Below are 41,227 nucleotides of genomic sequence, written 5' to 3'. Positions count from 1 at the left end.
TATCACCTAAAGGTAATGAAGATTATGGATGCAATGATATACACGGAGATCCAGAACCGTATGCAAGTACAGTTTATGAAATATTAAAGGGCGACAGGATTGCACAGGGTGTTATAGCGCCATGCGAAACAGCATGCTTTGTAGAAGCAGATGAATTGAGTGAAAGTGAGCGCGGTGTAGGTGGATTTGGAAGCACGGGTATAAAGTAGTAACAAATTTGAATTTTGTAGAAAAGTAGAGGTGAGGCAGTGAATGAAGTCTTTAAGGAAAAGAGCATTCGCTAAATCGTTAGGGCAACGATATAAGACAACGAGAAACGGATGTATCATCGTAGATTATTACGGAAGTTCTGAATTTCCATACGTTATATCTAATGATGTTTTTCTAACAATAGCTAGAATGAATTCAAACATTACAAACTAAACAAAAGCGTTATTTTGGAGGGGAACGGAATGGAAATTAAAGTGAACGAGCAAACTCAACGTTTTTATCTAGCTTTTGAAAAATGGGAAGCTGCAGTTGGTCATGAAATTAAAGTGGAAAAATATCGTTTTTGCGCAATTCCATTAAGTAAATCTATTAATATTTCGGAAGTAACATCTGGTGTACATGCTATAAGCATTCCGATCGATTCGAGGATTTGGATGGCAACAAGTACTAAGGAAGATACAATGAGGTTTTTAGCAAAAGCTGGTGAAGGTTTAAAGCGAATCCTTGAGAAACAAAGTAATTTAGATGAATTACTTGCGAAGCAGAAAAAAGTAGCATTCAGTCGTTTGGGAGCAATGCCGCCGATTGAAGATGTTGATACTGATTGGATATTTGATGAGGAAAGTGATGTAGTGCATTAAGTAAGACAAAATCCTTATTTGAAAAGACGAATGAAAATTGTTTATGGATCCGTTGAACGTTCGGTGTTAGTACAAAGTTATGAATCAATGGATCCATTAATCGTTCGATATTTAATACAAAATCGTTATTCGAGAGAAAGGGAGAATGAAAATGAGGGAGATTAAGTATAGAGCGTTTGTAAAGGAATTAAATTTGGTTTTACCGGTACTTTCAATTAGTTTTGATTTTAAAAGAGTAGAAGTTCCGGCGGTTAATTCGAAAGTGGCTCACACTGAATGGTTCCATTTGGAACAAGTGGAGTTAATGCAATACACAGGATTAAAAGATAAGAATGACAAGGAAATTTATGAGGGAGAAATTGTACGAGTTAGTGGTCATCCATTCCAAGGAACATATGAAATGGATCGTAATTATGAAGTGGGATATAACGAGTACATGGAACTTTGTTGTGGGTCATGGTACTTGGTTAGGATGAGACCTTGGGCTGAAGTTATTGGTAACATTCATGAGAATAAAGAACTACTAGAAAACTAAACAAAAACGCTATTTTATTAGAAAGCGAGGTTACTAGTTGATTAAAAAAAGAAAGCAGCAGAAACAGAAGAAAGTAGCGAAACCAAAGATTAGAAGTAAAGAAATTATATACGATGGTATAAAGTTCGATAGCAAAACAGAATGTGACTATTATAAGTACCTAAAAACAAGGGATGACGTCTTGAAAATAGATGCTCATCCCGAGTATGAACTTATACCATCATTCACAATCAAAAGCAGTATAACGAAAAGTGGAAAGTCTAAAAAGCAAGCTATGAAATTCACACCAGACTTTCGTGTGATCTATGTAGATGGCCGTATAGAAGTAGTGGATGTAAAAGGAAGTAAGAAGGCAATAAACGAAGGATTCCCTCTCAGAAAGAAGTTATGGGAGTATCTGCATAAGCAAGAATTGATTGTAGTCATATGGGACGACAAAAAGAAGGAGTGGACAAGATCATAAAGGAGTGAGTGACATAAAAAGATACGAAGGTACACGAGAATATATGCTGTATAGAAAAGAACAAGGATTTGAGCAGAGTCAGAAAGTATGGATATTTGACGTATTTACGTATCAAGAGTTAATGGACCATCTAAATGATGGATGGAGATTTAGTGGAGGAAGAATAGTTAAACAGAAAACAGCTTAATGGATAGCGGAGCAGCGCAAGGCAGATGGTGGGGGCTGTATGCTTGTGGTGTTCCCTTATTCAATAATGAAATATTAAAATTTCACTTACCATATATGAAGTGAAAATAACAAAAATGAAATAGGGGGATTCTAGATGGAGCAATTATCTTTATTACCAGATATCGATGACAAGAAGGTGCAGAAAGAAGTAGTCAGTATCTTAAAAGAGTATCGTGCATTAAAGATGCGATTCAATAATGAAGTAGAACAAGAAGGAATCAGTCTATTTCCAGAGTTACGTAATTCAAAGACTACAAACAAGTGGAAGGTGCAACAGATTGAAAAAGCACTTAATAATTTATTAGATGATGATGAGCGCAAAATCATTGAACGTAAGTTTCTAACAAACGAAAGAGTAAAAGATTCAGATGTTTATCATGATCTACTACTCAAGAAAACATACTTCTATGAGAAGAAGCAAAGCGCAGTTAAATTGATTGCTACAGCGCTAGGTATAATCTGAAAAACGCGAACAAAACGCGAACTTTTTGGGGGACTAAATAAAATGGTGAAAATTATAACCTATATATACAAGCTCTTTGACAACCGCATATCGAAGAGGACTAGTACTCCTTAACGTATACTGCGGAAGGGCGGGCATTGGCGGTAGGAATCCGCAGTAAGGGTGGTAAGATTCCCTTAAATAATTGAATATAGAAAACAAATTAAGACATATTCCAGTGTGGCGGGTGTGATACTACTCGCATTCGTCATACTGTTTTACATCTCATTAAGCATAGTTACCCCAATTACTATGTTTATAGGCTGTAAAAATAAATCTAAACGGCACATGTTCATAAGGAAGATGCTGCAAACATTTTCCTCCATTTTGATGAATTCTGTATTAACAAATGAAAGACGGTGGTTGGTATGATTGAATGTACCGCACTTTCCGAAAATTGTAATGTAAGTTAGGGTTCTTCTTAAAACTAAACGAGCAGAGAGCTTCGCTCTTTGTTTGAGCCAATACAAACGGTTTCCCATCCGTTCCCTCTGAAAATGTATTGGTTCAAACAAGGCGCGGATAACGTCTTGATACAAATTAAGGGATAACCCATATCCTGTAAGTCTACGGACTATAAAAGAGAAGAGGAATTCCCGCTCTTCTCCCGGTCACTGAACGTATAGCACGTAGCTAATATTATTGATGCGGTGATCGGGAGAAGGTTGAGAGTAATCTTTTTAACACTTTGAGAAGGACAAGCATATACTGAAGTGTAGGACAAGCTAATTGCTATCCTATGCCTCCGAACACTCTTTCACATTGAGAGCATCTAATACAGGTGCTCCTTTTTTATTGAATAAAATGGACATTTGAATAGGAGGATGATGAATGATGGATTTAACATTAGAAGGATTAGAAAAGTGTTTTAATGAAGCAAATAGTGAAGGAATAGAGTATGTTGCTGTTGTTATAAGAATGGAAGGGTTTCCGGAAGATGAAGTAATTATAAACGATCATTATAATATTCCCTTTAAATTAGAGTATTACAAGAAAACATATAATGAAGATTTATCACATAAATACGCTTCAGGAATTAATATTGTAGGATTTACACATGGGTATTCGTTTCTGAACATACAAAGCAAGTTAGGTTTATTAGAAAAGCACAATGATTAAACCAATAGCAATCATCATAGGCGCTGCCGTTATCGGTTTAGCGTCTTATTTATTGTTAAGGGAAGATAAGGGGTGAGGGTATGAAGATATTAACCAATAAGCAATTGGAAGAGTTATTGTTGGAAGCTGAAGGAGAAGGATTCGATAAAGGTTATAATCGCGGTTATGAAGAAGGGCATAGAAAAGGTATGACTCATGATAAAAAGGGAATCGTGATGACTTCTAGTGGTATTTACCATTTCGAAGACGGAAACTTCAAAGTATGTTCGGTAAAGGAGTAATCATATGATCTGGATAGCACTCTTAATCGCATATGCATTGTTCTGGGCATATTCAATTTACAAAGCTAAGGAAGTGGACGAGTCGTTGGATATTTAGCGAAACAAACAAACTTAAAAATGAGGAGGAAGTAACGATGAAAAGTAAAGAAGAAATATTAAAAGATGCATTCGAAAAGTTCATGTATACGATTGGAGTCGTTTGTCCTAACGGAAGAGAAAAATCAGTAGCAATCACAAATGCCGAAACAGCTTATTTGTGGGCGAAGCAATCTTTAGAGAAAGAAACTGAACAAAAATAGAGATAGTTAACAATGTGAAGTTTATGCAGGAAATAACGGTGTTTCACTTCTGAAAATAGCGTTAAATCAACGATGTATAAAATTTTGTATAGTCGATATTCAGTGTTTTTTAGAAAACCACTGATACCAATGTATTTCCCGTAACGCTTGTTTACATAAATAAGTTTATCGGAAGTGATTTTGCGTATATTATTCATTTCCCTGTATAAATTAAATTTCGTTACGGTTTTTTTAAATAAGATTCTTTTGGGGTGATTATATGGAAGTTCATATTAATAATATAACGATTGAAAGTACAGAAGTTATGTCGTGTGATTCTGGATTACATTATGATACGTATGATGTTTCTACAATTATTTCATATGTTGTTTATAAAAACAGAAATAAGCTTACAGGCGAATTAACAATAGGATTTGAACAGTATAAGAAAAAGAACCATGAAGAGCTAATTGATTTAATTAAAGAGTTAATATCCTAAGTAGCTTAATAGCTGCTTTTTTTATTTTATAAAGAGATTATCGTGAGGTGGTGGTCGTGGCACGACAACGTAGCCCAGATCGTGACAAGGCATTTGAAATATACAAAGTGAGTAAAGGTGAGAAGCCGTTAATTGATATTGCAGCTGAGTTAAACCTTATGCCTTCGCAAATCAGAAAGTGGAAATCACAAGATAAATGGGATGAGCAAATTAATGGTAACGTTACTATTGCAAAAAGGAGCGTTACCAATGTTAAAAATCCCAAAACGAAAGCTAAATTAAAAGAGATGTTAGATGATGAGGAACTGACCGAAAAGGAACGGCTTTTTTGTTTGTATTATGTGAAATACTTCAATGGAACACAAGCTGCACTCAGAGCGGGATATACTAAGGAAAGCGCTCATGTACAAGCTAGCCGTTTATTAAGGCGTGAACGAGTTGCTTCCTATATAAAGGAGTTAAAAGGTGAGCTTGTTGAGAATGTATTTGTAGAAGCAATGGATGTACTAAAAGAGTACATTAAAATTGCTTTTGCTGATATTACTAATTACCTTAATTTCGGTCAGAGAGAGATAACGGTTAAAGATGAAGATGGTAATGAGGAAACAAGAGTAGTTAATTTTGTAGACTTATATGAAGCTGATATGGTTGATGGTTCTATCATTACCGAAGTAAAGCAGGGACGTGACGGGATATCAGTTAAGCTTGCTGACAAGATGAAAGCTTTGGACAAATTGGCTCAATACTTTGACCTGGTACCGGATAACTTTAAGCGTCAGATTGAGGAGGAACGTCATCGCATGCAGCAAGAAGTACAAAAAGTACAGGTTGAGAAGATGAAAGCTGAAATCAAGGAACTCACAGATGATTCTAATGGTAACAGCCGTGTCATTATTGTAAACGATAAAGAAGCTATGAGAAAGGCGATGGAAAATGACCAAGACAGTTAATATCATGGACTTGATGAATGTCAATTTCTATTCGTTATGGCTTGCTGAACAGTCTCATATCGTTGCAAAAGGCGGACGTTCTTCTATGAAGTCCTCTGTTATTTCTATGAAGCTTGTAACTGACTTTTTAGAGGATGACCAGGGCAATGTAGTTTGCTTGAGGAAAGTCGGCAAGTATCTTTCTACTTCTATATATGAACAGATTAAATGGGCCATATATATGCTAGGTGTAGAAAGTGAGTTTTATTTTGGTAAGTCTCCATTAATTATTAGGCATAAGCGAACAAATACAGCATTTTACTTTTACGGTTGTGACGATCCTCTTAAGCTTAAATCAGCTAAGATTGCAAAAGGGTACGTTATGTCACTATGGTATGAGGAAGCAGCAGAGTTTGCTGGTGTTGAGGATATCGATATTGTCGAGGATACATTCATCCGTCAGCAAATCGAAGGCAAGGAAGTAAAAGTGTACTTCTCATATAACCCTCCTAGAAATCCTTACAGCTGGATTAATGAGTGGTTAGATAGTAAAGCAGAAGATGATGATTACTTCATTCACCATTCAACATACATGGACGACAAAAAAGGCTTCTTATCTCAGCAAATGATTAGAAAGATTGAGAAGTACAAAGAACATGACTTAGATTATTGGCGTTGGATGTATGGCGGTGAAGTAATTGGATTAGGAGACATGGTATACAATATGAATCATGTTAAATTAATCGATGAACTGCCGCAAGATGATGACATTATTCTTATCGATACAGCATCAGATACAGGGCATCAAGTATCTGCAACTACTCACTTGGCAATTGCCTTTACTAAGAAAAGAAACGTTATATTGCTAGATACGTACTATTATAGTCCTGCTAACAAAGTAGTAAAGAAAGCTCCAAGTGAACTTTCAAAAGACTTAAAAGAGTGGATGGATAAAAACGTTGACATATATAACAAGTACTTTGATAAACAGACCATTGACTCAGCAGAAGGTGCACTTCGTAATCAGTTCTTTAAAGATTACGGAATAAGGTTACATCCAATAGCAAAGAAGAAGAAAATAGATATGATTGATAACGTCCAGGACCTAATGGCTCAAGGGCGTTTTTTTGTGTTAAATACACCTGCTAATCAAATATTTATTGAAGAACATCGGAAATACCAATGGGATGCAGATACTATACAGAATGATGATCCTAAGGTTGTCAAAGAAGATGATCATACGTGTGATGCATTTCAATATTATGTTAACGATAATTTACAAAAGCTAGGATTAAAATATTAGGCGGTGTTTTAAATGTTAAAAAACCTAATCGCTAAGATAAGGCAGGTGATGTACAAAATGGGATTGATTAGCGGGATTAATAGGATTACAGATAAGAAGGAAGTAATGATTACTGAGCCTATGTATGAAAGTGTTGAGAAATGGCGCAAACTTTACATGGGTTATTACTCAAAGTGGCATGATATCACATATAAAACAGTAGACGGTGTGTCTCGTAAACGTCGTATGAACACAATGGGAATGCCGAAAGTTATTTCATCAGAGATGGCTAATCTTGTGTTTAATGAGAAATGTGAAATTAGTGTATCTGATGAAAAAATGAATGAATATATACAGGAAGTTTTCAAAAATAACGCATTCTATATGCAGTTTCAAAACTACTTAGAATACATGTTTGCGCTTGGTGGTATAGCTATCAAGTGTTATGCAGATGATAAAGGCGCCCGTATTGGTTTTGTGAATGCTGAATGCTTTATCCCGCTTGCTGATAATGGAAAGGAAATAACAGAAGGGATATTCGTTAACGAAAGCAGGAAGAACAATAAGAAGTATACATTGCTTGAATGGCATATCTGGGAAGGTAAGACATATGTAGTTAGAAATGAGTTATATGAGTCAGAAAGCGATGATTTAGGTGTTAAGGTTCCGCTTGCTACTCTGTATCAAAATCTAGAAGAAGAAGTAAGAATGGATGGCTTAAAGCGATCCCTTTTTGTTTATATAAAACCTAATTTAGCTAACAACGTTGATTTAACTAGTAAATTAGGTGTAAGTATTTATTCTGCTGCATTAGACACAATCAAAGCACTTGATATTGCATTTGATTCATTTGAGCGTGAGTTCAGACTTGGTAAAAAACGTATTATTGTACCTTCTTATGCGGTTAAAACGGTAATTGACCCACAAAGCGGGCAAATGCATCGCTATTTTGATGCAACTGACGAAGTATATGAAGCTATGAACTTTGATGAATCTATGAAACAAATTCAAGATATATCGGTTGAACTACGAGTAGAAGAGCATATTTCCGGTATTAATGCGCTATTAAATGTTTTAGCAATGCAGGTAGGATTCAGTGCAGGTACATTTACTTTTGATTCACAAGGATTAAAAACAGCAACAGAAGTAGTTAGTGAGAATAGTAAAACATACCGTACACGTAGCGGCCATATAACGATTATCGAAGAAGCTCTAAAAGACTTAATCAAAGTAATAATGGATGTATCTTCTCTATATAACTTCTATACTGCACCAAATGAGTACGATGTAGCTATTAGTTTTGATGATTCGATAGCAGAGGATAGAAATACTAATGCTGATTACTGGATAAAACTTAAAATGAATGGTCTAACTTCTGCAAAAATGGCCATCATGAAGGTTTTAAAAGTAACAGAAGAAGAAGCGGAGAGAATCTTTGAGGAAATCAAAGAAGAGAATAAAGTGATGATGCCAGAAATGGTTGATTTATTTGGAAATGACAATAATGGGGATGAAGGATAATGGCCCTTCCTCCAGAGAAGCTACAACAATTATCTATATTTATTGTAGATATTTACAATGCAATTGAGGAAGAACTATTGCTTAATATGGCAAGAGTACTCAAACAAAACAGAGAATTGCTGTTAACCGCTGAAAATAATGAACAGTACCAACATTGGCGTATGGTTCAATTGAATAAACTAGGTGTGTTAAATCAACAGCAAATGAAAACTATCGCTCGTCATAGTAGTAAAACGGCAAAGGAAGTAAGGAATATGCTTGAATCGGCTGGATTTACCGCAGTAGAGCAACATGAAACTTTGTATCAAGAAGCAGTACAAGCAGGGCTATTGTTAGATGTCCCTGCAATGCATACAAGCACGGCATTAATAGGAATCCTTAATGAATATGAGCAACAAGCAATTGATACTTTTAACCTTATAAATACAACCATGTTAAATAAGTCTCAGCAAGTTTATTTAGATATTTTAAACAAGACAGTAGGTAAACTATTAGGCGGTATTACAACGCCACAACAGGCATTACGGCAGACGGTTTCAGAATGGTCACAACGCGGAATTCCTGCTTTGATAGATAAATCCGGTAGGCGATGGAGTACAGAAGGTTACATCAACATGATAACTCGTTCTGTTAGCCAAAATGTAGCGAATGAAATGCAAATGACTCGCATGGATGAGTATGATGTGGATCTCATAGAAGTTAGCTCACACCTTGGGGCTAGACCTCGTTGTTCTCCGTTTCAAGGTCGTATTTTTTCTAAAAGTGGAAAGAGCAAGCGATACCCTCCGTTCTCCAGTACTTCTTATGGTGAAGCGGCAGGGTTATTAGGCGTGAATTGTCGTCATGTTATCTATCCGTATATACAAGGTAAATCCACAAAACGATATCAACCATACGATACAGCAGAGAATGACAGAGTATATAAGGAAAGCCAGCAGCAACGGCACCTAGAAAGACAGATTAGAAAGGCAAAGAAAGAAGTAAATGTTATGGAGGCTATGGGTGATGAAGAAGGCGTGAAAGAAGCTAAAAACAAGGTATCACAACACCAAAGCGCCATGAGAGAGTTTATAAATAGTACAGGGCGGAAACGTCAATATAATAGAGAGCAAATAACTTAAATGCTCGTCTTTTTACTTGTTGTAGACGTTAAAGAACAATAGGAAACCCTATCGTGTCGTTACACGTTAAAAACGAATTAGGAGGAATTAATAGTGAATAAAGAACAATTGATTGCATTAGGTTTAACGGAAGAGCAAGCAGATAAAGTTGTTGAAGGTTTTGGTAATATGATTCCTAAATCACGTTTCGATGAAAAGAATAGTGAGTTAAAGGAATTAAAAACGCAGCTGCAAGAACGAGATACACAGTTAGAAGATTTAAAAACGAAAGCAGTCGGAAACGAAGCGTTAACACAGAAGATTGAAGAGTTAACAAATTTAAATAAAAAGACAGCGGATGAATATCAAAGCAAATTGGACAAGCAATCGTTTGATTTTGCTTTGAAAGAGGCTCTTATTAGTGCAAATGCTAAAAACCCAAAAGCTGTTGAAGCTCTATTAAATAGAGAATCTATCAAACTTGATGGTGATAAGCTAACAGGTTTAGATGAACAGTTAAAAGCAATTCAAGAAAGTGATTCTTATTTATTTAAACAACAAGAACAGCAAAAGCCACAATTTTCACATGGGCAGCATCAAAAAACAGATGGAGAGCCTACAACATTAGCTGAAGCGTTAGCAGAACGATTTAGCAACTAAATTTTAGGAGGATTTATATTATGCCAATTACATTACAACAAGCAAAAGTCGGTATGGCCGACAAAGTAGATCAAATGGTTATCGATGAGTTTCGTCGCAATTCTTTATTATTAGATGCATTAACATTTGATAATGCCGTATCTCCAGGTACAGGTGGTTCAACATTAACATATGGTTATACTCGCTTAAAAACACCTTCTACTGCTGGATTCCGTGCACTGAACAACGAATACACAGCAAACGAAGCAGATCGTCAAAAATTAACTGTTGATCTTAAGATTTTCGGTGGAGCATTCCAAGTTGACCGTGTTATTCAAGATACATCAGGTCAAATTAATGAAATGGAATTCCAGTTAAAACAAAAAATCGCAGGTGCAGCAAACTTATTTCATAATACGGTTATTAATGGTGACTCTGCAAAAGACGCGAAAGCATTTGATGGTTTAAACAAAGCACTTACTGGATCAAGTACAGAGATTAATAACACTGCAGTTATTGACATTTCAACCGAAGCTGGACTTGAAAGTAACAAATTCGCGTTCCTTGATCAACTTGATAATTTCTTAGCTGAATTAACAAGCCGCCCTACAATGCTTATGGGTAATAGCAAACTTATTACAAAGATTAAATCACTTGCTCGTCGTGCTGGTTATGCGACTAAATCAGAAGATGCATTTGGACGTACTGTAACAGGATATGACGGTATTCCTTTAATTGACCTTGGATACTTCTATGATGGCTCAACTACAGCTCCTGTTGTTCCTATCCAAGGTCGTACAGTTGGTACAGCTCAAACAGGTTTAACAGACCTTTATGCTGTAAGTTTAGGATTGGACGGTTTCCATGGTGTGTCTCCAACAGGAAATAACATCATCCGCACATTCATGCCAGACATGAGTCAACCGGGAGCAGTTAAAAAAGGCGAAGTGGAAATGGTTGCTGCTGTTGCACTTAAAGCAACGAGAGCTGCTGGGGTTCTACGTAATATAAAAGTACAATAAGGAGCGATGCAGATGGCTATTATCAAAAGTCCTGTTCGAGACTATAATGGTTTTTCTGCTTCCCTTGTTTTTATTGATGGACAAGCAGAAACAGAAGATAAAAGGCTTATCGAATGGTTTAAAGAACAAGGATATGAAGTAATTGAAGAAAAGCGTGTTAAAAAGAAGAGTGATGCATAATGGCATACATTGATACTGATTACTATAATAACGTATACAAAGGAACTCCAGTATCAGATGCATCGTTATTAGAACGACTTATTGTGCGTGCTAGTGAATCAATTGACCATATCATTAATTACAAATTGCAAGGCGTTGACTTTGATAAGTTGGCGCCTTTTATTATGCAACAAGTTAAGAAAGCGACAGCAGCACAAGTTGAGTTCTTAGCGATTAATTGTGAAACTTCTTCAACTGTAAGGGAAGGCGCTGGAGGTTTTTCGGTTGGTTCTTATTCTGAAAATGGAATGAGTGCAGGAGTAACTGATGCTCCTAGTTACTATGATCGTTATGCGATTACTGTGATTGATTACTTAAAAACAACAGGATTACTTTATAGTGGTGTGTGTGTACATGGCTAAACCAATCAGACGTTCATTATTAATTCATACAGTTGAGTATTTAGAGTATAAGGGTGAAGATGATACATGGGGTGGCAGTGATAATTATGCTGCTACTATAACTATTGAGAGAGTACGCGTTGAACCGAAACGTATAGTTACTCCTAATGGGAATGGAGAAAGTATTGTAATGAAAACACTGTTATTTCATGATGCAGTACACTCCACTCCAATTACATTTAAAGAGAAGTCAAAAGTTGTTTTCAATGGAAAAGAAATGGTCATTAATGAAATCAACGAGTTTTATGACCGTAGTAAGCTTCATCATATTGAGGTGTTGCTATCTTGATAAGATTAAATGTTCAAGTTGATACAAGTGTAATAGAAAGCAAGGTAGTAGAAGCTACTCAGAAAGCACAGTTTGCACTAGATCAGCAAGTACTAAAAGACAGTAATTACTTTATACCAAAAGATACAGGAGAATTAGAGCGTTCTTCTATTCGATTTAGTCAACCAGGAGAAGGTCATGTTGAATGGAATACTCCATATGCAAGGAGATTGTATTACAACCCGCAATATGATTTCTCTCATGATGTTAATCCTAATGCATGCGGTTTGTGGTTTGAAGAAGCTAAAGCACGTAATGTAATGGACTGGAAAAGAATCGTAGAACACGAAATTAAACAGAATTTATAGGAGGACAAACATGATATGGCTAATTGAATCGGTCAAGAAGCATTTAATCGCTACTTTGCCACAAGGTATCCTATTTGCTCCTATAAAAGCTGATTTATTAGATATAGGAGTAAACGATGCACCGCGAAAAAGTATTGCTATTAGAATGATTCCATCAGCACCAGGAGAGCAATATTACGAAGGTGAAATCATCAACAAACAAATTCAAATTCTCGCAAAAAGTAGTAACCAAATGGAAGTAAATAACACAATTGAATTTATTACAAGAGAATTAAATAACGTTCATAGGCGTGTTTTTTACACTATAGATGGCTCCTATACACTAAGGCGACTAAACGTGTATGTGGAGCCTAATTTCGTTGAGAAGACAGTAGCAAATGAGTATATATACTCAGCACTTTTTAGCGTTGAGTTAGAAATAGGAGGTCAATAATATATGTCAAATCAAGGTTTTTTATTAAATCATGGTTATAAATTCGAAATAGATATTACACCAGGAGCACAGACACCAACCAAAGCAATAATTGCAAAAGGTATTACGTCAGTTGATCCAGACAACAACGAAGAATCAGATGAAACATACTACTACGATGGTGGCGGAGCTGCTGAACGAGACGTTACAGGCGGTATGCTTGGTTACGGATTTGAAGGTCATCGGTATTATGGAGACAAAGCGCAAGATTACATTCTTAGTTTGCTTAATAAATTCGGTCCTGCTCGTAAAACAACTTTTACTGTAACAGAGCCGAACGGTGATAAATGGGAAGGGAAAGCAACAATATCTGAAATTAAAGCTCCTGGTGGAGATGCTAACAGTAAAGGCGAGATTGAATTTACAGTATCATTTGATGGGCAACCAACATTCACAAAAGCACCAACTACACCTTAATGAGAGCCGTTAATTTGGCTCTTTTTCTATTTATCTATTAAAAGGAGAGACACATATGACACAATTTAAATTTGAGTTTGAAAAGACGTATAAAGAAGTAGATGTAGCAGGAGAACTGTACAAGGTTGAGTTTAATGATGAGGCATTAACAAAATATGCAAAGTCATTCAAAACATTAGAAAAAGATACAAAAGATGTTGTTGAAAGTGTTAAAGATATTGAAAATGCAACTGATGAAGAAATTGAAGAATTGGTATTAAAGCAAAAAGAAAAAACTAAATATATTGTTGAAACTTTCCTAGGTGAAGGTACTTTTGAAAATCTGTATGAAAAAGCAGGAAGATCATCTGCTAATCTAATGGGACTTATTAACTATTTAAATGAGATTTATATAGATGAAACTAACAAAAAGACAGATGAAGCACGTAATAAATACTTATCTAATGTGAAGAAGTAATGTTGAAGCTAACCGAACGTGATTATGACTTCTATACATGGAATGGCGTTCGTTTTGAGTTAAATCTCTCTTTTGATAACGTGCTTTTGTTGTTTGATTTATTCGTTGATAAAAGTATTCCAATTAGGTTACAGTTAGATATCGCACTAAACATGTTAGTTGTAGATAAAGTTGTATTAAGTCAATTGGATGAAGATGTTCAATTTCAACTGGTTGTCGATATTCTAAAAGATAAGTTAGATATTGATTTATTGGCAGATAAAAAAGAGGAAAAAGAGCCGAAAATCCCTGTATATGATTTTACAGTGGATTCAGAACGGATTTTTTCCTCTTTTTTGTTTGATTACAAGATAAACCTTTTTGAACAACAAGGAAAAATGAAATGGAATGAATTTATTGCTCTTTTTCGCAATCTTTCTGATAAGTCTCCTATGGGGATAGCGATTCATTATCGAACTTGCGAAGTTCCTAAAAAAGACAAGCATAACGATGATGAACGAAAACACATAAAGAAAATGAAAGAAAAATATGAACTGCCTGCCGCTAGAGCAATTAGAGAAAAACATGAGTTTGAAGCATTCCAAAAGAACATGGAAGCGCAAAAGGCAAGGTTAAAGGCAGGTGAGATAAGTGGCTGATGGAAGCGTTAATATAGATACAAGGTTAGAAACTGGAAATATACGTCGTGATGTGCAAACTGTAAATAGTGAACTAAATAGGATTGGCGAAAATATTCCAGCTGTAGCAGGAAATATGGCAGATGCGACAAGCGCACAATTTGATAGCATGGGTCGTCGTATCCGTTATGCATATCGTGGTACATCAGAAGAAGCACGTAGAATGTATAGCGAAATGGCAAGTGCACACAGACAGCAATCTATTGCAATGCGTGGCATGAAAGACCAAATGATTGGTGTGCAATATCAATACTTCAAATTAGCACAATCGTCACAAACATATACAGGAACAACAGCGCAATTTATGTCTCAAGTAAGACAATTAGGAGCTGAACAAAAAAGAATAAATGACTCATTAATAAACTCGAATAGACTTGCAATGATTTCAATGCTCCAAACTGTTGGAACTATGATGAATATGACAACACAGGCACAGAGAATTAGTGATAACTATACACGTATGGCAAATCCACTATATGGCATCAATCGAGCTGGTTTAGCTGCAGCGAATTCTCTTAACCAATTAGCGAATAGAGGTAACGCTGCTGTTCTTGCGCTTAAAATGTTAGGTCCAACAGCAAGCATGAAAGATTTGCTTAATATGCAAATGATGATAACACAAGGGCTTATGAGGTTCCAAATGGTTGCATTAATGGCCGCTGCATCATCTGTACTTTTATATGGTTCTTTGCATAAAGCGAATATGGAAATGAACCCTAAGTACGCTTCGGCATATAACAATATGATTGAAAAGCTTACTAAAGCATTACAACCTATGCGTGATGCATTCGCAGCTATAATGATACCGATATATAACTTTGTAGCAGCAATAGCTGATTTAGTCATTAAATTTAATGAAGCGCATCCAATGTTAGCAAAAATCATACAAGGAACGATCATGTTAATTCCATTACTAACATTGATTTTATCTCCTCTGGCGATAGGTATTGGATTATGGAATGGTATGTTAGCAGCTTGGAATTCCATATGGATGTTAATAAGTCCTCTTGTTACTGGATTAGCAGCAATGAGCGCCACAGTATGGATTGTAGCAGCTGCAGTTGTTGGATTAGTCGCAGGCATAATTTATTTATGGAATACAAGTGAAGGATTTAGAAATGCCATTATTACAGGATGGCAAGCTATCCAAGCTGCAGCGATTACAGTATGGAATTTCATCTTAAATGGAGTATTAATTCCTGCATGGAATGCCATAGTTGCTTTTGGACAACAATTATTTGGGCAATTAACTGCTTTTTGGAATGAAAATAGTACACAAATAATGACAATTGCACAGGTTGTTTGGTCTTTTGTGAAAGAATTCGTAGTAACAACAGTAACGACTTTAGTTGCTGCTGTTCAGATTGCATTTCAAGTTTTATATAACGTTGTAGTATCTGTTTGGGAAGCTATAAAGTCTATTATATCTGGTGTCGTAAACGTAATACTTGGAATTATTAAAGTGTTTATTAGTGTCTTAACTGGAGATTGGAAAGGTGCTTGGGAAGGGATAAAACAAATAGTATCCGGAGCATGGGAAGCTATGAAAGGAACAATGCGCCTTGGTGTAGATGCTGTATTAGGAATCGTTAAAGGCCTTGGAACAGCTTTTGGTGGCATATTTAAAAGCATTGGAGATACATTCTATAACGCTGGAAAAGGATTTATGGATATGCTTATCAAAGGTTTAGATAGTATGGTTGGCTCAGTTACTAGTACGATTTCAGGTATCGCTGGAAAAATTCGTGATTTCTTACCTTTCTCTCCTGCAAAAACAGGACCTTTATCCGATCTTGACCATCTTGATTTCGGCGGGCCGATTAGTGACAGTATTAATCTAGCATTCCCTAAAGTAAAGGGATTGTTAGGGGATATGTTGACATTACCAGATATAGAAGCACAAGGGAGTTATGGAAATTATGGAAGCTCTTCTTCTAGTAGCGTAACAAACAACACACCTATTAGTATTACGTTGAATTATAGCGGTGATGCAAGTAGAAATGATGTAGTTTCAATGGTTGATGTTATTGAAAAAGAACTTTCCTCACGACTTGGAATAACTTCATTTATGATGGGGGTGAAATCTTAGTGATTATTCAACGAAAAGACGGAAAAACATATGATATAGATGATTTTGGACTAAGAGTTGTGAAATTTAAGCATTCTTCTCCTTCATTCGAGACAACACGCGAAAAAATTGAAGGGCGTAATGGAGAAATTAATTTAGGGACAAGGACTGGCACAAGAAAAATAAATGTAGAATTTAAAATGAGAGCTGTAGATCACTATGATTACGCCCTCTTACGAAATGAAATATTTAATTTGTTCAATTCTGAAGAAAGTTTTTATATTATAGAAAAAATTGAGCCAGGGAAACGATGGTTAGTTGAAGTTGAACCATATGATTTAGCACAAATAAATTTTCAAAGTGCTAATATCGAAATGCCATTTGTTGTTTCATCTGGATATGCTGAATCTATTGGTACTACACAAGATTCATTAACCTTTGACTCTGGTCTATGGCAGATAGGACAAGGGTTAATAGCAGAAGATTTGATTTATAATCAAACAACATCTATTTTTAGAATTTATAATGCCGGTGATATAACGATAGACCCAAGGAATTTACCGCTATTAATCACATTTAAAGGTGCTTCAGCAAACTTAAAAATACGAAATAAAACAACGGGTGATGAGTGGTTATACAATGGTACAACAACGTCAAACGATATCATTCGATTAGATAGAATAAGAAGTACAAAAAATAGTTTATCAATATTTCGTGATACAAATAGAAAACTAATTTCAATAAAACCGGGGTGGAATGACTTCGAAATAACAGGGGCGACAAGCCCTTTTTCTATTTCATTCGATTTCCGGTTTTATTATTTGTAAAAGGAGGTGGAATATTGAATCTACTCACAATAACAGACATAGCTGGAAATACAGAACCTTTAACAGGCCATACTCAGTTAAGACGAAAGCGTAAGGTGAATGGAGAAAAAACCATAAGCTTTACTGTAATTCCAACAAATGAAAATCAATATTCATTTCCAATGGTACAAGAAGAGAGCAAGGTTGAGTTTAATGGTGAGACATACATTATAAAACAAGTAAAGGAACGCTCTCTCGGAAAGCTTTTTATAAAGCAATGTGAAGCGATTCATTCGTTTTATGTTGATATGATTAATAGCCATGAATATAGTACTCGTAACGGATCTATGCCAATTATATCAGCATTAGATTTTGTATTTTCAAATACACCGTATACAGTTGCTATTGTCGATTCGTTTTATGCACAAGACTGGGAAAGTTTTGGTGATGACAATAAATTATCTTTATTTCAGAAGGTATTAGAGCGGTATGAAGCTGAATTCACAGTCAGCGGAAATCGCGTTACAATACGCAAAAAAATAGGTATAGATACTGATTTTCAGTTCCGTTATAACTATAATATCAAAACATTAGAACGTAATGTAGATTCAAAAGGACTCAGCACATACATCAGAGGTTATGGAAAAGGGATTGAAGCAGAATACACCAGTCCTAACGCTTCTGTTTTAGGAATTATACATGAGAAACCTGTGAGAGATGATCGTTATACAACAAGCGATGGACTCATGGAACGACTGAAAAAAGAGATACAGGATACACCACTTGTGAGTATAACTGTTGATTTTGTTGATATGAGGCGTGCAGGATATCCTTACGATGTACCAAACGAGGGTGACCGTGTTCCACTAGTTTATGAGCCTATGAGCATTGATATAGATACACGTATCATGGAAGTAGATGAAGGATTCAATGAAAAATTAGAGGTTATTAACTCTAATGTAACACTTGCTAACTATAAAAAAGACTTTGCAGGGACATTATTCCAAACCGTCAACAAAGCAATGGGTGGTATTTTAAATGACGATGGCAAAATCAAATACAACGTACTTGACGACGCTGTCAAGCTTGCTACAGAAGCTATTAAGAGCGCACAGACAGAATTAAAATTTGAAAATGGCATTCTTGCGATTAATCCAGACAACCCAAACGAAATCGTTGTGTTTAACAGTGCTGGTATTGGAATTAGTCGTGATGGAGGAAAGACGTTCCAAGAAGCTCTCACATACCAAGGATTAGTTGCTTCTGTTGGTATTATTGGTTTTATTAGCGCTAATCATATAAGAGCTGGGATACTAGCTTCTCATGAGGATACGTTTAAAATCGACTTAGATCGATCTGCAATCGATTTTTATTCTATTAATAAACAAATAGCAACTACAATATCTCAAGTGCGCGCAGGTGACAGAAAAGAAATAACAACGTGGGCGGTAGAAAGTGTCGCTAATAAAGAAGCAGCATTATCATTTGGTAAACGTAATGATAATGGATCAGTAACGCAATCACTATACATCGATGGTGAAAAAGGAGATTTGTACTCATATGCTCCAGCTTTCTATTGCCACGCTGAACCTAACTTTTTATCAACATCATACTTTAAAGCTCCAGTACGATTTGAAGGTGCTGGGAAGTTCGAAACAGTGATATCTGGTAATTCATGGAGTATTACGAATGAAACTGGATTTAGAGAATCAGCAGCGTTTAACCCACACCAATCTGGTTCAGGTTCAATTGGACAAGCGCAACAAGTGTGGGGAGAAGGATTTTTCTATAATCTTAATGCAGTTAACTTGAATGGTACAAATGTTTCTGACTTGATAAACAAAATTAATAATTTTGATAGTCGTTTAAAATCATTAGAGGATTGGAAAAGTAGTTCAATTCCTCAATAAAAAATAAATATAGAAATAAAGAAGTGCTTATATGCACTCTTTTTTTATTTAGTAATATTTTCATTATGTATAATTCATTAAGCATCTTTGAAAAAAACGAGGTGAGAAAATGTCCATAAAACTAAATAGAACAACAACCGGTTTCGGTAGAGACTATATGAATAATGAAAATGAAAATTGGGATATTATTGAAAAGAATTATAACAATATTACAGATAAAAGTAATCAAACAGCAAGTAGTGTTGATTTAGCGATAAATACTGCTAATGAAGCAAATCAACTATCTAATAATGTACAAAAACAATTAGATGAGGTTGTGATAAAAGGAGACTCATCATTAGAGGCTGCACAAGCGCGGATAGATGTATATGGTGGATCTTCAAAAACTTTAAAAGAAAGATTAGATAAAGAACAAGTAAGACTCAGTACTATAAATGAAGACTTTTACGGAAATCAAGCAAAGAAAAAAGGTATATCAGTAACTATTACAAATAGTTCAACATCAGCTACTTACACGAACTGGGCAAGTCAATTAAGTAATATATCATGTGAAATAGAACTGTGTGTAATGGAGACGATTTCAACAGATACAAGCACTGACTTTACACCAGTTACAAATATTGCAGCGAAGGTTGCAGAGGTGAAAAACACATTAAAAAAACCTATTACAATAATTAAACCACACATTGGAACAGCTACTGGTGGAGACTCATTTTACCGTGGTAATTATAACCCTAGCGATATTAATTCATTTTTTACAAACTGGGGAAACCGATTAAAAGATTATGCACAAATCTGTAAGGATAATAACATTCCAGTTTTATGTATTACTTGTGAACAAACGAATCAAACTGTAAATACTTATTTATCAAATTGGAAGTCGATTATTTCTGCTTGTAAGACGATATATCCACAGCTTAAAATAACAGTCGCTTATACAAGATTTGAAGCAGGAAGGGATTTATATCAATACGGAAGTGCAGAAACATTGCTTGATAATATGGATATTGTAGGCGTTAACTATTATCCAAATATGTTACGTAATGAAGCAAAAAAGTATTTTTTCGGATATTTAGATAGTCAAGGCATGCAGAACCATAATAACAATACAGGTGTATTTCGTATGGATGAGCAAATTATAAACCTAAAAAGCAGATACCAAAAACCAATCTACATTATGGAAATTGGGTGTTCTGAATACAAAGACACATCAAATACAATGGAAATTGTAGCAACATATATTGGAACAAGTATAGACAGAAGTGACCAAGCTATTTATTTAGAAAATACTCTTAATTATTTAGTTAATAATGCCAATATAGATGGCTTTTTTTTATGGCATATTAATTCACCATTTTCTGTAGTAACTACAGAAGTAAAACCGATTGTACAAAAATACTTAAATTAAAAGAATGGGGAAATGCATATGGATGTGTATGGACAAACTTATGGCGATTATCAATCATTCCATAAAGGTAATCATAACGAAATTGGGAACCCACACCCACAATATAGCTTTCCAATTTTAAATATTGGCCAAGCTTCTTCGAATGGGCAGTATACGAAATTATTATCTACCGATCCAATTTCTAGTACGTATAAATGTCATTTCTTTTTGAAAGCAGAATTAGTGTCTTATAGTGAAATTGGCACCAATACAGGGTATTTATATGTGCATGCTACAGGTAAAAGTGATGGAACAATTAAAACTGAAATATCATTTAGTAATGAAACATATCAAGACATCTTCTCGGTGTACAAACGAGTAGTTGGTTCAAGTTTTGTTCTTGAATTATATCTAAAATCAACTGCAATTAATGACCAATTGAAATTTATACCGATTTTATGCGATTTATCTATTCATAAGGATTGGGCAGCGTATCAAAATAAATATATTCAAAGATCAAGAGTTACATTTTATGAGAACCAACCATATGTATCTTCTATACCAGATACATTATTAGGTGCAAGTTCTGCAACAAAGATATCTGACAAAAATATTATTGCCAGTACGATAAATGTAACTAGTGGAACGACAATAGATTGTACAAATTTAGGAACTGCCATTCTTAATTTTTCATCACCTAGCACTATAATAGCATTAAATAATTATAGAGAAAGTCAAATTATCACAATCCACTCTTCTTCTGGAAACGCAACAATTGAGAATAACTCAACAATTAAGTTGAAAGGTGGAGTAAATGTAACTCCACCAATCGGAGGTAACTTAACATTGAGACGCATAAGTAGTTTATGGGCTGAAATCAGCCGTAATTTCTAGTTTTTTTCATTGATAAACATCAATTTAAAATAAAATAAAGAATTTATAATAAAAGAGGAGAACCTGCTTCTCTTTTATTATTTTGAAAGGAAGTGAACATAATGCAGGAAGAGATTTTCAAATTAGCTTTGTCACAAGGACTCTTAGCAGTCCTTTTTGTTTGGCTTTTTTTTGATTCACGAAAAGAAAGTAAGGAACGAGAAAATAAATATCAGTCAGTTATTGAGAAAAACCAAAGTGTTATTGAAGAACAAGCAAAGGCATTCGGTTCTTTGTCAAAAGATGTGACAGAAATCAAACAAATTTTAGGAAAAGGTGATGTTTAATATGACTAAACGTTTAAAAAACTGGAAAACTTGGGTTGCAATCGCTTCATTGATTGGCTTTTTATTAACAAAGTTCGGACTTACTGAAGCTAAAACTTTTGTGGATGAGTTATTACCTTACTTATTCACACTTGGAATTTCACTTGGTATTTGGACTGATCACGAAGATAAAGGGGATAATGCTTAATGAAAAAATCAATTAAACTAGTTTCCTCTGTATCTATGACTCTAATGTTCATGCTTAGCTTTTCTACAGGAGTATTTGCAGATAGAACGTTAATTATAGATGATTTACCAAAACAAGCATATCGCTATGGCGTAGGAGCGTATGAAGGTGTTGTAGCACACAGTACAGCGACACCAGAAGCTCCGGCAATTAATATTCAACGTTATGAGTCTCGTACATGGCGCAACGCATTTGTTCACTATGCAGTAGACTGGAACGAAACGATTCAGATTGCTGATACAAAATATCGCGCATGGGGTGCAGGTGCTTCTGCAAACGCTCGATTTGTACACGTAGAGCTTTGTGAAACAGCAGATTATGATAAATTCAAATTTTCATATGATAAATATGTGAAGCTGCTTGCGAAAATCCTCAGTGATCGTGGCATTTCAGTCGAGAAAGGATTATGGACACACTCAGACGTAACGCATTATTTGGGTGGAACAGACCACGAGGATCCATTAGACTACTTAGCTAGTCACGGGGTTTCAGAAGCTCAATTCCGAGCAGACGTGAAACGTGCATACAATGATTCTAGTTCTGATGTTTCTGTGCCAGAGCAACCATCTAAGCCAGCTGAACAACAAACAGCAGCAATTGATGGTGTTGCATACATCCAAGGTTATAATATCAACTTACGTAAAGGACCAGATACAAGCTACTCTGTGATTCGCCAATTAAACAAGGGAGAATCCTATGTTGTGTATGCCGAACGAAATGGATGGCTTAATTTAGGTGGCGATCAGTGGATTAAAAACAATACAGATTACATCAAGTTTGAGAAGAAAAGCTTTGTAAGTTCTGTCGCAGGAAAACGTGTTGTGTCTAAAGTGGACAACCTACGTTTCTATGATTCTGCATCTTGGCAGGATAAAGACGTGGCTGGAACGCTTGATGAAGGATTGGGATTTACTATTGATGAAAAGGTCATGGTGAATGGTTCACCACAGTACAAGGTGCATAACAGTCGTGGTAAAACATACTATATTACTGCAAATGAAGCCTATGTATATATGAAGTAAGTAAGAAAGCCGTCTCTTATGAGTCGGCTCTTTTTTTATACCCAAAAATCATCGTAATGAATCGTATCTCTTTTTGTTATCTTCCTTAATGCACCTACAATTTTTTGAGCATTCTTCATAGTTGGTGAAAATTCATCTCCCTGACATACACGACTAATTGTAGATTTACTTACACCACTTCTTTCAGCTAATTCCTGCTGTGTTATTTTGTTCTTTTCTAAAAATCTAGATAACTTAGATCGTCTTCCTTTTCCAAAGTTAAGCCAACTCATCTAATCACCCCTGCACTTGATTTATTAGTACAAGGATAGTCAATGATTTCATTTTCTAAACATCCGAAAAATTGGAGAAGAGGACAAGTTAAGAAAATCTTCTTTTCAATAGCGATAACTTCTTACCAGGTTCTTCAGCATAATGTTTCATGTAGTCACACATTAAAATGTTAATTAGTTTATCAGCTGTATAACCATGCAACGGAAAGGAGTGAGCCATATCCGAGAAAAATACTTCCACACGCCGTAATATTTTCCTATCAATCTTAACTTTTATTGACCCGTATCGCTCATTTTCTTCATCGAAATGTAATTCATGGTCTGTGTAGTGCTTCTTACTTTCGAGAATTTGATACAACTGCTCCATACTGTTTTTGGACCGTATGTGTTCAAGGAAGTCTTCGATAAGAATCTCAGCTAAATCACTAGCTGTACACTCGTAATCTTCATCCTCCATATCTTCAATAATGATGTTCATTCGAAATAGATATATTTTCAGCATTTTAACTTCAAAGCTATATTTCTCTTTTAAACTTAATTGGATTTTAGTCCGTTCCCACCAATTCAATTCACTCATAAGCTGTATTTCTTTTGTCATCACATCATATTTACTGTACATGCTGTCACCTCTCACATTGTACGTAATGCAAAGCATAAAATGCGTGTTGCAGCTGCTCTTTGTGAAACTCCCCATTCTACTGCTAAACAAACAAGCTTAGAATGTATTTCCTGTTCCAGTTTCGCATGAATGTACTTCTTAGTGTCTTTATATTCGTATGCATGTATTTCGCTTATATAATCAATTCTGACGTGTTCTGTTATTAATTTAGACATATGTTGTGTAGTTGTTAATCCATTTTTGTATGCGGTAAGTCTTATCATTTGTCGTTGTGTTTCATTTACAGGTATTTTTATGTCTTTCTTTTTGTCAGAACGAGTTTTACGAGTTTGTAAGTTTTGTATTTTAGTATATTGTTTTCGAGGTTCGAACATAGGGTTAACATTGTTCATGTCACTCTCCCCTTTCGTTTTCAACCTCCCTCCCTCTCGTTATCTCACGGTCACAATTCCAAAATTCCACTATTCCTAGAATTTTAGAAAAAAGAGAGGGAGAGTGGTGTGTATGTCTAAAATAATATTATTTGAACATCTGACAAGTTATGCTAAAATTAACGTATCATTATTTTGTTAATGATTCAGCGAAAGCACTTCTGCCGCCAAAGTAGAGAGTGCTTTCTTTTTTTATTTAGAAACCACCGTCAGTCGATAACTTAGGTCTTTTCTTTTTAGTTTCTTCTTGCTTAACAGGTGATTCTTCTATAACAATATTCGTTCCTGTTGCTGTTACATTTGGCATATGAATGCCACTACTACCACCATTACTCGCAATGTAATAACGTATCGCATGACGTACAGTTTCTGCCTTACGGCTTCTTGGAATACTATTGATCCACTCATGAATGTCTTTATCTAACTCATCATCATAACTGAATTGATAAATTTTATTTGCCATCTTCTTCACTCACTTTAAACATTCCGTATTTGAAAAATCCTTCTGCGTTTGCTTGTTGTGGTTTTTCTGGTACATTCACACTTCCAACTAAACTTTCTATATGATTAGAAAACAGTTTAGCACCACCACCTGTTATAATGATTTCGTCGAAACGATCAAACGTTTTCCAAGCGTTTTTAATTCCTTGTTTAATCTTCTCAGCTACTTGAAATACTGCTTTTGGTTTGATTGCTTCAAAATCAATAATGTGGCGTTCTGATAGTTTATACTTCCCTTCTTCAAAAAACGGTTCTACGTGGTAATATTCAACTTTCGCATTAGAGTTTTGAGAGTTAATATAATCTGCAATGATTTGATAAACATCCTTCATGCCAGCTTCAACAGATTTAAATTCATTTTCGCGGCGAAGTCCATAGATAGAATCCAAGTCAGTTGTTCCAGTACCGATATCAATCACGCCAACACGGATATCTTCATAACGATCATCTGCTACAAAGCCTTCTTCATCTAAATACTTACTCATAACTGTTCCAATTGGTTGAGGAAGAATAATTACCTCTTCTACATTCACTTTTACAGTTTTACCATCAACTTTTACCGTATGTAATCCTTCAAATACATACTTTAATTCATTCGCTGCTTCTGTTCCAATCTCATTACTTGGTACACCTGTAATCACAATTACTTCATCAGTTGGTTGCACTTTACTCTTAAGAGCAAGATCAGCAAGAGCAATACTTGTTAGTACTTTGTATAAAGGTTCTTTATATCTGTTTTGGAATCCGTAAGTAGTAAATACATCTTTTACCTTCGTGATATCTTTACCCCACACATATTCAACACCTTCTATTTCGTAGGTCTTTAAACGTGTTTTCTTTCCAGTTATTGATTCGCCTACGTCTTTTTTAAAGGCCACTAATGATGGCAAAACGCCTTCTACTATTTCACTTCTTCCTTTAACATTACCGTTTCCGTGATCTAGAACTAATACTTTTTTCACAAAAACACAACCTTTCTCTAATTATTAGGTAAAACTTCAATATTTATACTCAGATTATACAACAAATTAAGTTTCACGAAAACAGTTTATTGAAGTTTTATAGAATAATTGTATTAAACTTCAAAATTAATTATGACAATAAATATATTTCTATTTATTGCCTCGCTATAGCTCCGCCAACTGTCTTCGCTCTAACTATAAATATATAAAAATCATATAGCCATGACCTTGCAGAATCCTCGTCAGCCGTCTACAATCCTCCCTACAAACCGAAAATCTTATTTGTACATTAGTTATGGTACGTGAAATTATTCATTATTAATAATCAAGAGGGAGATTAGGCCCTCTTGTATTTTTTTAGTTCTTCATCAAGTAAACGCTGTTCTTCATCAAGTGATAACTTTGTTCCTGTTTGTTCCGTTTCAGCTTCTTCATCTTGTTTTTTAACCCAATCTGGAACCAATTCTTTTCGAAGTGACGGTTGTTCTCCTATTGGTATGCTAGCTATCTCTGTTTTAAGCGATTTCTCAAGTAATCCTTTAAAGCTTGTACGAACTGTGGAATCTAATACGCGATTCAAAACAGCGTTAAATGCTACTTCATTTATTGCAGATTTGTATATTTCAAATAAAGAAACAATAACTTCTAATTTTTTATCATTCATTCTATCTATCTTTCTTCCAATAACAATTTGAGTTGTCTCAAAGAGACTTGTACTTTTCACTTTGTTCCAGATAGATAGATGTTTAGGTTTAAATTCAAAAATATTAAGTTCTAAATCAGATAGATTAAGTTCTAATTTACTTTCATTTTGCAAGTTACCGTGACTTTCATTTTGCAAGTTACCGTGACTTTCATTTTGCAAGTTACGAGAATTTTTCTTTTTCTCAGCATGTTTCTTTGCTTTTTCTTGGTTTGTTTTTTTCTTTTCCTGACGTAGATTATTAATTGTCTGTATGTATTCCCAACGTTCTTGTAAATCAACTGGATCTAATACATAAATACGATTAGCCTTGTCCTTTATATTCACTTCTGACAAAAGACCAAATGTATGAAGCTCTTTCTTTACACGGATCAGCGTTGACTCTGCAACATTTAGGATATAACAAAGCTCAGTGTTATCAGCTATACAGAAAATATAACCTTCATCATCACGATAAGAACGTGTTCCTGCTCCTGTCATTTCAGCTTCTTCTGTAATTATCTTGAAATATGTAACTTTATTTCGTAAGAATGAATAAAGTAATTTAGCATTTGAAGATAGTGTGCGGTAATTTTCATCAAACATTAGAAATTCATGTAATTTTATATACGCTTCTTTTGTTGCTTGTTTTCCAGATATTTTTTGACCTTGTTTCTTTGTATACATAACAAAAAACCCTCCATTTTCCTCCCCGGCTTAAAATTGGGTATAGGAAAGTAGAGGATTTGTATTTACGTTTTTTTGAAGTTATGATACTATCGTTATAGATAGCAACAACTAAATGACGTAACTTACAAAACCTCTGCTTTCGGAGTTTTTAAATGGTGTCTTGGCGACCAACCTATCGACCATCTAAAAACTGAGCCGGGGGTTTTTTAGTTTTATATAAATTTATTTATTTGCGAAAATATGTTTCTCTACTCAACATCTTAGCAGATTAATAGCGAAAAAAGAAGACAAAAAGAGAAGACCGTCAATTATTGGCGGTCTTCTCCATTTTTAATACATATAAAAATGTCACTTTGTTAAGTAGAAAATCCATTTTTATCTTTTTGCACAACTAGCGGATCTTATGTACTATGAAGTTACTCCTTTGTCAGCTCCGTTTACGCGGGGCCTTTTTTATTGAAAAAGAAAAGCACTCTTTCGAGTACTTATTTCAATCCGAATTGTGATTTATTTGCTAATTTTTCTTCTTGGAATGTGAAGTTTGCATTTGCTCCAAGGCCTTTTTCTCCATCCCATTTGTACATAATTGTGTGAAATTGATCACCTTTTTGTCCTGTCTCAGATAAAACTTCACCATCACTGCCAATTATGTTTTTAACTTCTTCATATGACATACCGTTTTGAATTTTATCAAACTCAGCTTTACTAACTCCAGGCTTGTTTTTAGATTCTTCTTTCTTAGGTTCTTCCTTCTTCGGTTGTTCTTGTTTAACCTCTTGTTTTGGTTCTGTAGAAGTATTTTTAGCTTCTTCTTTTTTACTACCACTACCACCAGCTGCAGCAGCTACGATAATAACAACGATAACCCAGAACCACCATTTTTTATAGAATGGTTTTTTCATAATAATTTGTCCTCCAGTATGTAAAATGTAAGATTTCCAAATATATGATAACAAATTAAATGTTTGTCTTTTGTCATATCATGTCGAAACAAAAAAGAAAAAAGAGAGCATAGTCGCTCTCTTCTTCTTATTGGTAAATTATATACATTTTACCGCTACCAATTGGAAACATTTTCCCTTACAATGTATCTAAATCAAAATGTTTCTTTATTTTCGTCTACCATTTTGATAAATAAAGAGACCTGTTTGCAGAATCGTTCTCTCTGAAGCTCATCTAACGCTGCATACGTTGATTGAGCATGAGATAATAGTTCTTGTAATGGTTCATCTTTAAAATCGCTCTGAAAGCCAATCAGAACGTTTACAGATACATTGAAAAAGGAGGCGATTGTAACTAAAATATCGATGTCTGGTTGATACCTATCTGTTTCCCAATTCTTGATCTGACTTCTACTCAAATTCAATTTATGAGCCAATTGTTCTTGAGTAAGTCCTCGTGATTTTCTTAGTTTCTTTAGAATTTGTCCAAAATGTTCCATAATCAAAATTATAAATACTAATCAACTATACTACTAATATTGGTCGTTTAACTGCCATTAAGGTATAATTGTCCTATAAAGTTTCTATTTGGAAAATATTTTTAAGAACAAACGTTCTATTTACGTTCTTCATATGGTAAAATGGAAATGTAAGATATCGATATGCAAAATTGCATATTTGTCAGATTACCGCATGATTGCTGATTTAAATGCATAAAATGATTTTTCTCAATAATTTTCAGACAACTACAATAAAAAGGCGTCTGAAAATTGTGTTATTATGGAAACATAAAAAAATTTGGAACGAAAAAAAGACTCACAGCGTGTATAAGTAGTGGTGACGCACTCTTATACCGTTCGCCCGACTCACAAAGGGAGAACAACCTGCCGTAAAGTCTTCTTCGGTTACTGTATTAGTAACACACTAATTATAACATAACCGAATTACGTATAACACATCAATGGTATGAATTCCCTGTAAAAAGTTGAGAAAGACGAGCGATGTCTTTTGTTCCGTGAGGAGGAACAAAAAGTGGAAAAAGTATTGACCAAACTCTCAGAAGATATGGATAAGAAAAATATCAATCGAAGTAAGATGGTAAATAAAATGGATATAGACGGAGCTACGCTTTCTCGTTTTTTGAAAGGTAAACATCAGTTACCATTTAACAAATATGGAGAAATGTTAAAAGAAGTTTACCCTGATGAAATTAGTGTTAGAAGAGAGTTTTGCAGAGAGTATTCGAGTTTTTTAACGAGACCAGGAAATAAGAAAATAGCCATGTATTACTTTTTATCTCATGGTGAATTGGATATGTTAGATGAGTTTATTCAAATGCAAAACAAGCATCACCATTGGGCCACAATTTGTGAATTAATTTGTTTACGATATAAAGGAATTCTTTCTGGTGATAGTTTGATGGAAAAATATAAAGAGAAAACAAAAGTGATTAAAACAAACGATACAGAAATGGAAATACTTCAAGGAATAGTTAAACTTCATATTAGATATGATCAAAAGAATTATAAATCGATGATTAGACTTTCTGAATATTTACACCAAAAAGTAGAAGAATTAAAAACAGGGTATATAAAGGATTTTTTAACATTCAAAATACAAGAAGCTGTCATATATGGACTTTTAACTTGTGGAGAAATAGATGAATTACGTAAAATATGTCATGGAATTATTAATGATGAAAAAACACATAAATTATTCCCTATATTTAGAGCGACAGCTTATGGAATTTTAGGAGAGTCTTATATCTTTACTGATTACCTAAAATCATTAAAATACTTGCAGTTAGCAGAGAATATCATTTCAACAGGTCCTGGTAACCAAATGAGGAAGAGAAGGAACATGATTTTAAACACAATAGATTTTTTGAAAATCTATTGGAAGGTAGATCTCCATGAACTTAATCCTTTAGACGATGTAGAAAAAGCATATTTAGAAATTCAAAAAGGAAATAACGAAAAGGCAATAGAGATACTTCATGATGTTTTAAATAAAAATGGAAGTCTTAGTGCGTTTGGGTTAACTTATCTAGGAATTGCTAAAGGTAATGATTCGGAAATTTTAAGCGCAGCTCTCGATTTATTCGAGAGATCATCAAACATTTTCTATTCGTTTTTACCGAAAAAACACCTAGGCATAATGTCCCATAAATGCTATAATTTAGTCGGGTGATGCTAAATGAAAAAAGTACTATCGCTAATCACAAGCGTAGCGTTAGCTAGCGGATTTCTATTCGCACATGCTGACAATAAAGAGCAACCAAAACAAATAGCTAAGGATGCTCAAAATAATACAATGCTTATGTATGATCCTGGTACAGGAATTTAACTTAATATATATTTTATGCAGGATGACATCTTCTATATAGGAGATGTCATTCGTTGTTTTAAGGGTTATTGAACTTTTAATAAAAAAAAACAAAAGTTCAATGAATGTGAATAATTCACAAACTTTTCATGTATATAACTAATTGGGGGTAATGTTAATGGGAGATTATACAGTTGGGATTCAATTATTAATTGATATAGCAAAAAAAGGTGATAACCAAGCAATTATTGCTTTGAAAGAGATTGATAAAATATTAGATGATTGTGAAACAAAAATGAATATAAAAAAAAGTGATTGTTAGCAGTAGCTATCAATCACCTTTTTTATTTCTCATTTTCTAGATCAAGACCATAAATTAAAGCTTTTATCTTTTTGATAGCGAATTCTTTTGTTTCATCATCGAATTTTTCAACTTTGTTTATATAGTGTTGAAGTTCTAACATTACACCTGAAGACTGATTTTCTTCTATGTTTTTGTTATCAGATAACCCCATAACATAATCAATACTTACATTACCTTTGTTAGCAATTTTATTTATTGTTTCTATAGAAGGGTTTTTTCTTCCTAACTCTATCAATGATATTAGTGATTTACTTACTCCTATAGATTCTGCAAATTGACTCTGACTCATTTTTAATTCAGCACGTATTTCTTTTACACGTTTGCCGATAGCGTTCTCCATCTAAAATTCCCCTTTTATAAATAAATTATATACCATTCTATATATAAACTAACAGAAACGACTACTCAGAGACAACCTTTTTTAAATTTTACCAAAAAATTTTATTTTAGGGGTTTACTAAAAGTAGTCGATGGTGTTATGATGAATTCAACGAAATAAACAAGGGTGATTACAATGATTCAAACAATAAAATTGAATACAGAAAAAGCTAGAGAATTGAGAAAGAACCTCGGATACAGTCATAGTTATGTGGCGAAACAGCTTAATTGCCACAAAAGTACTTATGGTCATATAGAAAGAGGTTTTAGGCAACCAAGCATCGATAAACTAGGTAGATTGTCAGAGATTCTAGGGGTTCCGACAGACGAATTATTAATAAAAAGTACACCATGAGTGGAATTTTTTTTGGAAACATCGACTACCGTAGGTAACTATTAAAAGGAGAGAAGAAAATGAATCAATTACAAATCGTTAATAAAAATGGCCAATTGTTAGTAGGGAGTAAGGAAGTTGCTGAAATGGTTGATAAACGCCATTCAGATTTAATTAGAAGTATTGATAATTACTCACAAGTTTTACTCAACGCAAAAATGCGTTCAGCTGATTTCTTCATTACTAACAGTTATAAAGATACAAGTGGGAAAGAAAACAGATGCTACCTTTTAACTCGAAAAGGTTGCGACATGGTAGCAAACAAGTTAACTGGCGAAAAAGGAATTCTCTTTACAGCAGCATATGTTACACAGTTTGAAAATATGGAAGAACAAATCAAAAAACAGCAACAACAACCAAATTCACCATTGCAAGCTTTACAAATGGCAATCAACCAAATGGTAGTACAAGAACAAAAAATGATTCAACTTGAACAACAAGTAACTACTGTTCAACACAGATTAGATAACTACGACAGAATCGATACAGTAGGTGACTTACAACAACGCTTAAACAAAATGATTAAACGATATGCACATCAAGAAAAGATGACTATCTCAAGCGCATGGAGAGCTTTTACAGACGCATTTAACACAGCGTACAGAACGAACTTAAAGTTAAAAATTACAAATTATAAAGAAAAACATGGTTTGAAAGAACTTTCACGACCACAGTATTTATCGCTTACAAATCAACTAGAAGATGCTGTACGAGTAGCGGACAAGCTTCTGAATAAAGGAAGTGCAACAGCATAAATCAAGCAATCTAGCACCTAAGAGTATCAGAAAACGATATTAATAGGAGTGAATAAAATGAATGAAAATTTATTAATCGGTCTGATTTTTCCGCTTATCGGTCTTGCTGTAATGCTTTTGGACAAGCCTATTAAACGCTTAACAAAGGAGATGGAACGATGAACGAAATCAATCATAAACAGTTTATAGAAACACGAAATGAATGTATGTCACAGTACGCGCTGAAGGAACTTATCGCTGAGTTACGCGGAGATCGTCATGGAATGGCCAGATGGCATGAAGAACATCGTCGCTGCGGTAAAGAAGTATTGGAAGTATTGCTGAAATAGGACAAGCCTACTGTGCTTGTCGTCATGATCGGGAACGAGGCACACAACTCCCCACATCGTTTCTGGTCATGACGATGCGTACAGCATCAATAAAACGAGAAAAGCGCCCCGATGCAGCGGGACGCTTCTGGAGAACCAAAATATTTTTTAAAGTAAGTCAATTATATCATGTCGGTTCTCCAAATAGAAGGAGGAAATTAAGATGAAAGTTTTGACAAATCAAACTTTATATCAATGTGATCATTGCGGAAAACGTCTTCTTACTAAACATGGCGCAAAAGTCCATGAAGAACAGTATTGTTCGGTTGTTTTAGAACAGAAAAAGAAAGAAAAACAAGCTAAATGTAAACACAAAAATATAAATATACATTATGGATATATCCCGGGTGAAGCAGTCATGGAACCGCAATATGATTACTGCGTTGATTGTGGCAAACGAATCGGATGAGGTGAAAGATATGATTGAAAACGCAATGGTTATGCACAATGGTTACGGAATTCGTGATTCTCAAGAATATGAACCAGTTCCAGTTGAAGATGAATGCGGAATGGAAGTGCTTTGTGGTGATGAAATCCTTATTGCACCAGACGGAAGTGTCGTCTTAAAAGAAAATGCAGTTGAGTATTTAACAAGTGTTCTTGGGTTCATGGTTAGAAAGGCAGGAGAGTGAGATGTCTTTACAAACAAAAATCGAATCGGAAATTCAAATTATGAAGAGTTTAGTTGAACGATATAAAAAAGCAAACAATCCAGATGATGTATCTGTAATTGTAGCTTATGAATATGGATTACAGGCACTTATGGAAGTGTATGAAGCTAGTAAGCAAGAAGAGGTGGTTCCGTTTTGAATACAGAGATACAGTTTTACAAGGGAATTAAATTACAACTTATTAATCGCAATTACAAAAGATATTCTGCAAAGCGTTATACATTAAACGGTACAAATCAAAACGTATGGATTCCAAATAAACATTTGCAATCAAACGGATTAATAAAGGAAAACGAAAATATCGATTATGTATTTAGAAAAGCGCAAAGGCAGTTGGAACTTGCTGGATACACAGAACCGATAATCGGAATAAAAAGACGTACACCGTCTTGTGATAAGGAGTGATTCCATTTTGAAACGAGCGATAAAGGAATTACAAAAATCACTTAAAGTTGAAAAACGGAAGCTAGAAGACTATGAATACAAGCTTAAAAACATAAAAGAACATGAGATTTCACTTCGTGAATCGATATGTGATGTGAAATTAACGATTGTAGATATAGAAGAAACTCTTTCAACACTGGAGATTATGACAGAAGGAGCTGAATCAAATGAACAAGAGTGAAACAATTACTGAACTAGCGAAAGCGTTAGTTAAGTTCAATTCAGAGGTAAATAAAATTGCTAAGGATGCAGATAATCCTTTCTTTAAAAACAATTACGCAACACTAGACACGATTATCGATGAAATAAGACCACTACTATCAAAAAACGGGCTAAGTATCATGCAAATACCAAGCGGTGATGGTCAAAACGTCACATTAAAAACACTTCTCTTACATGAGAGTGGCGAGTGGCTAGAAAGTGATGAACTCACAATGAAGCCAGTTAAAAACGATCCACAAGCAGTAGGAAGTTGCATCACATATGCTCGTCGTTACTCACTAGCAGCATTCCTTAGCTTGAATACAGGTGAAGATGATGATGGGAATGGAGCTACTTATGGGAAAGACGGAAAACCAAACCAAAAAAGTAATAGTGGACAAGCTCCAAATAAGCCACAAGGAAACGGAAGTGGTGGAGGTAATGGTAAAGCATCAGAAAAACAAATGAAGATGATACAAGCGAAAATAGCACATGTATCAGTCCTTTCTCAATCTGATAAACAAGCAGTTGAAGATACATTAAAAAGCAACATCAGTGTAAACAGCTTAACTGACATTACTTCAAAAGATGCATCGAAAGCAATAGAGGTACTGATCGGTTGGGAAAATCAATACAAAGCTAATTAAGGAGATGAAAAGCCATGCAAACGCGACGATATAAAGATATTTCAAATAAAAAATTCAACTATCTAACTGCGATTGAATATGTAGGACATAGCAACTGGAGATGTAAATGTGAATGCGGAAATGAAGTGATATTTGCAAGGTATCAATTAGAAAAATCAATCGTTTACAGTTGTGGATGTCAAAAGTCGCGTTTGCTAAGTGAATCAAGATCTAAAGGAAAGGTTTATAACAAACGTTTAAATAAGATTTTTGATGGAATGAAGCAACGATGTACAAACCCTAATTGTCCTAATTATAAACATTATGGAGCACGTGGAATTAAGATGTGCGAAGAGTGGGTGGAAAGTTACGATAACTTTTACTGGTGGGCCATGGAAAACGGTTATAAAGACGATTTATCAATTGATCGTATCGATGTTAATGGTAATTATAGTCCTAATAACTGTAGATGGATTCCGCAATCATTACAACAAAGGAACAAAAGAGATACAATTCGCGTTGAAATAAATGGAGAGCTTCTTACTTTACCTGAAATATGTGAAAAGTATTCTCTTAGTAAAGCTGCTGTGTTTTACAGATACCATCGTGGTTATAGAGGTAAAGAACTGATTAGTAAGTCGGGATCTTTAAAACATAACCAAAAAGGGGAGTTGAAAAGTCTTGATTGATGGACAAATTTTAACAAGTGTTGTTTTGCCACGATGGGTTACGGAGGGCGCACAAAATGAATTTGAACAGCTGCTTAATGCAAGGAAGTACATCAATAACAAACGTTATCCTGGTTATCGAATTGTGAGCATCACAAACGGCATAGCGTTATGCGAAGTGGAGGTCCTGTGATGTTTAAAGTACCGGTAAGACGAGGAACGATGAAAGAAATGATTCAGGCTGTTAAAGATTTAGAGGCAAAAGGTTATGACTATATAACTCCGATTAAACGAGTATATCGTACAGAAAAGACGTTTTATCATGATGGAACATTTAAAGGTAATCAAAAAATAAGATTTACAGGTATGGATGAAGAAGGTGAACTAAATGAGTAGTAACATATTTCAACTAGAAACATTTGCAAGAAGCGGTTATATGGTGCGACTCGCTTATGTTGATATCACTGAAGATTTAATTGCTGGGATTTTGTTAGGGCAAATCGTTTATTGGTATATGCCTAATGAACAAGGAAAGAGCAAGTTGAGGGTAAAAAAGAACAATGAGTTTTGGCTCGCTAAAGGTCGTGAGGATTGGAAAGACGAGATTAGAATTACACCTAAACAGTACGATAGGGCAATCAAAATTCTAATAAATAAAGGATTTGTTGAAGTTCAGAAGTTCAAATTTAACGGAGCTCCAACAAATCACATCAAATTAAACATTTCCGAAGTTACCGAAAGGGTAAAATCCATTTTGACCTTTGGGGAAAATCCAATTTCACCTTTGGGGAAAATGGAACTTACCGAAACGGTAAATTCTTTAACAGAGATTACTACAGAGATTACAACAAAGACTACAAACAATAATATATGTGCTGCTAAAGCAGACACGAAGAAGAATCATAAAAAGAATTCTTACAGTGATGATTTTGAAGAAATATGGAGCATCTATCCGAAAAAAAGAAACAAACCAAAAGCATACCAACGTTATAAAGAAGCGTTAGACAGAGAACACAGTCATGAAAGTATTAAATACGGAGTTTCATGTTATGCAAAAGAATGTCAGCAAAAGGGAACAGAATTGCAATACATCAAAATGTTAGAGGGATTCTTGAATGATGATAGATTCACAGAATACAAACAGATTGTAAAAACAAACAGTGAAACGAAATTAGATTTAAATAACATGTTCGATTGAGGGGATACAAGGAATGGAAAAATACACTACACATTATGAAAATGAATGCTACATGCTAAACATGTTCATGTTAGATAACACATTGATCGGAGAAACAAGGTTAAGAGATAAGCATTTCTTAAATGATAACAATAGATACTTATTCAAGGTTATGAAAGAGTTGCGTGATGAAGAAAAGCAAGTAGATATTATGAGTCTCCACCAACTTGGAGACGACAGAAAAGCGATGTTTGGTGGTTGGAACACTGTAACCAATGTATACGGACTGACGAACAGCTGCCATAACTACAATTTCATACAACAGAAAATGATTGAGTTCATTGCAATTGATGATGTGCTGCATATCGTTGAATCATTTAAGGACAAAACTAAGTTTTCGCATAGCTCTACACAGCTTAATGAACTACTTTCGAAGATTAATAATGTGCAGATTGATACTGTAAAGCCTCAGCATTCGTTTAAAGACAAGTTACAAATTCGAATAGAACAACATAGCAAGATGCCGGTAAACGGACTGAGTGGAGCGTCTACAGGTTTTAAAACATTGAACAATGCAATGGATGGTTGGCAACCTACGGATTTAGTAATAGTAGCAGCGCGTCCAAGTGTCGGAAAGACCGCTTTTGTATTAGACACGATGAGAAAAGGAGCTGCTGAAGATCCGAATTATATGGGTACATTCTTCTCGTGTGAGATGGCCGACATAAAGATCATTGATAGATTGATTGCCATGGAGGGAAAGTTGCCAGTAGCATCCATGACGAATCCTAACAAGTTTTTCGGTGGTAGATCTGAATTATGGGACAAGTATAACAAGGCATGTGGTGTTTTATCAGAGTTACTACTAGATGTGAGAGATGAGAAAAATATAAATGAGATCAGAGCGGTCATTAGAAAGAAAGTTAAAGAGTTTCCAGATAAAAAACATGTATTTGCTATCGATCACTTAGGACACGTTGGAACAGATGAGCGTTTTGATAGTAACCATCTTAAATTCACATACATTATGAATCAATTAAAAGACATTCAGAAGGAATTCAAGGTGTGTATTATCCTCGTAGCGCAGTTAAACAGAGCAGTTGAAGGTAAACAGGACAAAGCACCTTCAATGTCCGATATAAGGGAATCTGGAAGCATTGAGGAAATAGCAGATGTGATTATATTCCCGCACCGTCCAGCTTATTTTGACAGAGAACAGCGAGAAAAAGAGAAGATTCATGATGTTGAACTGATTCTTGCTAAAAATCGTAACGGATTCGTTGGTTCGCTTGGTTTCAATTTTATTCCGAAGACAAACCTATTTATAGAAAAAGGAGTGTAACGCCATGACGCTTTTCGAAATGTGGAAAGAAGCGAAAAGTTCAGATATGCCAGGAGCGTTTGAATTATGGGTTCTAATTGATTTCCTTGTATTAGAAAAGAAGGTCCTAACATATGAAGATAACGCAAATAAACTTGATTTTTACTATCAAGATCGTTTTAGAGATTCAATGAACGCACATATCAACGATTATATGAAGCGAAACGGAATTACAAATACACATAAACTAATTGCCGGATAAAAGCGAATCTTGGGGAGGATGTAATGGGATGGCTAAATTCAGAATAGCGGAAGGAGCGGCACGTGAAAGTAAGGCAATGGCAGCACAAGAACGCGACTTAATGACAGAACGTCGCCGAAACATTCATATAGCACTTGAAGATATTGACTTCATTTGGGACGAAGACAAGATTAAGGCGTTCCGAAGATTATGGCGAGAAGGTGCAAGTATTTATGAATTGGAGCAGGAATTAGGGCGAGGACAAAATGAAATAGCCGTTCTGATTCTTGACCAGTCGATAAGAGGGAGAATAGAGCAAAGGAAAGTGAGTCTTGTATGACAATAGAACAACTTTCACTTGATGATGTGATAGGAGCGTTTGATTATTCAGCAACAAGCACGGCAAGGAAGAAGTACGGGAGAATACTTATTAAGAACACTTACATTTCAGATAAAACTTTGAAAGAAATTATGGAACTGGATTGAGGTGATTTTATGGGAAACATCTACTTGAGAGAAGTTCCAACGCAAAAAGATTACGATACAGCTTTGAAAATTGGACTCTTAAAAAGTAATGTTGATTTTCGTTTGATGAATGGATGGAGTTTGAAAGAAGCCATAACAAAACCTTCTATAAGAGGTAAAAATGTATCAGAAAGAAAGAAGATGCTTTTATTGGCACAAAAGAACGGAATTAGTGAATCAACATTTATGCAAAGGGTAAAAAAAGGATGGACTCCATATGATGCGGCAACGAAGAAACCCGGAAAATATGGAGATGTTATAGAACTACGTAAACAGAACGGAATCAGTCAAAGAACATTTTATAAACGGATTGAAAACGGAATGGATCAATATACAGCGGCAACAAAACCTTTAGATAACCGAGGTGGAAAAACGAGAAAGGAGAATTGACATGAAATACAAAACTGTAATCGCTCAAAAATATTATGAAATAGCAGCGAAAAATGGTATTAACAAGCAGAATGTATATCAGCGAGTTTATTTGTATGGCTGGAACATTGAACGCGCTATAACAGAACCCGTTAAAACGGTAAAAAACAAACATGAACATATGATATTAATCGCCGAAAGGAACGGGATTAGCAGAATTACTTATTTTAAGAGATTAAAAGAAGGAATGACACCACAACAAGCGGCTACAAGGCCGAAAGGATTGACGGTATTCCTTGAAATTGCTCTAGAAAACGGAATTAAAGAAATTACATTTTATAAGAGAGTCGCAAGGGGAATGGAGCTGTATGAAGCTGCGACAAAACCAACACGTAAATATAAGAATGAACAAATCAGCTAGGAGGACAAGCCATGACACCGAAGGAACGGGCGACATTAAGAGGTTTCTGGACAAACAAGCAAACAGGTGAGCATATCGCTGTAACGCGTGTGACGATGTATGGCGAGGCTCATGCAAGGAAAGTGGATTCGTTAGGACATGAAGTCGGACCAAAGGAAATCATGTTATTACGAAATCTGAAGACGGATTATATGAAAGGGATGCATTAGGAGGCGCAATGGACAGGAAACAAATATTCATCAATGTGCTACTACATAGGGGGATTTACAAGGAAGAGGGCACAGGGCGACAGCTTTATGAAATGAGTGAGGATGAGTTATTCGAGTTGATAAAGGGAGATGGGGAGAATGAAAAAAGGAGATAAGTTTAATAGATTGACTGCAATAAAAGAAGTAGGTAAAAAACATGGACATCCTATTTGGCTGTTCGAATGTGAGTGTGGAAATAGGAAAGAAATGAGAGCAAGCTTAGTTTCAAGTAATAAATCAAAATCGTGTGGTTGTCTAGCTAAGGAATTGACTATCAAAAGATCAACTATACACGGCGGTGAGAAAACACGGTTATACGGTATATGGAGAACCATGAAGCAAAGGTGTACTAATCCTAATGCTATTAATTATAAGATTTATGGCGGTAGAGGGATAAGAGTTTGTGACGAATGGAATGAATTCCCGAATTTCAGAAGTTGGGCCTTATCTAACGGATATGAAGAAACTTTAACAATTGAACGGGAAGACGTTAATAAAGGATATGAACCAGAAAATTGTTCATGGATAACTAGAGCTGAACAAACAAGAAATACAAGAACAAATATGAAATTAACAATCAATAATGAAACTAAATGTATGGCTGAATGGTGTAGGGTGTATGGAAAGAAAAAGATAACAGTAATGAAAAGAATCGCAAGAGGAATGGATCCGATAGATGCATTAACAAAACCTGTACAAAAATACAAAAAGAAAGATGGTAATTGATATGAAAATTGTAATGTTTAGTAAAAATAATTGCCCAAATTGCAAGAGAGCAAAATTCATGCTGCAGCACTGTCCGGTTGAGGTTGATATTGAAGAGATTAATGCAGATGAATTATTCGGTGTCTATGATGATCTGAAGGAAAAAGGAATTATGTCATTACCGTCATTTTATATAGATGAAGAGTTAATTGAAGGTTTTAACGAAGGAAAAATAATGACCAAATTAGGACTGTAGGAGGGATTTCATGAAAAAAGAAACCAAAATACAGGTGGAAGGTGAACTCGCAGTAGTAGAAAGTGAGATTCGTAAGATGGAATATCACTTGGTGGGATTGAATAACGAGAAGCGGAAAACGCAGCTATCCTTGGAAGTGTTGAAGAAACAGAAAGAAAAATTGAAAAGTTATTTATAAGGGGCGGACAAAATGAATTTACGAGTAAAGGTTAAGAAGATGAATGAAGCAGTGGAGCTTCCGAAATATGCGAAGCCTGGAGATGCGGGTTTTGATCTTGTAGCAGCAGAGGACACGATTATTGAGCCGGGTGAAACGAAAGTAATTCCTACAGGATTGGCTTTCGATATTCCACTAGGATTTGAATTGCAGGTACGGCCGCGCAGTGGGATTTCACGAAAAACAAAACTTCGAGTTGTATTAGGGACGGTTGATAGTGGATACCGCGGAGAAGTTGGAGTGATCATCGAGAATATATCACCTAAAGGTAATGAAGATTATGGATGC

General features: G+C 35.0%; 69 protein-coding genes and 1 pseudogene. 61 read left to right on the top strand and 9 right to left on the bottom strand.

All coding sequences use genetic code 11. From position 1 onward, the window contains the following. From PLX19_RS23905 to PLX19_RS23745, 33 genes and pseudogenes are all read left to right on the top strand, one after another. A pseudogene (locus PLX19_RS23905) lies at positions 1 to 209 on the top strand (dUTP diphosphatase); the annotation flags it as partial. 243 nt (positions 210 to 452) lie between these two features. Further along, positions 453 to 851, top strand: coding sequence for a hypothetical protein (locus tag PLX19_RS23900; protein WP_272191387.1), 399 nt, complete (start codon positions 453 to 455; stop codon positions 849 to 851). Between the two features lie 30 nt (positions 852 to 881). Further along, on the top strand, positions 882 to 1,016 hold the full coding sequence (locus PLX19_RS23895; RefSeq protein WP_272191386.1) for a hypothetical protein: 135 nt from the start codon (positions 882 to 884) through the stop codon (positions 1,014 to 1,016). Next, positions 1,003 to 1,386, top strand: a complete 384-nt coding sequence (locus PLX19_RS23890) for a YopX family protein (protein WP_272191385.1) — start codon at positions 1,003 to 1,005, stop codon at positions 1,384 to 1,386. The genes PLX19_RS23895 and PLX19_RS23890 overlap by 14 nt, the downstream gene beginning before the upstream one ends. Positions 1,387 to 1,423: 37 nt before the next feature. Beyond that, on the top strand, positions 1,424 to 1,849 hold the full coding sequence (locus PLX19_RS23885; RefSeq protein WP_272191384.1) for a DUF1064 domain-containing protein: 426 nt from the start codon (positions 1,424 to 1,426) through the stop codon (positions 1,847 to 1,849). A gap of 43 nt (positions 1,850 to 1,892) precedes the next feature. Beyond that, on the top strand, positions 1,893 to 2,036 hold the full coding sequence (locus PLX19_RS23880; protein ID WP_272191383.1) for a hypothetical protein: 144 nt from the start codon (positions 1,893 to 1,895) through the stop codon (positions 2,034 to 2,036). A 135-nt stretch (positions 2,037 to 2,171) separates the two neighbouring features. Further along, the gene (locus PLX19_RS23875) at positions 2,172 to 2,540 is read left to right on the top strand and encodes an ArpU family phage packaging/lysis transcriptional regulator (RefSeq protein ID WP_272191382.1); all 369 of its coding nucleotides are present in this window, start codon (positions 2,172 to 2,174) and stop codon (positions 2,538 to 2,540) included. Between the two features lie 873 nt (positions 2,541 to 3,413). Further along, positions 3,414 to 3,698 carry a hypothetical protein gene (locus PLX19_RS23870; protein WP_272191392.1) on the top strand — a complete coding sequence of 95 codons (285 nt, stop codon included), beginning with the start codon at positions 3,414 to 3,416 and terminating at the stop codon, positions 3,696 to 3,698. Between the two features lie 80 nt (positions 3,699 to 3,778). Beyond that, positions 3,779 to 3,979 (top strand): hypothetical protein, encoded by a 201-nt coding sequence (locus PLX19_RS23865; protein ID WP_272191381.1) that lies wholly within the window; start codon positions 3,779 to 3,781, stop codon positions 3,977 to 3,979. Positions 3,980 to 4,113: 134 nt separating this feature from the next. Then, positions 4,114 to 4,278: an Acb2/Tad1 domain-containing protein gene (locus PLX19_RS23860; RefSeq protein WP_272191380.1), complete on the top strand. Its 165-nt coding sequence runs from the start codon at positions 4,114 to 4,116 to the stop codon at positions 4,276 to 4,278. 259 nt (positions 4,279 to 4,537) lie between these two features. Next, positions 4,538 to 4,756, top strand: a complete 219-nt coding sequence (locus PLX19_RS23855) for a hypothetical protein (RefSeq protein WP_272191379.1) — start codon at positions 4,538 to 4,540, stop codon at positions 4,754 to 4,756. 56 nt (positions 4,757 to 4,812) lie between these two features. Next, positions 4,813 to 5,706, top strand: a complete 894-nt coding sequence (locus PLX19_RS23850) for a terminase small subunit (protein ID WP_272191377.1) — start codon at positions 4,813 to 4,815, stop codon at positions 5,704 to 5,706. Then, a complete protein-coding gene (locus tag PLX19_RS23845) occupies positions 5,690 to 6,988 on the top strand; it encodes a PBSX family phage terminase large subunit (RefSeq protein ID WP_272191376.1) in 1,299 nt (432 codons plus the stop codon). The genes PLX19_RS23850 and PLX19_RS23845 overlap by 17 nt, the downstream gene beginning before the upstream one ends. A gap of 12 nt (positions 6,989 to 7,000) precedes the next feature. Continuing rightward, the gene (locus PLX19_RS23840) at positions 7,001 to 8,488 is read left to right on the top strand and encodes a phage portal protein (RefSeq protein ID WP_272191375.1); all 1,488 of its coding nucleotides are present in this window, start codon (positions 7,001 to 7,003) and stop codon (positions 8,486 to 8,488) included. After that, the gene (locus PLX19_RS23835; RefSeq protein WP_272191374.1) at positions 8,488 to 9,609 is read left to right on the top strand and encodes a phage minor capsid protein; all 1,122 of its coding nucleotides are present in this window, start codon (positions 8,488 to 8,490) and stop codon (positions 9,607 to 9,609) included. Before PLX19_RS23840 ends, PLX19_RS23835 begins: the two co-directional genes overlap by 1 nt. Before the next feature lie 93 nt (positions 9,610 to 9,702). After that, positions 9,703 to 10,248: a phage scaffolding protein gene (locus tag PLX19_RS23830; protein WP_272191373.1), complete on the top strand. Its 546-nt coding sequence runs from the start codon at positions 9,703 to 9,705 to the stop codon at positions 10,246 to 10,248. Positions 10,249 to 10,268: 20 nt separating this feature from the next. Further along, complete coding sequence (locus PLX19_RS23825) at positions 10,269 to 11,249, top strand: major capsid protein (RefSeq protein ID WP_272191372.1); 981 nt, start codon at positions 10,269 to 10,271, stop codon at positions 11,247 to 11,249. Between the two features lie 12 nt (positions 11,250 to 11,261). After that, positions 11,262 to 11,429: a hypothetical protein gene (locus tag PLX19_RS23820; RefSeq protein ID WP_272191371.1), complete on the top strand. Its 168-nt coding sequence runs from the start codon at positions 11,262 to 11,264 to the stop codon at positions 11,427 to 11,429. After that, on the top strand, positions 11,429 to 11,830 hold the full coding sequence (locus tag PLX19_RS23815) for a hypothetical protein (RefSeq protein ID WP_272191370.1): 402 nt from the start codon (positions 11,429 to 11,431) through the stop codon (positions 11,828 to 11,830). The genes PLX19_RS23820 and PLX19_RS23815 overlap by 1 nt, the downstream gene beginning before the upstream one ends. Further along, positions 11,823 to 12,158 carry a putative minor capsid protein gene (locus PLX19_RS23810; protein ID WP_272191369.1) on the top strand — a complete coding sequence of 112 codons (336 nt, stop codon included), beginning with the start codon at positions 11,823 to 11,825 and terminating at the stop codon, positions 12,156 to 12,158. The genes PLX19_RS23815 and PLX19_RS23810 overlap by 8 nt, the downstream gene beginning before the upstream one ends. After that, positions 12,155 to 12,505: a minor capsid protein gene (locus tag PLX19_RS23805; RefSeq protein WP_272191368.1), complete on the top strand. Its 351-nt coding sequence runs from the start codon at positions 12,155 to 12,157 to the stop codon at positions 12,503 to 12,505. The genes PLX19_RS23810 and PLX19_RS23805 overlap by 4 nt, the downstream gene beginning before the upstream one ends. A gap of 10 nt (positions 12,506 to 12,515) precedes the next feature. Next, complete coding sequence (locus PLX19_RS23800; RefSeq protein WP_272191367.1) at positions 12,516 to 12,938, top strand: phage tail terminator protein; 423 nt, start codon at positions 12,516 to 12,518, stop codon at positions 12,936 to 12,938. A gap of 3 nt (positions 12,939 to 12,941) precedes the next feature. Further along, a complete protein-coding gene (locus PLX19_RS23795) occupies positions 12,942 to 13,394 on the top strand; it encodes a phage tail tube protein (protein ID WP_272191366.1) in 453 nt (150 codons plus the stop codon). Positions 13,395 to 13,449: 55 nt separating this feature from the next. After that, positions 13,450 to 13,851 (top strand): hypothetical protein, encoded by a 402-nt coding sequence (locus PLX19_RS23790; protein ID WP_272191365.1) that lies wholly within the window; start codon positions 13,450 to 13,452, stop codon positions 13,849 to 13,851. Continuing rightward, the gene (locus tag PLX19_RS23785; RefSeq protein ID WP_272191364.1) at positions 13,851 to 14,489 is read left to right on the top strand and encodes a Gp15 family bacteriophage protein; all 639 of its coding nucleotides are present in this window, start codon (positions 13,851 to 13,853) and stop codon (positions 14,487 to 14,489) included. Before PLX19_RS23790 ends, PLX19_RS23785 begins: the two co-directional genes overlap by 1 nt. Continuing rightward, positions 14,482 to 16,617, top strand: a complete 2,136-nt coding sequence (locus PLX19_RS23780; RefSeq protein WP_272191363.1) for a phage tail protein — start codon at positions 14,482 to 14,484, stop codon at positions 16,615 to 16,617. The genes PLX19_RS23785 and PLX19_RS23780 overlap by 8 nt, the downstream gene beginning before the upstream one ends. Beyond that, entirely contained in the window at positions 16,617 to 17,423 is an 807-nt protein-coding gene (locus tag PLX19_RS23775; protein ID WP_334313784.1) for a phage tail family protein, read from the top strand. The genes PLX19_RS23780 and PLX19_RS23775 overlap by 1 nt, the downstream gene beginning before the upstream one ends. Positions 17,424 to 17,437: 14 nt before the next feature. Further along, entirely contained in the window at positions 17,438 to 19,312 is a 1,875-nt protein-coding gene (locus PLX19_RS23770; RefSeq protein ID WP_272191362.1) for a phage tail protein, read from the top strand. A gap of 109 nt (positions 19,313 to 19,421) precedes the next feature. Beyond that, positions 19,422 to 20,720 carry a glycoside hydrolase family 113 gene (locus PLX19_RS23765; RefSeq protein ID WP_272191361.1) on the top strand — a complete coding sequence of 433 codons (1,299 nt, stop codon included), beginning with the start codon at positions 19,422 to 19,424 and terminating at the stop codon, positions 20,718 to 20,720. Between the two features lie 12 nt (positions 20,721 to 20,732). Then, on the top strand, positions 20,733 to 21,593 hold the full coding sequence (locus PLX19_RS23760) for a hypothetical protein (protein ID WP_272191360.1): 861 nt from the start codon (positions 20,733 to 20,735) through the stop codon (positions 21,591 to 21,593). Positions 21,594 to 21,694: 101 nt separating this feature from the next. Next, the gene (locus tag PLX19_RS23755; protein WP_272191359.1) at positions 21,695 to 21,919 is read left to right on the top strand and encodes a BhlA/UviB family holin-like peptide; all 225 of its coding nucleotides are present in this window, start codon (positions 21,695 to 21,697) and stop codon (positions 21,917 to 21,919) included. Then, positions 21,912 to 22,106: a hypothetical protein gene (locus PLX19_RS23750; RefSeq protein WP_272191358.1), complete on the top strand. Its 195-nt coding sequence runs from the start codon at positions 21,912 to 21,914 to the stop codon at positions 22,104 to 22,106. The genes PLX19_RS23755 and PLX19_RS23750 overlap by 8 nt, the downstream gene beginning before the upstream one ends. Continuing rightward, on the top strand, positions 22,106 to 23,167 hold the full coding sequence (locus PLX19_RS23745) for an N-acetylmuramoyl-L-alanine amidase (protein ID WP_272191357.1): 1,062 nt from the start codon (positions 22,106 to 22,108) through the stop codon (positions 23,165 to 23,167). Before PLX19_RS23750 ends, PLX19_RS23745 begins: the two co-directional genes overlap by 1 nt. A gap of 35 nt (positions 23,168 to 23,202) precedes the next feature. On the opposite strand, the gene PLX19_RS23740 is transcribed toward PLX19_RS23745, so the two are convergent. The 8 genes from PLX19_RS23740 to PLX19_RS23705 all read right to left on the bottom strand — a co-directional run bounded on the left by PLX19_RS23740 (position 23,203) and on the right by PLX19_RS23705 (position 28,765). Continuing rightward, entirely contained in the window at positions 23,203 to 23,439 is a 237-nt protein-coding gene (locus PLX19_RS23740; protein WP_272191356.1) for a helix-turn-helix transcriptional regulator, read from the bottom strand. A gap of 88 nt (positions 23,440 to 23,527) precedes the next feature. Further along, complete coding sequence (locus PLX19_RS23735; RefSeq protein WP_272191354.1) at positions 23,528 to 24,058, bottom strand: hypothetical protein; 531 nt, start codon at positions 24,056 to 24,058, stop codon at positions 23,528 to 23,530. Positions 24,059 to 24,069: 11 nt separating this feature from the next. Continuing rightward, complete coding sequence (locus PLX19_RS23730; RefSeq protein ID WP_272191353.1) at positions 24,070 to 24,450, bottom strand: hypothetical protein; 381 nt, start codon at positions 24,448 to 24,450, stop codon at positions 24,070 to 24,072. A gap of 235 nt (positions 24,451 to 24,685) precedes the next feature. After that, positions 24,686 to 24,952: a hypothetical protein gene (locus PLX19_RS23725; protein WP_272191352.1), complete on the bottom strand. Its 267-nt coding sequence runs from the start codon at positions 24,950 to 24,952 to the stop codon at positions 24,686 to 24,688. Continuing rightward, positions 24,942 to 25,952, bottom strand: coding sequence for a plasmid segregation protein ParM domain-containing protein (locus tag PLX19_RS23720; RefSeq protein WP_272191351.1), 1,011 nt, complete (start codon positions 25,950 to 25,952; stop codon positions 24,942 to 24,944). The genes PLX19_RS23725 and PLX19_RS23720 overlap by 11 nt, the downstream gene beginning before the upstream one ends. A 337-nt stretch (positions 25,953 to 26,289) precedes the next feature. After that, positions 26,290 to 27,321 (bottom strand): replication initiator protein A, encoded by a 1,032-nt coding sequence (locus tag PLX19_RS23715; RefSeq protein ID WP_272191350.1) that lies wholly within the window; start codon positions 27,319 to 27,321, stop codon positions 26,290 to 26,292. A 488-nt stretch (positions 27,322 to 27,809) separates the two neighbouring features. Then, positions 27,810 to 28,226: a DUF3862 domain-containing protein gene (locus tag PLX19_RS23710; RefSeq protein WP_272191349.1), complete on the bottom strand. Its 417-nt coding sequence runs from the start codon at positions 28,224 to 28,226 to the stop codon at positions 27,810 to 27,812. 194 nt (positions 28,227 to 28,420) lie between these two features. Further along, positions 28,421 to 28,765, bottom strand: a complete 345-nt coding sequence (locus tag PLX19_RS23705) for a helix-turn-helix domain-containing protein (protein WP_272191347.1) — start codon at positions 28,763 to 28,765, stop codon at positions 28,421 to 28,423. 532 nt (positions 28,766 to 29,297) lie between these two features. On the opposite strand from PLX19_RS23705, the gene PLX19_RS23700 reads away from it, so the two are divergent. The 3 genes from PLX19_RS23700 (at position 29,298) to PLX19_RS23690 (ending at position 30,912) form a co-directional block, all read left to right on the top strand. Further along, positions 29,298 to 30,455 carry an AimR family lysis-lysogeny pheromone receptor gene (locus PLX19_RS23700; RefSeq protein ID WP_272191345.1) on the top strand — a complete coding sequence of 386 codons (1,158 nt, stop codon included), beginning with the start codon at positions 29,298 to 29,300 and terminating at the stop codon, positions 30,453 to 30,455. Between the two features lie 6 nt (positions 30,456 to 30,461). After that, positions 30,462 to 30,611 (top strand): hypothetical protein, encoded by a 150-nt coding sequence (locus tag PLX19_RS23695; protein WP_272191344.1) that lies wholly within the window; start codon positions 30,462 to 30,464, stop codon positions 30,609 to 30,611. Positions 30,612 to 30,768: 157 nt separating this feature from the next. Beyond that, positions 30,769 to 30,912 carry a hypothetical protein gene (locus tag PLX19_RS23690; protein ID WP_272191342.1) on the top strand — a complete coding sequence of 48 codons (144 nt, stop codon included), beginning with the start codon at positions 30,769 to 30,771 and terminating at the stop codon, positions 30,910 to 30,912. A 22-nt stretch (positions 30,913 to 30,934) separates the two neighbouring features. Here the strand turns inward: PLX19_RS23690 and PLX19_RS23685 are convergent, their stop codons facing one another. Beyond that, on the bottom strand, positions 30,935 to 31,294 hold the full coding sequence (locus PLX19_RS23685) for a helix-turn-helix domain-containing protein (RefSeq protein WP_272191340.1): 360 nt from the start codon (positions 31,292 to 31,294) through the stop codon (positions 30,935 to 30,937). Positions 31,295 to 31,468: 174 nt separating this feature from the next. Between PLX19_RS23685 and PLX19_RS23680 the strand changes: the two genes are divergently transcribed. The 25 genes from PLX19_RS23680 to PLX19_RS23560 all read left to right on the top strand — a co-directional run. Further along, complete coding sequence (locus PLX19_RS23680) at positions 31,469 to 31,687, top strand: helix-turn-helix domain-containing protein (protein ID WP_272191338.1); 219 nt, start codon at positions 31,469 to 31,471, stop codon at positions 31,685 to 31,687. Between the two features lie 59 nt (positions 31,688 to 31,746). Next, on the top strand, positions 31,747 to 32,481 hold the full coding sequence (locus tag PLX19_RS23675) for a Rha family transcriptional regulator (RefSeq protein WP_272191336.1): 735 nt from the start codon (positions 31,747 to 31,749) through the stop codon (positions 32,479 to 32,481). 158 nt (positions 32,482 to 32,639) lie between these two features. Continuing rightward, positions 32,640 to 32,810: a hypothetical protein gene (locus tag PLX19_RS23670; protein WP_272191334.1), complete on the top strand. Its 171-nt coding sequence runs from the start codon at positions 32,640 to 32,642 to the stop codon at positions 32,808 to 32,810. Between the two features lie 202 nt (positions 32,811 to 33,012). Next, entirely contained in the window at positions 33,013 to 33,258 is a 246-nt protein-coding gene (locus PLX19_RS23665) for a hypothetical protein (RefSeq protein ID WP_272191332.1), read from the top strand. A gap of 10 nt (positions 33,259 to 33,268) precedes the next feature. Further along, positions 33,269 to 33,481 carry a YqaI family protein gene (locus PLX19_RS23660; RefSeq protein ID WP_272191390.1) on the top strand — a complete coding sequence of 71 codons (213 nt, stop codon included), beginning with the start codon at positions 33,269 to 33,271 and terminating at the stop codon, positions 33,479 to 33,481. Position 33,482: 1 nt separating this feature from the next. After that, entirely contained in the window at positions 33,483 to 33,659 is a 177-nt protein-coding gene (locus tag PLX19_RS23655) for a hypothetical protein (protein ID WP_272191330.1), read from the top strand. Then, complete coding sequence (locus PLX19_RS23650; protein WP_272191328.1) at positions 33,656 to 33,925, top strand: hypothetical protein; 270 nt, start codon at positions 33,656 to 33,658, stop codon at positions 33,923 to 33,925. Before PLX19_RS23655 ends, PLX19_RS23650 begins: the two co-directional genes overlap by 4 nt. 7 nt (positions 33,926 to 33,932) lie before the next feature. Beyond that, positions 33,933 to 34,145, top strand: a complete 213-nt coding sequence (locus PLX19_RS23645; protein WP_272191327.1) for a hypothetical protein — start codon at positions 33,933 to 33,935, stop codon at positions 34,143 to 34,145. Further along, a complete protein-coding gene (locus tag PLX19_RS23640) occupies positions 34,132 to 34,812 on the top strand; it encodes an ERF family protein (protein ID WP_272191326.1) in 681 nt (226 codons plus the stop codon). The genes PLX19_RS23645 and PLX19_RS23640 overlap by 14 nt, the downstream gene beginning before the upstream one ends. A 14-nt stretch (positions 34,813 to 34,826) precedes the next feature. Beyond that, positions 34,827 to 35,480 (top strand): hypothetical protein, encoded by a 654-nt coding sequence (locus tag PLX19_RS23635; RefSeq protein WP_272191325.1) that lies wholly within the window; start codon positions 34,827 to 34,829, stop codon positions 35,478 to 35,480. Continuing rightward, positions 35,473 to 35,652, top strand: a complete 180-nt coding sequence (locus tag PLX19_RS23630; RefSeq protein WP_272191324.1) for a hypothetical protein — start codon at positions 35,473 to 35,475, stop codon at positions 35,650 to 35,652. The genes PLX19_RS23635 and PLX19_RS23630 overlap by 8 nt, the downstream gene beginning before the upstream one ends. Then, complete coding sequence (locus PLX19_RS23625) at positions 35,652 to 35,855, top strand: hypothetical protein (RefSeq protein WP_272191323.1); 204 nt, start codon at positions 35,652 to 35,654, stop codon at positions 35,853 to 35,855. The genes PLX19_RS23630 and PLX19_RS23625 overlap by 1 nt, the downstream gene beginning before the upstream one ends. Then, positions 35,848 to 36,657, top strand: coding sequence for a hypothetical protein (locus tag PLX19_RS23620; protein WP_272191322.1), 810 nt, complete (start codon positions 35,848 to 35,850; stop codon positions 36,655 to 36,657). The genes PLX19_RS23625 and PLX19_RS23620 overlap by 8 nt, the downstream gene beginning before the upstream one ends. A 13-nt stretch (positions 36,658 to 36,670) precedes the next feature. Beyond that, complete coding sequence (locus PLX19_RS23615; protein ID WP_272191321.1) at positions 36,671 to 37,978, top strand: DnaB-like helicase C-terminal domain-containing protein; 1,308 nt, start codon at positions 36,671 to 36,673, stop codon at positions 37,976 to 37,978. Between the two features lie 4 nt (positions 37,979 to 37,982). Beyond that, positions 37,983 to 38,219, top strand: coding sequence for a hypothetical protein (locus PLX19_RS23610; protein ID WP_272191320.1), 237 nt, complete (start codon positions 37,983 to 37,985; stop codon positions 38,217 to 38,219). A gap of 28 nt (positions 38,220 to 38,247) precedes the next feature. Further along, positions 38,248 to 38,538 carry a helix-turn-helix domain-containing protein gene (locus PLX19_RS23605; protein WP_272191319.1) on the top strand — a complete coding sequence of 97 codons (291 nt, stop codon included), beginning with the start codon at positions 38,248 to 38,250 and terminating at the stop codon, positions 38,536 to 38,538. Continuing rightward, positions 38,535 to 38,684 (top strand): hypothetical protein, encoded by a 150-nt coding sequence (locus PLX19_RS23600; protein WP_272191393.1) that lies wholly within the window; start codon positions 38,535 to 38,537, stop codon positions 38,682 to 38,684. Before PLX19_RS23605 ends, PLX19_RS23600 begins: the two co-directional genes overlap by 4 nt. Before the next feature lie 9 nt (positions 38,685 to 38,693). Next, a complete protein-coding gene (locus tag PLX19_RS23595; protein WP_272191318.1) occupies positions 38,694 to 39,113 on the top strand; it encodes a hypothetical protein in 420 nt (139 codons plus the stop codon). A gap of 1 nt (position 39,114) precedes the next feature. Further along, positions 39,115 to 39,513, top strand: a complete 399-nt coding sequence (locus PLX19_RS23590; RefSeq protein ID WP_272191317.1) for a hypothetical protein — start codon at positions 39,115 to 39,117, stop codon at positions 39,511 to 39,513. Positions 39,514 to 39,524: 11 nt separating this feature from the next. After that, positions 39,525 to 39,722: a hypothetical protein gene (locus PLX19_RS23585; RefSeq protein ID WP_272191316.1), complete on the top strand. Its 198-nt coding sequence runs from the start codon at positions 39,525 to 39,527 to the stop codon at positions 39,720 to 39,722. An 8-nt stretch (positions 39,723 to 39,730) separates the two neighbouring features. After that, a complete protein-coding gene (gene fbpA, locus PLX19_RS23580; RefSeq protein ID WP_272191315.1) occupies positions 39,731 to 39,877 on the top strand; it encodes a Fur-regulated basic protein FbpA in 147 nt (48 codons plus the stop codon). Continuing rightward, on the top strand, positions 39,861 to 40,487 hold the full coding sequence (locus PLX19_RS23575) for a hypothetical protein (RefSeq protein WP_272191314.1): 627 nt from the start codon (positions 39,861 to 39,863) through the stop codon (positions 40,485 to 40,487). Before fbpA ends, PLX19_RS23575 begins: the two co-directional genes overlap by 17 nt. A gap of 58 nt (positions 40,488 to 40,545) precedes the next feature. After that, positions 40,546 to 40,722, top strand: coding sequence for a hypothetical protein (locus PLX19_RS23570; protein WP_442869093.1), 177 nt, complete (start codon positions 40,546 to 40,548; stop codon positions 40,720 to 40,722). A 10-nt stretch (positions 40,723 to 40,732) separates the two neighbouring features. Continuing rightward, a complete protein-coding gene (locus tag PLX19_RS23565) occupies positions 40,733 to 40,900 on the top strand; it encodes a hypothetical protein (RefSeq protein ID WP_272191313.1) in 168 nt (55 codons plus the stop codon). 12 nt (positions 40,901 to 40,912) lie between these two features. After that, on the top strand, positions 40,913 to 41,227 hold a 315-nt coding region (locus tag PLX19_RS23560; protein WP_442869092.1), incomplete at its 3' end, for a dUTP diphosphatase.

It is taken from the genome of Bacillus sp. BP-3, assembly GCF_028401955.1.
Classification (GTDB): Bacteria; Bacillota; Bacilli; order Bacillales; family Bacillaceae_G; genus Bacillus_A.
Note: the sequence above shows the minus strand (reverse complement) of the source record. Positions and strands in the feature narration are given on the sequence as shown.

Coding starts and splice junctions, on each gene's coding strand:
- PLX19_RS23900 (WP_272191387.1), top strand. CDS start 453: ATGGAAATTAAAGTGAACGAGCAAACTCAACGTTTTTATCTAGCTTTT.
- PLX19_RS23895 (WP_272191386.1), top strand. CDS start 882: ATGAAAATTGTTTATGGATCCGTTGAACGTTCGGTGTTAGTACAAAGT.
- PLX19_RS23890 (WP_272191385.1), top strand. CDS start 1,003: ATGAGGGAGATTAAGTATAGAGCGTTTGTAAAGGAATTAAATTTGGTT.
- PLX19_RS23880 (WP_272191383.1), top strand. CDS start 1,893: ATGCTGTATAGAAAAGAACAAGGATTTGAGCAGAGTCAGAAAGTATGG.
- PLX19_RS23875 (WP_272191382.1), top strand. CDS start 2,172: ATGGAGCAATTATCTTTATTACCAGATATCGATGACAAGAAGGTGCAG.
- PLX19_RS23870 (WP_272191392.1), top strand. CDS start 3,414: ATGGATTTAACATTAGAAGGATTAGAAAAGTGTTTTAATGAAGCAAAT.
- PLX19_RS23865 (WP_272191381.1), top strand. CDS start 3,779: ATGAAGATATTAACCAATAAGCAATTGGAAGAGTTATTGTTGGAAGCT.
- PLX19_RS23860 (WP_272191380.1), top strand. CDS start 4,114: ATGAAAAGTAAAGAAGAAATATTAAAAGATGCATTCGAAAAGTTCATG.
- PLX19_RS23855 (WP_272191379.1), top strand. CDS start 4,538: ATGGAAGTTCATATTAATAATATAACGATTGAAAGTACAGAAGTTATG.
- PLX19_RS23845 (WP_272191376.1), top strand. CDS start 5,690: ATGACCAAGACAGTTAATATCATGGACTTGATGAATGTCAATTTCTAT.
- PLX19_RS23840 (WP_272191375.1), top strand. CDS start 7,001: ATGTTAAAAAACCTAATCGCTAAGATAAGGCAGGTGATGTACAAAATG.
- PLX19_RS23835 (WP_272191374.1), top strand. CDS start 8,488: ATGGCCCTTCCTCCAGAGAAGCTACAACAATTATCTATATTTATTGTA.
- PLX19_RS23825 (WP_272191372.1), top strand. CDS start 10,269: ATGCCAATTACATTACAACAAGCAAAAGTCGGTATGGCCGACAAAGTA.
- PLX19_RS23820 (WP_272191371.1), top strand. CDS start 11,262: ATGGCTATTATCAAAAGTCCTGTTCGAGACTATAATGGTTTTTCTGCT.
- PLX19_RS23815 (WP_272191370.1), top strand. CDS start 11,429: ATGGCATACATTGATACTGATTACTATAATAACGTATACAAAGGAACT.
- PLX19_RS23810 (WP_272191369.1), top strand. CDS start 11,823: ATGGCTAAACCAATCAGACGTTCATTATTAATTCATACAGTTGAGTAT.
- PLX19_RS23800 (WP_272191367.1), top strand. CDS start 12,516: ATGATATGGCTAATTGAATCGGTCAAGAAGCATTTAATCGCTACTTTG.
- PLX19_RS23795 (WP_272191366.1), top strand. CDS start 12,942: ATGTCAAATCAAGGTTTTTTATTAAATCATGGTTATAAATTCGAAATA.
- PLX19_RS23790 (WP_272191365.1), top strand. CDS start 13,450: ATGACACAATTTAAATTTGAGTTTGAAAAGACGTATAAAGAAGTAGAT.
- PLX19_RS23785 (WP_272191364.1), top strand. CDS start 13,851: ATGTTGAAGCTAACCGAACGTGATTATGACTTCTATACATGGAATGGC.
- PLX19_RS23765 (WP_272191361.1), top strand. CDS start 19,422: ATGTCCATAAAACTAAATAGAACAACAACCGGTTTCGGTAGAGACTAT.
- PLX19_RS23760 (WP_272191360.1), top strand. CDS start 20,733: ATGCATATGGATGTGTATGGACAAACTTATGGCGATTATCAATCATTC.
- PLX19_RS23755 (WP_272191359.1), top strand. CDS start 21,695: ATGCAGGAAGAGATTTTCAAATTAGCTTTGTCACAAGGACTCTTAGCA.
- PLX19_RS23750 (WP_272191358.1), top strand. CDS start 21,912: ATGTTTAATATGACTAAACGTTTAAAAAACTGGAAAACTTGGGTTGCA.
- PLX19_RS23745 (WP_272191357.1), top strand. CDS start 22,106: ATGAAAAAATCAATTAAACTAGTTTCCTCTGTATCTATGACTCTAATG.
- PLX19_RS23740 (WP_272191356.1), bottom strand. CDS start 23,439: ATGAGTTGGCTTAACTTTGGAAAAGGAAGACGATCTAAGTTATCTAGA.
- PLX19_RS23735 (WP_272191354.1), bottom strand. CDS start 24,058: ATGTACAGTAAATATGATGTGATGACAAAAGAAATACAGCTTATGAGT.
- PLX19_RS23730 (WP_272191353.1), bottom strand. CDS start 24,450: ATGAACAATGTTAACCCTATGTTCGAACCTCGAAAACAATATACTAAA.
- PLX19_RS23725 (WP_272191352.1), bottom strand. CDS start 24,952: ATGGCAAATAAAATTTATCAATTCAGTTATGATGATGAGTTAGATAAA.
- PLX19_RS23715 (WP_272191350.1), bottom strand. CDS start 27,321: ATGTATACAAAGAAACAAGGTCAAAAAATATCTGGAAAACAAGCAACA.
- PLX19_RS23710 (WP_272191349.1), bottom strand. CDS start 28,226: ATGAAAAAACCATTCTATAAAAAATGGTGGTTCTGGGTTATCGTTGTT.
- PLX19_RS23705 (WP_272191347.1), bottom strand. CDS start 28,765: ATGGAACATTTTGGACAAATTCTAAAGAAACTAAGAAAATCACGAGGA.
- PLX19_RS23695 (WP_272191344.1), top strand. CDS start 30,462: ATGAAAAAAGTACTATCGCTAATCACAAGCGTAGCGTTAGCTAGCGGA.
- PLX19_RS23690 (WP_272191342.1), top strand. CDS start 30,769: ATGGGAGATTATACAGTTGGGATTCAATTATTAATTGATATAGCAAAA.
- PLX19_RS23685 (WP_272191340.1), bottom strand. CDS start 31,294: ATGGAGAACGCTATCGGCAAACGTGTAAAAGAAATACGTGCTGAATTA.
- PLX19_RS23680 (WP_272191338.1), top strand. CDS start 31,469: ATGATTCAAACAATAAAATTGAATACAGAAAAAGCTAGAGAATTGAGA.
- PLX19_RS23675 (WP_272191336.1), top strand. CDS start 31,747: ATGAATCAATTACAAATCGTTAATAAAAATGGCCAATTGTTAGTAGGG.
- PLX19_RS23670 (WP_272191334.1), top strand. CDS start 32,640: ATGAACGAAATCAATCATAAACAGTTTATAGAAACACGAAATGAATGT.
- PLX19_RS23665 (WP_272191332.1), top strand. CDS start 33,013: ATGAAAGTTTTGACAAATCAAACTTTATATCAATGTGATCATTGCGGA.
- PLX19_RS23660 (WP_272191390.1), top strand. CDS start 33,269: ATGATTGAAAACGCAATGGTTATGCACAATGGTTACGGAATTCGTGAT.
- PLX19_RS23655 (WP_272191330.1), top strand. CDS start 33,483: ATGTCTTTACAAACAAAAATCGAATCGGAAATTCAAATTATGAAGAGT.
- PLX19_RS23640 (WP_272191326.1), top strand. CDS start 34,132: ATGAACAAGAGTGAAACAATTACTGAACTAGCGAAAGCGTTAGTTAAG.
- PLX19_RS23635 (WP_272191325.1), top strand. CDS start 34,827: ATGCAAACGCGACGATATAAAGATATTTCAAATAAAAAATTCAACTAT.
- PLX19_RS23625 (WP_272191323.1), top strand. CDS start 35,652: ATGTTTAAAGTACCGGTAAGACGAGGAACGATGAAAGAAATGATTCAG.
- PLX19_RS23620 (WP_272191322.1), top strand. CDS start 35,848: ATGAGTAGTAACATATTTCAACTAGAAACATTTGCAAGAAGCGGTTAT.
- PLX19_RS23615 (WP_272191321.1), top strand. CDS start 36,671: ATGGAAAAATACACTACACATTATGAAAATGAATGCTACATGCTAAAC.
- PLX19_RS23610 (WP_272191320.1), top strand. CDS start 37,983: ATGACGCTTTTCGAAATGTGGAAAGAAGCGAAAAGTTCAGATATGCCA.
- PLX19_RS23605 (WP_272191319.1), top strand. CDS start 38,248: ATGGCTAAATTCAGAATAGCGGAAGGAGCGGCACGTGAAAGTAAGGCA.
- PLX19_RS23600 (WP_272191393.1), top strand. CDS start 38,535: ATGACAATAGAACAACTTTCACTTGATGATGTGATAGGAGCGTTTGAT.
- PLX19_RS23595 (WP_272191318.1), top strand. CDS start 38,694: ATGGGAAACATCTACTTGAGAGAAGTTCCAACGCAAAAAGATTACGAT.
- PLX19_RS23590 (WP_272191317.1), top strand. CDS start 39,115: ATGAAATACAAAACTGTAATCGCTCAAAAATATTATGAAATAGCAGCG.
- PLX19_RS23585 (WP_272191316.1), top strand. CDS start 39,525: ATGACACCGAAGGAACGGGCGACATTAAGAGGTTTCTGGACAAACAAG.
- fbpA (WP_272191315.1), top strand. CDS start 39,731: ATGGACAGGAAACAAATATTCATCAATGTGCTACTACATAGGGGGATT.
- PLX19_RS23575 (WP_272191314.1), top strand. CDS start 39,861: ATGAAAAAAGGAGATAAGTTTAATAGATTGACTGCAATAAAAGAAGTA.
- PLX19_RS23570 (WP_442869093.1), top strand. CDS start 40,546: ATGCTGCAGCACTGTCCGGTTGAGGTTGATATTGAAGAGATTAATGCA.
- PLX19_RS23565 (WP_272191313.1), top strand. CDS start 40,733: ATGAAAAAAGAAACCAAAATACAGGTGGAAGGTGAACTCGCAGTAGTA.